Source organism: Brevibacterium sp. UCMA 11754, assembly GCF_021532275.1.
Classification (GTDB): Bacteria; Actinomycetota; Actinomycetes; order Actinomycetales; family Brevibacteriaceae; genus Brevibacterium.
The window spans coordinates 342,929-400,599 of the sequence record NZ_JACBOT010000001.1; the positions used below are offsets into that span (position 1 = coordinate 342,929).

Here is a 57,671-nt window from a genome sequence, read left to right on the forward strand (position 1 = left end):
GACGAGAGCGGGAACCACTGGGAAGGAAGTCTTCCTGAACAACCACGAATGCAAGTAGGTGGCTCAGAAGAGTGGCCACTATCGACTGCAAAACTGCGATTGGATGCGAACACACCGCTGGAGCATTTCATCGTAAGCGGCAGCGACATCTCCACATTCATATACATGTCTCGTCGCGGAATCGGACAAGTCAGCGCCATCGATATATACGTTGTCGACGACATCAACGAATTCGATCTCGCTGAATACAGCATGAACTCTGAATCCCGATTCGTCGCCGCAATCGAGACCGAAGACCTGGACCACCATCTCGCGCTTATGATTGATCGACTATCCGTGATCTCAGCGTGCGACGCCAGAAACGTATCGGACCTCCGGAGTACGTGTAACAGTGTTGTCGATCGGGCCTACGTTACCGCCAACACGGATGATCTACCCGCAGAGTGTGTTGGCGCCGAGAATCGTCTGAGCACGGATTTCGTTGTCTCCGGATAGTGCACGGAATCAGCTAAACGAGATCTTCGGCCGGCTGAAACCGTCTGGAGATACCATTGAACTCTCAACTCCGCGCATGGCGATTGCAGCCTGTTCAGGCTCAAATCGTCAGATTCATGCCTCGCCAACACCAATCTGCTGAATCACACTGCGCACAATGGATTGATAGTCTTCGTCCCGATAGTGGAACGGTTGAGGGCCCCATTTGTGGCTCCTACTGATCCGAACTTCGCTGCTCGTTCTTGTCACAGTCGAGGCAACCATCATCCTTGCAGCATCGCGGTAGCGACCATATTCCTCGTTGGCGCTAGCCGCCCTATGTGCGTATTCTTCGGTTTCCGTCGGTTTGACCGTGCCCAAGCTTCTCCAGGCTTCGCCAATACTTTGGCCCTTAGACAATCTCCTCCTTGCCTCACGAGTGCCGCGCTGCAATTTCCGCCAGTTGCGTCCGAGCTTCGCCAATCTGTCGTTCTGCGGGTGCCGAGCGCCGTCCACAGCCGCGGCCCATTCGATGTCGAGAAGAACCGTTCGGTCCCACAAATCTGCCGCGATGAGTCCCTCGATGAGTTTCTCGAATCCCGACTTCCAGCTCTCGAAATGCTCGTCGGTGCCGAATTCAACCAACCGTGCACCTGCACGGTGCGCATCGCGAGCTGCTCTGCAGGATTCGACCTCGAGCGAGTTCGTCATCGTCGTCCCATCAGTGAACAGCCAATAGCCCCGGCGTTCATCGACGAGATCGACGAGAACGAAGTCGAGGCCCTTGGCGCTTTTGACGATCCTCGCGATCCCATTGCCTTTGAGGTCGCCTGTGACCATCCGCTTCTGGAACGCAGAGTCGAGCCCACTGATATCCACTCCATCGGTGCCATGGGGCGTCTCAAGGCTGGTCACCGAGTGGCGGGCGACGTAGGCGAGCACCTCAGCTTCCGGGATGAATTCGGCAGTATCGCGGCTCACGCATGAGCCGAAGATTGCAATCTTCATCTGTGCGATTCCTGAGGTGCCATGTCAGTTTCCTGCCGCAGTTTCTGCCGTTCCTCATAACGGTCATCAGCGATCTGTCGAGCTCGTGATTCGAGTCGTCGTCCCGTGAGGTCGTCGGCTGCAGCCACGGATGAAGCCCGATCTTTCGGATCCGCGGCACGAAGAACTACTCGCTTGTCGCTCGGCCGAAGTCGCAGCGGTGGTGGCTCGTCATGGATCCGCGGAGCGCTGACAGCCTGAGAAGCTGGTTTCGGCAGGGCTGGGAATTTTGCTTTCGAACGGCGGGCTTCCAGATTCTCCGGCCAGGTCTGGGACTCGGCCGCCGCCAACAGCGGTCCTGGAGTTTCTTCGACTTCCTCGGCACTATTTCTGCGATTCACTTGCCTGGCCGACTTAACAGCCTTCTTCACTGTCCTCGCAGCATGACGAGGGATCGGATCCCTGATGAGCTCGGGTTCAAGGATGTTGATCTCTTCCTTCACGGCGTTGCTGACGACGTCGTGAAGGAGCTTGTCTGCGATATCCTCTTTGCCTTTGGCGACGTTCCACGCCCACCAGCGGTATTTCTCCGCGACTGCCTCGGCCGGACCATTCATGAGGATTTCGCCCTTGTGCATCCACACGGCGCGGGTGCACAGCTCCTGGATCACCTTGGCCGCATGGTTGACCAGCAGGACGGTTCCGGCTTCGGCAAGGAGTTCGTCCATTGCACGTTCGCTGCGCTCTGCGAAGGTTGCATCACCGGTCGAGAGCGCTTCGTCGATGAGCAGGATCTTCGGTCGTGCGGACAGAGCAATCGCGAATCGCAGACGGGCGCCCATTCCCGAGGAATAGGTGCCCATCGGTCGGTGGATGGCAGCTCCCAAGGCAGAGAGCTCCACGACGTGGTCGAAGGCTTCCGCGGCCTCCTCAGGGTTCAAGCCCATGGCTAGGCATCCCAGACGGACGTTCTCGCTTCCGGACAGCGACGGTTGAAGGGCCGCGCTCACACCGAGCAGGAGCGGCTGATACCGGACAAGGATACGGCCCCGATCGGGCTGTTCGACACCAGCTATATTGCGCAGGAAAGTCGACTTACCGGACCCGTTGGCACCGACGATGCCGACCATCTCGCCCTCCCGGGCGACAAGGTTGACTCCGCGCAGCGCGCGGACAGTCGTTTGACCTCGGCGCCCAAGCATGGCGTTGCCGATGCGTCGCAGACCCTTGGCATTCTGTTCGGGATCATTGGTATCGACGGTGTATCGGACCTGGACGTTCTCCACGATGATGTTCGGATGTTCGAGCTCAGAGTCGACCATAGCTCTCCTCCCCCCGCCAGAAGAACAGGAATCCGACAATGAGTAGCCCGAATGCCCAGACGGTTCCCATCGCCCACATCCACATCGGTGAGTCGATGCCGTAGAGCAGAGAGTTCCGGGTCAGCGTCAGGTAGGAGTGCATAGGGTTGAATTGCATGGCCGACAGGATGGCCGGATGTTTGTCCAGACGGTCCTCGATCGAGAAGAAGACACCGGACCCGTAGAGCCAGAAACGGCTGATGATGGACATGAAGTTCGTGAGATCCGGGATCTTATGGCCGACCCTAGCCAAGAAGCAGGCAAGCCCAACGTTGAAGATTGTCTGCAGGATGACGACTGGGATGACCAGCACAACGCGCCAGGTGATCACCTCAAGAGGCTCAATGAGTGCGATGAGGATGGCCATGACGACCAGGCTGGGGAGGAAATCGAGGAAGTTACGGACAACAGTGGAGATCGGCAGTGCGGCGCGCGGGAATTGGAAGCCCTTGATCATCGAAGCACCCGAGCGGATCGACCCGGTGCCACCAGTCATGCTCTTGCCGGTGAATTGGAAGAAGAAGACGCCGATGACCAGGTACCCGATGAAGTTATCGATGCCGCGATCAGAATCCAAGATGAACCCGAAGATGAACCAGAATGCGAGTACAGAGAGCAACGGGTTGAGGAACATCCAGCCGTAGCCGAGGAGGTTCTTTCGCGTCGAGCCGCTCATCTTGGCCCGGGATTCGGCGATGATGAAGTGTCGGCGATTCCACAACGCTGCAAGGTAGCTGCGCAGGCTGGTGCGCTTGCCGACGGGGACAAGCCCCTCGCTGGAGACAGAAGGGATCGTGCTCAGGCCGAGCGGATTTGCAGAGTCGCTCGGGTTCGTCGTATCACTCACTTCGGACTAACCCCCATGAGCTGAGAATAGACTTGACCGTATCGCTGACCGATGTCCTTCCACCTCCGTGTCGCAAGGACATGATTACGTCCGTTCTTTCCGAATCTGGTTCTCGCACTATCATTACAGGCAAGTTCCGACAATGCCTCAGCCAAGCTGCTCGTGTCACCTGGGGCGACGCGAAGTCCAGCGGACTCTGGCACGAGTTCGTTCAACGCAGGTAAGTCCGAAATGATGACAGGACGCCCAAGGCCCATCGCCTCGATCGGTTTGATCGGAGTGACGAGCTGGCACACCTGTTCATTCTTCCGAGGGACAACTATAACGTCGAGTCCGAGCTGGTATTGGATGGCCTCTGACTGTGAGACTCTCCCGGTGAAGACAGCGTTCTCGCCCAGAACGGCGGCACGCTCACGCAATTCCGGCAGTGCAACACCGTCGCCGGCGATGAGGAGTCGCAGGTCCGTTCCCTGGGCTCGCGCCAAGATCACGGCGTCGACAAGGATATCGAGTCCTTCATAACCGACGATCGAGGCCGCGGTTCCCACCCAGACACCGGCCGCTGGCAGTCCGAATCCCGCTCGCACTTCTGCCGGTGCTCGTGACGTGTCGGCGGCGACAACTGATTCGGACACCGAATTAGGGATGAGGGTAATCGACTTCTCCGGCACACCGCCCGCGATGAGGTGTTCGCGCATCGTCTCACCCAGGGTGATGACGGCGTCGGCGGCTGTGGCAACCTCGATCTCCTTGGCTCGCATTAGTTCGAAGCGCTGACTGGCTCGTCGTGTGGCACGCTCGGCCGGGGTGCCTCCGGCTGCCGCCCAGGTCTCCTCGAGGACGCCCCGAACTTCGTAGACCCAGGGCAGGCCAGCAGATTGAGCGGCGCTTCTCGTGGCCAGACCGTTGACGTAATGGGTCGTCGTGTGGATGATCTGCGCGCCTCGCTCCTGCGCCTGAGCGGCGATCCAGTTTGCCTGATCACTCAGACGAGCAGTGGGCGTGGGCAGCGGACGCAGCGGCACCTGTCGCAGGTAGTCGACGCCGTCGACGGTCTCGACCGGGCCCGAACTCATCCGCCCGATCGTTACCGGGTAGGAAGGCCTGGTCACGGCGGCCACGAGGTGCCCGGCATCCTGCAAGGTGGTGAGAATGGCGTGCGAGCGGTAAGCATAACCGGAGCGAGTATGGGGCAGGGAGTTCGTCAGCACGTGCAGGGCCGCCGGACGGACGGTCTCTACTGTCGAGGCCTTCGTTGAGGTCGCAGTCGAGGCGCGGGCCGACCGGGCAATGATATGGCTTGAGACCTTGGGCCACCAGCTCGGTTGCAGACTGAGACGTTCATCGACGAGCCGCGTGCGACGAGCACCGTCAGGCAGGACGTCGATCGCCTCGTCGATCTGACCCTTGGTCCAACAGATACGAGAGCTCAATGCGGCGGCACAGGGGACCGAGTCGGCAATGGTCGCGGCCTCGTCGAGGAGGCCGAGGTTGAGGGCGATCTCGCCCAGCAGCCGCGATGGCATCCGGGAACTCGACACGAGGCTCTTCGCCTTCGTCTCCTGCCCCAGCAGCCATGCAGACGCAGCCTGACCTGCATCACCGGGGACAAAGCCGAGGGCACGACCAACGAGACGCGAAGCCGGGCCGGGCAGTCGTCGCGCCAACTGCATGCCGAAGAAGACACGATCGTCGTTGACATGGGCAACGGTCGTCGCGGCCACATTGGTGAGCTGACGGGCAAGGAAAGTCAGATTCATGCGACCACCTGTGTGAGGATGCGTTCGTAGCCGTGGCCCATGGCCGCCGCCGAAGCGTGTCGGATCACCCATTCGCGAGGCTCCTGGCCCAGGGCGGTGCCGAATTCCTCTCCGGCCTCGAGGCGCTTTCGCAATGTCGTCATGGCAGTGGTCACGGAGTCGATGTCTCCCGGGTGCGCCACTTCACCGGCCGCAGTGCTGGTGACGATGTCGGCGGCCTCGCCGGCGACCACGCCGAGGACCGGGATGCGGCGCGCCATGAGCGAGTAAAGCTTCGAAGGCACCGTGCATTCATAGGATTCGAGCGGACTGAGGCTGACGAGTCCGGCATCCGCCCATTCCCAGTGAGCTGCGAGTTCAGCACCGGCGTGCTGGTCAAAGAACTCGACAGGGACACGGTGTTCTGCCGCCAAAGCTTTGAGGGGCGATGCGTCGACACCATCGCCGACGATGCGCAGGCGCACACCCTCGGTGCGGGCCATGGCCCGCACCGTGGTACTGAGATCCTGAGAGCGACCGACGGTTCCCACGTAGAGCAGATTGAGACCGGTCCGTGCCTTGGCAGGTTTCGACGCGGTGACCCCGCTCAGAGTCTCGACGGAGGGCGAGATCATGGGGATCGCACCCGTCGCGGTCAGTCCCGAGGCTCCGGCGAGCTCTGCGGGTGATACCCCGCTGCGCACCACCTCAGCGGTCACGCCCCGATCCTCCAGACGACGTTTGAACCCTTCGGTGGTGACGACCACGACCGCGGCACGCCGTTGGGCGCGGGTCAACAGATCCGGCAGGAGCCTGTGTTCGATGGAACTCGTGAGCTTGTTCGGCAGGTACTTACCGAGGGCACCGGTGACCAGGTTCATCTCAGAGATGAGATCCGGCCAAGCGTCGCGAACCTCGGCGACGTGCGGCACGTGCAGAATCCGGGACAAGGAATCTCCGGCGAGCAAGAACGGTAGTGCCGGGGTCGTGGAGACGATGACATCGGGCTTCATCCTGCCGCGCAGCCGGTCGATGACGGCGGATATGGCACCGGTGGCCGACACTGTCTGGTCGAGCATCTGTCGCGCCATAGACGAACCGCTGTGCAGATAGGGAACCCGCAGGATCCGTTCGCCATCGATTCCGGTGTCCCAGGTGCCGCCGAGGCGCACTGCGACTCGACGTCGACCTCGACCAACCCGGGACCCGAAGAATCCGTCCCGATCAGGATAGGGGTAGTGCGGATGCGGGGCGACGGTGATGACCTGATGACCGGCGGCGCGGAGGTGGTCGACAAGGATCCTCCACCGTCGCTGCGGGGCACCGACCTCAGGATAGTAATAGTGACTGAGAAGCAGGATTTTCATACATTGACCGCCTTTGCTGTCTCACGTCTATTCAGCCACATCGGCAATAGTGCGTAGAGGGCCAATAGTCCTGCCCAAAACACATGAGACGGATAGGTTGCCGCAGTGTTTCCTGCGATCAGGGTTGGTACGGCCAGAATACAGGCGAGGACGCTCAGTGAAGCGTGGAAGAGCGAGACGCTTGCGTGCGACCAGCCGGCCTGTTGGATCCGTTGATAGATGTGCTGGCGGTGAGGGAGGAGGATGTTCTCTCCCTTGAACAGGCGCAGCACAAGGGTGAGCCCAACATCGAAGAGGATGAAGATCATGGGTGCGATGATGATGACGATCGGCACACCGATCACGAACATCCACACCGCGATGGCGAATACCGCTGCACCAACGCCGTAGCTGCCCGTGTCACCCAAAAAGGCCTTTGCACGACCGAGGTTGAACGGCAGAAATCCGGCTGCGGCTCCGGCCAGCGCCAGGGAAAGAAGCGCGAGGTCATTCTCATCGATGTAGTACCCGACGAAGGCGAACCAGGCGCCCGTGACGATCGACCAGCTCGTGACGTAGCCGTTGAGGCCGTCGACGAAGTTCACCGCGTTGACCAGCGTGACACCGATGACGGCGAAGACCAGAACGTGAGCGATGCCCTGCGTGGAGAACAGAGCGATGCAGGCGCTGAAGACTACCGCGAGTATGACCTGCCCGAGCAGACGGCCGACCGGCTGCAGTGAATCAAGGTCGTCGCTCAATCCGATAGCGGAATAGCACCAGGTCAACACCAGGAATCCGATGGGCAGCATGAGACTGCCGAGGCCGAATACGCCATGTTCGGTGACGTTCCAGACCATCGCCAGGACGGTCGCCACGGTGATCCCACACCCGATGGCGACTCCCCCGCCGCGCACGGTCGCTTTGGTATGGGACGAGCGGTGGGACGGCACATCGACGACGCCTGCCCGTCGCAGCAGCGGAAAGACGATGAGAGCGCTGAGCGTCGTGACGACGGCGGCCACGACGAAGATCACCAGCGACTGCAGATCCATCAGCTGGTGGTCCCGACGTCTTCAGCTATATCACCTGAGCCAGTGATCTCCAGGCTTTGCTCTTCCAGGGACAGGCCAAGGACGCGGGTGAGGTCTTCTTCGAGCTGTGTTCGCCGGTTGTAGACACCGGCATCTCGAGAAGCTTCGACGAGTTTTCTCAGCGCATCGAGGTCGATCGGAGTGATCGGCACCTGAGTGATGAGCGGATGAGTGGGGCGGAGGTCTTTCTCTCCGGGGGACAGGAGTGCCTCGGTCAGCTTCTCCCCTGGACGCAGCCCGGTGTAGACGATGCGAGCATCGGAGCGCCCGCTGAGTGCGATGACACGATGGGCAAGATCGTTTATCTTGATCGGTTCACCCATATCGAGGACGAGCGTCTCACCGGGGCGGCCGATGGCCGCAGCCTGCAGGACTAGTTCGCAAGCCTCATCGGCCGTCATGAAGTAGCGGGTGACTTCCGGGTCTGTGACCGTGACCGGATCGCCGGCTGCGACCTGGGCAACAAAGGTCTCCAGCACCGATCCGCGGGAGCCCAGCACGTTGCCGAAGCGCACGGACATGTATTTCCGACCAGACTCAGACGCAACCGAGGCGACTGCTCGTTCGATCGAGAACTTCGTGCGCCCGAGCACCGAGGTAGCCCCCGCTGCCTTGTCCGTGGAAATGTGGACGAAGGAATCGACGTCGTTGGCCACTGCTGCGTCGAGCAGGTCGAGACTGGCACCGACGTTGGTGCGCACCGCCTGTTCGGGGAAGCGTTCGAGGAACGTCAGATGTTTCAGCGCCGCTGCGTGGAAGATGATGTCGGGTTTGCTCTCAGTGACGAGCGCATCGATGAAGGCAGTGTCCCTGAGGTCACCGAGTACGAGGTCCTCACTGGTCAGCAGCGCCGATCCCTCGAGCCCGAGCTGGGTGGCGTGCAGCCCAGACTCGTCCCGGTCGGTCATAACGAGTCGGGCTGGGGCAAATCGGGCGACCTGTTTGCACAGCTGGGAACCAATCGATCCGCCGGCACCAGTGACAAGGACGACACGGTCAGTGATCGCAGACGAGATGTCCTCGACATTTGTCGTGATCGGTTGGCGACCGATGAGGTCTTCGAGACTGACGTCACGGAAATTGCGATGCCGCAGGTCGGCCACATCGGTTGATTCCGGTTCCGGTCGGCTGTAATCGGATACAGCGAATCGCGGCATGATCTTGATCTCGACTGGCCTGGATTCGAGATTCGAAGCGATGGCTTGGAGTTCCTCAGGAGGCAGGTCGGTGATGGCGATGAGCACAACGCTGGCCCCGGTTCGGTCAACCTGATCCGCAATGCTTGAGATTGGCCCGAGCACGCGGATGCCGTTGTAGCGCAGATGTCGTTTGCTCGGATCATCGTCAAGCATCCCGACAGCCGCGTATTCGCCGTGGGAGTCCTGGGCGATCATGTCGAGGGCCAGGGTTCCCTGGCTGCCAGCCCCGACGACTAGGGTCGGCCGAGAGGACCCGGAGGATGTCAATGTCCGATGGCGCAGATTGCGGCGAATCCAGTTCTCCAAGCTCTTGAACACGAGCATCATGGCTCCGGCCGCGATCGGCACGCTGGTGGGAATCAACAGCCGGTCGGCGAAGATGAATTCGGCTACCCACATAATCCCCACGCCCAGGGCCACGGTTCCGGCAATCGCCGCGAACTGATCGGTCGAGCCTCGGCGGTAGCGTCCACGATAGACAGCCAGCGGGCCGCAGACGAGGAATACGACCAAGGCGATCGCCGCGCAGACGAACACGCCGAGGAAACTCACGCGGTCGAAGTAGAAGTCATAGCGGACAAGTGTCATCGCGACGACAAGGAAGGCGAACACAATTCCATCGGTGACGGAGAGGATAAATGCGAAGAGGCCCTTGGCCAAAGGGGTGCGTGAGTGTATGGGTCCGGAGTTGCTTCCCACAGTTCTCATTTCACTCGACTCACACGCACTGCATGAGGGATCGATCTGCAGTGCAGACGATGCCCAAGCGGCCGTAGCCGGCGCATTCCAACTCCTCGATTGTACTATTGACTGTGACAGAATTGACACATCAGTAGTGGTGCCAACATTAAGATTCGGTTTCGGATACAAGTTTGTTGCAAGCCGTCTTGGCTGGGCAGAGCGCGAGTCCCCGACGAAAGGAACACAACTTGGCCAAGACGCCGCTTCACACCCTGAGAACTGCACTGTGGCATTGGCGAAAAGGCGGACTGTCCCAGCTGACGACGTGGAGTCACCGCCGCTCGATCACTCAGGGCACGGCGGAGTCCTCGCCGCAGATCGCCACAGGTTCTCTGTCCGAAGAGGTCCTGGCCGACCTGTTTCCTCCCATGCCGGTTCCGGAACGCGTCCCGGTGTTTGCGCACTCTCGGGTCGGGGTCATCCTCGACGAGTTCTCGGCCCAGAGCTTCGGCTTCGAATGGTCGACCACAGAACTCACTCGTGCCGATTGGGCGAACGAACTCGAAGGTCTCGACTTCGTCTTCGTCGAATCGGCCTGGAACGGCAATTCCGGCGATTGGAAGTTCAAACTCAGCGGCCCCTCTGGACCGAATTCGGACATCGTCGAGCTGCTCGCCGAATGCCGGCGTCGGGACCTGCCGACGGTGTTCTGGAACAAGGAGGATCCACCGCACTTCGAGGACTTCCTTCCGCTGGCGAAGCTAGTCGACGTGGTGTTCACCAGCGACGTCCGGCTCGTCGCGGAATACCGAGCGGTGCTGGGCCATGACCGGGTGGCAGCACTTCCCTTCGCCGCCCAGCCCGCGATCCACAATCCTGCCAGGCCGTCCCGGAACTTTGCGGCCCGCGACATTGCCTTCGCCGGAATGTACTTCGCTCACAAGTACCCCGAACGTCGCAAACAGATGGACCTCCTCCTGGGTGCCGCCGAGTCAGTATCGGGTCGTATGGAATATGGACTCGAGATCTTCTCCCGATTCCTTGGCGACGACGAAAAGTATCAGTTCCCAGGACAGCTCGCTGACCGTGTTGTCGGTTCTCTTCCCTATGCGAATCTCCTGACCGCGTACAAGCACTACAAGGTGTTCCTCAACGTCAACTCCGTCGTAGGCTCGCCCAGCATGTGCGCCCGGCGGATCTTCGAGATTGCTGCAGCCGGCACACCGGTCGTCACCACGCCCAGCGCGGCAACGAAAGACTTCTTTCCCACCGACGAAGTGCCGCAACCGGCCACCCAAGAAGATGCTGAATGGTCATTACGGGCATTCGTGCGTAGTAGAGAACTGCGAGACAGGACCGTGCACAAGGCTCAACGAAGAATCTGGCGTGAGCACACCTATAGTCATCGCGCTATGACTGTGATGGACGCGCTGAACGTCGACTACATTGACCCTGTGCCCGCCTCTGTGTCGGCGATTGTTTCGACGAATCGTCCCGAACACTTGGACAACATCATTGCAACGCACGCAGATCAGGTCCATTCTAACCGTGAGCTCGTCCTTGTCACGCACGGATTCGAAGCACCCCGGGACTTCACCGCTCGGACCAAGGATGCAGGTATCGACAACCTCACGCTATTGCAGGTCGCCGCCAATCAATCACTCGGCACGTGTCTGAATCGTGGAATCACAGCTGCCAGCGGAACGGTCGTGGCGAAGATGGATGACGACGACATCTATGGCGCCAACTACCTGTCGGATCAACTCGCAGCGCTCCGGTATTCGAATGCGGACCTGGTGGGCAAGCAGGCGCACTACCTCCACCTGCAGGGACGAAACATCGTCATATGCCGTTTCCCCGAACGAGAGCACCGCTACTCGGACATGGTGATGGGCCCGACTCTGCTGGGACGCCGGGAGACATTCCTCGATAATCCCTTTGCCGAGCGCACCCTGGGCGAAGACACCGAACTGCAGCAGCGCCTCGTCACTGCTGGCGCCCGCATCTACTCAGCGGACCGCTTCAACTTCGTCCAGGTCCGCGGTGACCATGCGCACACCTGGACTGTCGAGGACAACCTGCTATTGGCCAACAGCGACGTACATGCGTTCGGATTCGCACCTCAACACTACTGTTTTTGAGCTGAATCTCGCAGTTGCTTATATACTTCAAAAAGCGTCTTCTCGTATGTGTCTCGCGGCACTGAAATATGCCCTTTGCCAAGAGGGACCTCAACTATCTGAAGCTTCTCAGCGGTCCCCTGTTCGTCGACAAAATCGGCAAGTCCGCGCACGTGCCGTGTCCAGTGGTGCGTGTCTTCCGGATTCGCCACGACCGTCACAGGCGGAGTGCCGACTGTGCGGAATCGTTCCATCACACTTATGCGTTCGAGTTCTTCAGTTTTGATTTCATGGACCAACTGCGGTCGTCCGAATACAGTCTCCATCGCTACCGCCGCAGACGGCGCATGATACTTCCGCAGATCAGTTTGCGGATTGAACGCAACTGCGGAACCGCTAGCGAGTGCCGCAACATGCATCGCTGCAAATCCGCCCCCGGAGCTGCCGACACACAGGACCGACGCACACCCGAGATCGTCGGCCATCTTCGAAACTATCAATGCGATTTCCGCATGCAGATCGACAAGCTCGTTTCCGAGGTACCACCCGAGTCGAAGTTCACGGTTCTGATCGAGAGTTGCATCGTAGAAGCTGACGACCGGTCCATCTGATATATCCACCGTAGATGACAATCGCTGGAATATCGGCGGAGTAACCTTTGCTCGATCGATCGCGCCTTGAAAAAGTACTGTCAGTATCGGGCCCGGCCTGCGGATGAGCGCCGCCGCAATACACAGATTATGGGCATCGAATGTATACACGCCATCGCGTGGAAATTCTTCAAGCTGATGGCCGACGATTTCGTAACCGTCGTCGCCTCCCAGAGTCTCGGTGAAATATGATTCTCGGTCTCGCTGCACCGTGGAATCTGAATGTCCCGTCGAGCCCGGCTTGATGTCTGCAAGCACTGCCCGAGCCCCTAGGTCGATCGGTGAAAACAGCGACTGCGCGGGGAGCTTCTCTGCTTCTTCTTTTGCAATATCGGAACCAGCCTGTGGCGATGTGCGCAGTGCCTGTCTGATCTTACTCAGCGAATCGAGCAAGTCGGCTCGAGCAGCTGAGTTCTTGAGCTCCAATGTTGAGCTTTTTCCATGTTCGATACGGCCACGTGCCGCTTGGACAACTTCGTCTGAGGAGGAGTAGACACCCGATCCGGCGATGAAAATCTGCTCGCTGACGCGTCCATTATCGATGTTCATTCCGATCAGGCTAGAGTCTGCGGAAGGGACTGTTCGAATGGCGTCATCGCTGGATCCGACAGCTGGGCAGATTGTCGTGATGAAACGAAATCGCTTGCCACTCTTCTCGAGCTCGATCTGCGTCGCTGGCTTCTGCTGTTTCCAACCAGAAGCGACCCAACCCAGTCCGTAGTCGTTATCACCGAGATACATCCGGACCGTCGGAGCTTTCCCGCTGAAGATCAAGGCAGCGGTTTTCCCTTCGGAATTGAGTTCGAACCCTCTTTTGAGTTGCTTCGCAGTGACTCCAATGTCTGTCAACCACCGTTGTTTGGCGGTGACTTGCTTATCGGCCATGATCGTATCGACAATGATCAGCGCGTCCGTATTGAATGACAGGACAACCCGCCTTTCGATACGCACCCCCTCATAGCTCAGATCCACAAGGACGAAGGTCAGACGGTCCGCGTCTTGTTCAAAATCCTTGAGCTCGACTCTGACGCTCGCGTCAAATTTGCGTCCGCGGATTGTGACGAGGTTGTGTGTTTCCCGAGAGAGGTAGCGTTTGACGACTGGTTCTTTGCCGTAGCCGAACTTGCCTGGATCGGCCAACCAGTTGATCCCTCGGCTGAAATACACAAGGGACCCGGCATCTTTGTGCCCGTGGACTTTGTCGCTACGTCCGTACGGAACTGCAAGAAAGGTCTCATCCTCGAAGTTCCGTTCGAATTCGCCCCAACCGCTTCGAGCATAGAGGTATCCGCTGGCGTTGTAAGCTTTGACCCGGGAAGCAGGCATCCGTCCATCGGCGCCAGCCGAGAGCACATAGCGAAGTCGGTCGTCGTCGATGCCAATCGGCTTGGTTGGGCCCGTATCCCCGATTCTCACGAGTTCACCCAGAGGAGTCGTCGCGTGAACGAGCTCTTCCACACCTATCCGAAGCGTCTCTCTGAATCTCGCGACGCTGAACCCTTCGATTTCGAGTGCATCGAGTATTTCCAGCCACCATTTGTGGTTGAACAGGTGGTAGGCAATCGCACCTTCACGATTGATGCCGTCGGTATCGTGCTCATCGTCGAAAAGCGTTTGCAGTCCGTCGACAGCCTGCTGAGTCCACACGTCATTTCGCAACACACGGCCGCACGCGAACAATCCTTGGAACTGATGCATCAGATGATTCGCGTGGCCGTGATTTTGCGGGTCGGCCAGCCACGCTCCATGCTTATTTAGAGCCTCAATGAGTTCGGGCAGATGTTCAGGGGCCCGCTCCGCTACAACTGGCAATCCGGCAATTAGTGTGCGGGCTCGGAATGCATCTGTCATGTCCTTCCAACGGAAAATGCTGGAACCTTCCTCCTGAGTGTCGAACCGTATCCAGCTGAGGACGATTTCGAGCCACAGAAGAAGATCATGCGGATTCCCAGCCTCGGCAGAGCGGCGAAGCGGGTCAGCCCAGCGCAGCATGTACCACTGAGCACACCAGTTCGTTTCCTGAAATGGATCGACATCCCAGTCGATGTCATCGCCAAATGTGTAAGTGGCGTGCGGTGGAAGTGTCACCGTTCTCTGCCGGAGCTCCTCCAATGCGTTCTGTTCATTGCCGATAGATGTGAACTTCCCACCAAGGGTCTGACGGCGGGCTGCTTCAAGGTCGATAGGAAGGGTAGATGGGTCAGTCACTGCGTCGCTCACTCGTCCAGGCTACGGTAGAGCCGGTCGATGCGCCCGGCCAGATTATCCCAGTCACGTTCCTCTGCAACCCAGGTGCGGGCCTGAGCACCGAGGCGAGTGACGAGTTCCGGATCGTCGAGGAGGCGTTCCAGCTCGTGTTGAAGTGATACGACATCGCCTTTGATGTGCCTAAAGCCGTTGAGCCCGGGCGTGACAATCTCGGCCAGCGCCGCAACATCGGACGATACAACGGCCTTTCCCATTGCCATGGCTTCGAAGGGCTTCAGCGGCGACACCATCTCACATACCGGCAGGGGCAACCGTGGGAACGGAGCGATATCGACGAGCGAGTAGTACTGTTCGACCTCGTGGTGTGGAACGCGGCCGGTTATGCGGAAGAGATGCGCGAATCCGCTTTCCTCCACCTCCGCGGTGAACCTCTCAAGTTCTGCACCGTCGCCGACAAGCATGACCACGAAATCGTCGCGGACGACCGCCATCCTGATCGCGGCTTCGATGAGCAGTCCGAGGCCCTCATAGTCGAGTATCGAACCGATGTAACCGATGACGGTCTTGCCCTCGATGCCGAGTGCACGGGCAAGCTCGTGGTTGCGCTCGATCGGGACAAAGCGTTTCGTATCAACTCCGTTGGGCACTACCTCGATCTTGTCTCCGTCGACTCCTCGGTTCATAAGTTCATCCTTGAGTGCCTGGGTGATCGCGATGACGCGAGTGGCGTTGGCTGCCGCTTCGGATTCCATCTTCGCCATGTATCTGAACATTCCACCCTCAGCCCACTTCGGATCTCGGGAGCCGCGGGTGACTTCCCACAGGCCACGAACTTCATAGATCGAGGGCAGACCGAGCTTGTTCGCGGCGCTGACCGCAGCCAGCCCGTTCCAGTGGTTGGAGGCGGCGTGGATGATCGATGGACGATTCTCGTGTGCGAATTCGATGAACCGGTTGACGTAGCGCTGTGTGTATAGCTGGATCGGCTTCTTCAGTTGCAGTTCTGCGTCCGTGGACAACCGCCTGTATGGGACCCCGTCGATGATGTCTTCGGACGGGATCTCTTTGAGATTGTCATGCTTCGTCATGTCGAAGGGGTAACCCAGACGGGTGACTCCTTCGATGTCCCATTCCAACCGGCGCAGGGCGCTGAGAAGCCCGTGGGTGCGCGTCGCGTAGCCGGCGGAGTTGTACGGAAGGGAATTGTGTAGCAGGTAGCTAACCTTGCCACGATTAGGTGTGTAGACAGGTGCCGAAGCCTTTTTCGGAAACGGGAATCCTTTGACGGTGAGCTGGTAGTCATTGAGGACGGTGAAGGAACGCAGCTTCTTCTTCGCCCAAGCGTCGTCGGGTTTGTGACGCAGATACTCGCGCAGGAGCTTCTCCGCGCCCTTGCTGTTCTCACGGCGCAGGTCTCGACGGATCGCAAGCCGAAGCGAATCCACTGGAATTTGCTCGGATGTGAGCGCCGTCATGCCGGTGATCGCGGCGGAACGACGGCCTCTGGCCAGGCAAAAGATCACCCAAGCTTGCTCGCTCTCGGGTCCACTGACACCCATAAGCGTTCGATTGCCACCGGTCCGTTCGAGTTCAGCCGCTGCCTTCGCTACCGTATCGGTGCTGGTGGCGGCCACCACGTCGACCACCTCGGTGATCTTGTTAGGGATTGCAAAGTCTAGGGCACGCCGGTGCCTGTTGGGCTTGTCCTTGATCGCGCGTGCCAGTCCGGTCAGCACGGAGGTAACCGCTGTCGAATCCTCCCGGTCACCGGCCATCTCGATGAACTGTTCGAGAGCGGCGAAGTTGCCGGGGTCGATTTCGACGGCATTGGTGAAGCCGAAGTATGCGAGATCGTAGCGCCCCGAATCCTGCAGCCTCTGCGCAAAGGACATCCACAGCAGGCTGTCCTCGGGAAACTCTCGTAGTCCGTGCCTGTAAAGATTCAGTGCGAACTGACGATGGCCGAGCTTCCACCTCTCGGCGGCGGCGGCGCGAGTCTCGGCGGCCCGACTGGATCGGTCGCCCTCCTTGGCGGAGCTGTGGTCCTGTTGCGGCTTCCGCCTGCGCTTCGTCATTCTGCTCAAGTAGTTCTCCATTACCATCGTCTCAGCGTCCTTCGGATGACAGAAGCTGTGTGAGGGCGTCAACGCTGCGCCGTGCAGAGTGACCGTCCCCATAGGGATTGACCGCGTTGGCCATGGCCGAGTAGGCAGCCCTGTCATCTAGGAGACGGGCCACCTCGGTGATGATCCGGTCGGTTGCCGTGCCGATGAGCTTCACGGTTCCAGCGTCAACCGCCTCGGGGCGTTCGGTATTTTCACGCAGCACCAGCACGGGTTTGCCCAAGCTGGGGCCTTCTTCCTGGATCCCGCCCGAGTCGGTGAGGATGATGTCCGAATTCGCAATCAAGTGCGAGAACTCGCCGTACTCGACAGGCTCGATGGAGATGACATTATTTAGGTCTACGATCTGCGGTTCGATCGAGGCCCGCACCTTCGGGTTCTTGTGTGCGGGCCACACGATGAGCAAGTCCGGGTATCTCGTGGCGAGTTCACGCATGGCCCGACCGATGTTGATCATGTTCTCACCGAGATTCTCTCGGCGGTGAGTAGTGACGAGAAGAACGCGCCGGTCGTCGATGCTCAGTCGCTTCAGTTCAGGAACTGTGAACTCCACGGCGCGTGCCACTGCCCAATGCAGGGCGTCGATCACAGTGTTTCCGATGACGTGGATATTTTCATCAGGCACCCCGTCTGCCAGTAGATTGCTACGAGAAACCCTGGTCGGTGCCAGGTGCATGCGTGCGATCTGCGAAACGATCTTGCGGTTGGCTTCCTCGGGGAAAGGCGAGTCAATGTCGCCACTGCGCAATCCAGCTTCCAGGTGCACCACGGGGATCTCACGGTTGAACGCTGCGATAGCCGCGCCCATTACAGTTGTGGTGTCGCCTTGCACGAGGACCGCGTCCGGCATGTGTTCATCGAGAACGGCGTCAATCCTCATGATGACGTTTCCGGCGATTTCGTTAAGCGTCTGTCCGTGAGCCATGAGGTTGAGGTCGACATCGGGGACAATCTGGAATACTTCGTTGACCTGGTCAAGCATTTCCCTGTGTTGCGCAGTCACCACAACTATCGGTGACAGTGTTTCATCTTCTTCGAGTGCTTTGATCACAGGGGCCACTTTGATCGCTTCAGGACGTGTCCCGTATATGACCATGACCTTAGATCCCTGGAACGAGCTACCAGCACTCACTGCTTCTCCTTCAAATAAGAATGGTTGCCAACCAGCAAAAGAAAGCAGGCCCGATTTTGCGCTCCGGGCCTGTTCTCTGTCCATTCAACAAATTCTATATTCAACGAATACTGCCATGCCTGGCAACCGTTCTGCGTACTGAGACGTTCGGATCGGTCAATGTTTATCAAAACTTGACATCGCCTTCACCATTTTCGTTCAAAGTCACTGGCGAAGGAGTTCACATTTCGCCCACGACGAGTCATTCACTACTATTTCATTTGTTGTACCAACCGTCATGGCACCTGATCATCTATTTAGATGATCTCCGGACCAGATATCGGCGGACCTCTATGTACAGTCTGGAGTACCAAATATGAATTCCTTCCCTGAAAGCAATCGTCCCTCGGTTGCCGTGATCGGGCTCGGCTACATCGGTTTACCGACTGCTGCCGTCCTCGCCAGCTCAGGTGCTGACGTGATTGGCGTTGACATTAATCAGAAGAACGTCGACGTCATCAACGCCGGCCAGGTGCCGTTCGTCGAGCCCGATATGGCGACAACTGTTGCCGGTGTCGTCTCCCAGGGCTACCTCCAGGCGACGACGGTGACTCCGCATGCGGACAACTACATCGTTGCCGTCCCCACGCCGTTCACCGATGGCAAGAGGCCTGATCTGTCCTACATCGAAACCGCAGGCAAGCAGATCGCTCCGCTGCTCGAAGGCAATGAACTCATCATCCTCGAATCGACTTCGCCTCCCGGTGCCACCGAGTTCCTCGCCGATACGATCCTCGCTGCTCGCCCGGACCTCACGCTCAAGCCTGGCAGCGCCCAGTCGATCTACTTCGCCCACTGCCCCGAACGCGTCCTCCCAGGACGCATCATGATCGAGCTGCGCACCAACGACCGCATCGTCGGCACCCTCAACGGTGAGGCTGGGGAACGGGCGCGTGAACTCTACGAACTCTTCTGTGAGGGCGAGTTCCTCATGACCGACGCCCGGACAGCTGAGATGGCGAAGCTGACAGAGAATGCCTACCGCGACGTCAACATCGCCTTCGCCAACGAGCTGTCGATGATCTCGGACGGTCTCGACATCAACGTCTGGGAGCTCATCCGACTGGCCAACCACCACCCCCGCGTGAACATCCTGCAGCCCGGTCCCGGAGTCGGTGGACACTGCATCGCCGTCGACCCCTGGTTCATCGTGGCCACCGCACCGGAACGTTCGTCACTGATCAGGACCGCGCGCGAGGTCAATGATGCGAAGCCGGGCTTCGTCCTCGACAAACTGCTCCCCCAGGCTAAGCGCATTGCCGACGTGCAGATCGCAGCACTGGGACTGGCGTTCAAACCCAACATCGACGACCTGCGTGAGAGCCCTGCTCGGCAGATCGTGGGACGGCTGGCAGACGAGCTTCCGCAGGCGAACATCATGGCCGTCGAACCCAACATCGAGGAGCTGCCGGCCGAACTCGAAGCACGCGAGAACGTGACGCTGACAGAGATGAACGAAGCCGTCCGCGCCGCCGACATCGTGCTCCTCCTCGTCGACCACAACGAGTTCGTCCGCCTGGATCGGACGCATCTGGCACAGAAGATCGTCCATGACACTCGGGGCGTGTGGAGCTGAGCCTGACGGCTGCTGCCTCTGCACGAGACGTCCGACCGCTGCCGTTCACCGTCGTGCTGAACTGAGGAGAAGAATTGACCGCTGAACCGATCTGGCGCCCGAACCCCGACCAGACGCCCCGCCCGCAGATTCTTGCGTTCACCGAATTCGCGAATCAGCGCACGGGTCTGGACATGGTCGGCTACGACGACCTGTGGCGTTGGTCGCTGGGCGATCTGGACGGCTTCTGGGGCGCGGTCTGGGACTTCTTCGACGTCATCGCCGATGAGCCATACACCAAAGTGCTGGCGAACAGGTCCATGCCGGGTGCCGAATGGTTCCCAGGCACCCGCGTCAACTACGCCGAACATGCACTGCGCGCCGGGCTCGACGAACGACTCATCGACGAACCAGCGATCATCACCATCACCGAGGACGGGAACCGCTTCGAGGTCACGTGGCGTGAGCTGCGACGACAGGTCGGGTCGGTGGCGGCATGGCTGCGTGAGCGTGGAGTGAAGCAAGGCGACCGGGTCGTCGGCTATCTGCCGAACACCCATCACACGCTCATCGCCTTCCTCGCTTCCGCTTCGATCGGCGCCATCTGGTCGGCCTGCGCCCAGGACTATGCAGCAGAGGGAGCCGCGGCGAAGCTCGGGCAACTCGAACCGATTGTGCTTTTTGTCGCCGACGGCTACTCCTGGAACGGGCAGGCCTTCGACCGCCGCGACCAGGTTGCCGAGCTTGCCGCTCGCATCCCGTCGTTGCGGGCAGTCGTCGGCATCGACAACCTCGGCGCGGGGCCGTTGGACGAACAGGACCGGATCGCCGATCTCGTCGCTTGGGACGACATCGCCTGCGGCGATGCACCGCCGGAGTTCGTGCGGGTCGACTTCGACACCCCGCTGTGGGTGCTGTACTCCTCAGGCACCACGGGAATTCCCAAGGGCATCGTGCACAGTCACGGAGGTGTCGTCGTCGACCATCTGCGACTGCTCGGACTGCATCTGGACCTGCGGCCGGGTGACCGGTTCTTCTGGTACACGAATACGAACTGGATGATGTGGAACCTGGTCGCCTCGGCGCTGGTGGCGGGTGCGACCACCGTCTGCTTCGACGGCAGCCCCCTCTACCCCGGCCCACGCAGGTTGTGGGAGATCGCCGCGGAGACGGAGGCGAACGTCCTCGGCGTGAGTCCGGGGATCTTCCTCGCCGGGATGAAGGCGGGGCTGAAACCCGGCGAGGAACTGGATCTGTCTCCTCTGCGCACGATCGGCGCCACCGGGGCACCGGTGCCCGCTCACTGCTTCCCCTGGGTCCGCGACGCCGTCGGCGAGCGCGTGCAGCTGGCCTCGACGAGCGGAGGCACGGACGTGGTGAGCGGGTTCGCCGGTTCCGCGCCAAATCTCGACGTGTGGGCGGGCGAGTTGTCGGGCCCGGTCCTCGGTGTGGCCCTGCAGTCCTGGGACGATGACGGCAAGCCTCTCATCGCCGAGGTTGGGGAGATGGTCATCACCGAACCGATGCCGTCGATGCCGGTGAAGTTCTGGAACGACCCCGACGGGCAGCGCTACCGGGACACGTACTTCTCGATGTTTTCCGGAGTGTGGCGCCACGGTGATTGGATCACGATCACCGACCGCGGCAGCGTCATCATCTCGGGACGATCGGATGCCACTCTCAACAGGCACGGCGTGCGACTGGGCAGTGCCGACATCTACGACGTCGTCGACGGCATCCCCGAGGTCACCGAATCGTTGGTGATCGGGGCCGAGCAGCCTGACGGCGGATACTGGATGCCGCTGTTCGTCGTCCTGGCTACAGGGGCTTCACTTGATGATGCGCTGCGGTCGCGGATCGCTCGGGACCTGCGTGAGAAGGCCTCACCGCGGCATGTGCCCGATGACATCATCGCGGTCCCGGCCATTCCGCACACCCGCACGGGAAAGAAGCTCGAAGTCCCGGTCAAGCGCCTCATTCAGGGGCATGCGCTGGCGAAGGTCGCGAACCCTGATGCTGCGGATTCGTTCGAGGCGCTGACTTATTTCGCGCGGTTTGTGTGTCGGGCGGAAGGCTAAGCTAGGGCAACGTGCGCAGAGTAGCCGACAGCCCCAGCCAGTTGAAGAACCGCATTCCGAGGCCAATTGGGTGACATTCAAATTGAAGTCTCGCACCGCCGATGCAGACGCAGTGTAATTCCATTACTCGGCCAAAATGGATCCTCCTATCGAGCGATACAGCGCCAGCGGAACAAGCGAAAACCCCGGGGCCCGAGGCAAGTCGACAAGGCCGCTAGTTTGCTCAAGAAACTGCCCAACCAGATCCACGAATCTTGCTCGATTTATGCTCCCATCGTCGTTCGTGACATCGTCAATCTCATCTCCTCCGGCCTGGCGACCAAGTTGTCCGACAACACCAACAACAGTCCACTCCTGCTCGGCTAGACCGTACCTAGAGATCAGCACCTCTGGTGACGCGTCCAAGAATCTTCGCCCTTCCTCTAGTCGAGCTGAGACAATCGGTCCTGTCTGACCGGCTGGCCTCAAATGCAGATGGACCCCTTCTCCGAATACACCACGCGTAACTCGTATCATGCCCGCAAGTTGGGCGCGCGGCACATTCATGAGCGGTATCGTTTCACCTGGCGGAAGCAGGTCCTCCGGATACTTTGCTTCAACAGATGATGCTTGCCTCGCAGACCGCTCGGCCTTCTTCTGCGCCTCAGACTTGGCTTTAGGCGGTACAGGCTTTGGCCGAACATCTTCGGTATGTTCGATACCGAGCTCAGAGATTCCGTGTGCGGCCGTTGCCAGCCCTACGATTGCTTCTGACATCTGCGCAGGTTGGAAAATAGTGCCGTGAGAGGTGATTCTAAGTATCTGTCCAGGCGATATTAGATCAACGATTGAATCCCACGTCTTACTAACCGCAAGACTCTCCGACAGGTCGGTAAGTAGCCCCATGGCTTCTAGGTCAGCCTCTAGACCCTTGAAGAGTGAATCCCCCAAGTTGCGTTCAATGGCATCTTCCGCCGACGAGCCCGATCCTCCTCGAACCAGCTTCAGGTCGGCTTCCAATCTCTTCTGCCTAGCAGTAACGTTAGTCGCCCTGTCAGGGACTCCGTCGTAAAGTTGGCTAGCTAGCCCAGAAACTTTGTCGAGGTCAACGTACAGGTAGTCACGCAGAAACAATTACACTCCGCTCGTCGTTGGTGTAGCCATTCTGACCACGGCTGTTTCCGCCACACCATATCCGGAAACACCGGGCAACGTTGGTCCGACTCCCTACGAAATAGATTAGTCGCTCTAGCCCGAGAGACACTAACGTAGTGGAACTCAGATCCTGGCATAGGCTCCGGAGTGAGGTGACGCGAGCCTCGGCGAACCGATGTCTCCGGATCATGGCCCTTCGTGTGATCAATTAGCCCGACGGGTCCGCGCTTAACCCACCCGGTCGTGTACACGCTAGGAGTGACATCCACCTCGGCGGCCTTCGCCTGATCGTCGGCATCGAAGACGCGACCTTCGTGATTCGTGATGACCTTCTTGGCCTCGTCGAAGGGCAGGGGTTCACTCACCGTCGATGTGTTCGGCGCTGGCCTCCTTGGTGTTCTCGACGTTGGCGACCACATCTGCCGACTTCAGGCGGGTCTTGATGCCGACGGCGAAGACGATAGAGGTGACGATGAGGCATGCCAGCTCGCCCCAGCCGAAGGTGAGCACACCCAGGGCACCTTCACCGTAGGTGCCGAGGTAGCTGAGCACGGCCAGACCGCCGATCCACAGCAGCATCCACCAGCCCGAGGCGAACTGCAGCGGCGGGATCTTGTTACGGTCGCTGAAGACGTAGTGCAGACCCAGCACGACGTAGCCCAGCGCCATCGCCAGGAACAGCTTCCAGTTCGTGTCCCACCCGGTCCAGAGGACGATGAGATTGGCGGCGAGGAACCCGAGGAACGGCAGTGTGTCACCTCCGGGCAGACGGAAGGGACGATCCTGGTCCGGCAGCTGACGGCGCAGAGCGGCCACCGTCACCGGTCCGCTGCCGAAGGAGATGACGGTGCCGGAGGTGATGAAGCCGACCATCTTGGCCCATGACGGGAACGGGAAGAAGAGGAAACAGGCGACGATGAACGTCACGAGCAGACCGATCCACGGAATGCCCTGCTTGTTCAGCTTCGTCAGCCCCGAGGGTGCATTGCCCACACGTGCCTGCGAATAGGACAGGCGAGGGCTGAGTGCGGTGAAGATCAGGCCGGTGTCGGCCGGGGAGACCACGGCGTCGATGTAGAGGATGATGGCCAACCACATGGCGCCGAGCATGATCGCGATCTCCGCCCACGGGCCAGCCGAGTTCGAGAACGACAGTCCGCCCCAGCCGTCCTTGAGCAGCTCGGTGGGGATCGCACCGATGAAGGCGACCTGCAGGAGGATGTAGATGATGGCGGTGATCACGATCGAACCGATGACGGCGAAGGGCACGTTCTTCTGCGGATTCTTCGTCTCACCGGCGAATTCCACGCCCTGACGGAAGCCGAGGTAGGAGAAGACGATGCCCGCTGCGGGCAGGGAGGCGAAGATCGGGGCGAGGCCGTTGGGAGCGAAGCCGCCGAACTCAGCCATGTGGAAGTGGCCCGGATTAAACGCGAGGATCGCGAGCCCGACGAACACGAGCACGATGACGGCAAGCTTCCACCACACGAGCACGTTGTTGAACTGGGCGAAGAACTTCACGCCGAACATGTTGATGACACAGAAGACCGCGACCATCGCGATGCTGACGAGGATTCCCGGGCCGGTGAGGACCAGCACTCCGTCCTTGGTCTCCATCAGCCATGGCATGTAGCTCGAGGCGTATTGGACGGCTGCCAGCACCTCGATGCCGACGGTGCCCGCCGCCGACAGCCACGTGATCCACCCGCTCGTGTAGCTGGCGAACGAGCCGAAGGCGTAGTGCGGGTAGCGCACGACACCGCCGGCGACGGGGAACATGACGCCGAGTTCGGAGTAGTTCAGAGCCACGAAGATGATGAGGATGGCTCCGATGGCCCAGGACAGGATGGCGGCCGGGCCGGCCATGCTCGCGGCGTCGAAGGCGCCGAAGAGCCAACCGGATCCGATGATCGAGCCGACTCCGGTGAAGAGCAGACCGGTCTTGCCGATATCGCGTTTGAGGCCCTTGTCATGGACGACGGTCACGCTCGTATGCGGGCCCGATGACAGTGGATTTCGTGAGGGCACCTTTGCCTCCCAAAATAGTGACGACGGCTGAGTTTCGGAGATCAGTCTTCTCCTGCAGTTTCGCCCTGTCAATCACATTTGGGCATCATCGACCGAGGTCACCGCACTAACTGTCCATCTGACCGCTTTCTCACCGGCGGGTGCGAATAGTGGAATAATTCGGGTCACTATGTGAAGTCGCCGTGGCAGGCCCGTGGGTCGCTTCGAACCTGCGGGGCACGCTTGGCTGACGTTCCATGCCACCTCGGCGAGGGTGGCGGAGGTGATTCCGACCCCTAGGAATTCCCCTCGATGCTCGTGTCCCGGGTCTCCTTAGCGAAGAAGACGAGAACGGCGATGATGACGGCGACACTGCCGGCGATGACGGACATCGGCAGGGAGAAATAGCCGCCCAGGTGTTCTGCCCAGCTGGCTTGCAGGGTCGAATTCGGCGAGGCGATGACGTTGCCCATCTGGTAGACGAAGCCTGTCAGCATCGCTCTGGCGTCCAGGGGCATGAGCTCATTGAGGTAGGCAGGGATCACGCCCCAGGCGCCTTGGACCATGAACTGGACGAGGAACGCGCCGATGCCGAGCATCACAGCAGTTTCGCTGTATGCCCGCAGGGGAATCGCGGGGAGGACACATGATCACAACAGGGGTATTGGCTTGGCTAACAGCCCGTCTCACGGGACAGCGCGGTTCACAAAGTAACTCAGCTCAGACTCCGGCCGAGGCGGCACCTACGCACAGTACGAGTCCGATGATCGCGACGAGGGCCATGGCGATCATCGACCCGGCCATCGCCCACAGGCGGATCCTGCCCGGCCGAATGGCGAAGCGGGAGATCAGCAGGACGAGGTAGAGCGCACCTGCCACGATGATCGTGGTGATCGCATACCCGATCGCCGGGCCTCCGGAAAAGATGACTGCCGCCAGTACGCCCGCGATGACGACGAGGAACAGCCCGCCTGCTACGATCCAGATCGTGCCGGTCGAGCTGCGAAGCGCAGGCTGGTCGCTGATTCGTCTCGGGTCGATCGGCTCACGTGACCTCTCATCCATGCGCCCGAATCTAGTGACCACACACTTGCACGGCCATAGCCCGACGAGCCTCGCACACCACCTCCGCAGATTGCCCAAAGGGAAACGCAGCAGTCTCAGCGTCGATCAGGCAGAAGAAGACTCTCGGTCTCGCTACTACTTCTCTGACTTGTTGAAGTCCTGGTATTCCTTGATGATGTCGGCAGCCGGACCATCGGCGCGCAGTACGCCTTTCTCGATCCACAGCACGCGGTTGCAGGTGTCCTTGATCGAGCGCATCGAGTGCGAGACGAGGAAGACCGTACCGGCATTCTCGCGGATCGAACGGATCCGTCCCTCTGAACGGTCGCGGAACTTCTTGTCACCGACGTTGAGCGCCTCGTCGACGATGAGAATCTCGTGTTGGACCGAGGTCGCAATGGCGAATTTCAGGCGCTGGGACATACCTGAGGAATAGGTGCGCATCGGCAGGTTGATGAAGTCCTCGAGTCCGGTGAACTCGACGATGTCGTCGAACTTCTCTTCCACCTCGGCGCGGGTCAGCCCCAGTGCCAGCGAACCGAGCATGATGTTTCGGGCACCGGAGAGATCCGGAATCAGTGCTGCACCGACGCCGAGGAGGTTAGGCCGCGAGCTCGCGTAGATCGTGCCTTCAGACGTCGGGGTCAGCCCGGTGATTGACCGCATGAGAGTGGACTTGCCGGAGCCGTTGCTGCCGATGACACCGATGGATTCGTTCTTGTGCGCGACGAAGCTGACTCCCTTGAGCGCGTGGACCTCCTGGAGGCCGCGCTGACGATCGAGCAGGCCTCCCCCACCACCGAGCTTGAGCTTCTTGCCCGTGGCCAGGGTCTTATAACGGACGTGGACCTCATCGCAGATGACAACCGGAGGATTGTTCTTCGTGACCTCCGGGAGACCGCCGGTGTCGTGCGATTCCTGCTCAGTCTCACTCTGCTCACTCATCGCGACCATACCTTTCCTCGGCCTGCCAGAAGAAGACGAAGCCGATGATGAAGATGCCGAAAGCCCAGATTGCGAGGTGCCAGAAGTAGTCGTAGGGAACATCGCGGCCCACCATGAGGATGCCGCGGGCAATCGCGAGCACGTTGTTCAGCGGCTGCCAGTCCGCAAACACCTGCCAAGCGGGGTCGGGGTTGATTTTCGCCACCATGACCTTGAGGTCGAAGAAGACACCGGAGGTGTAGAAGATCATGCGGGAGATGAAGGGGATGACTTGGCTGAGGTCTCTGAAGTGGACGGTGACCCGGGCGAAGATGAAGGCTACACCCTGGTTGAAGATCCAGAACAGAATGACCAGGGGGATGAAGAGGAACCAGTCCCAGGCAGGTCGGGCGCCCCACATCATCGCCAGGAGCATCATGAAGATCAGCGTGGGAATGAAGTTGAGGAGGTTCTGAAACACCTTGGAAATGGGCAGGACAATGCGCGGGAACGGCAGGGACTGCACAAGGGATGCGTTCGAAATGATCGACTTCGCACCGCCGTTCATCGAGGTGTTGAAGAACTCGAGAACGAAGACGCCGATGACGACGAACGGAGCAAAGTCGTGTGGTCGAGCGGTGGCGCCGTCCATGATGTAGCCGAAGACCGTGCCGTAGATCAGAGCCGAGAATGCCGGCCGCAGCAGCACCCAGAGCATGCCGAGACGGTTGCGCTCGTTCTCGCTCTGCATCCGGTACTTGGCCAGAGTGTAAGTGAAATCGCTGCGAGTGATCAGCTGCTTGATGTACTGAGGCAGGGACGGCCGCCCGCCGACTCTTTCGAGCCCATGCTCCTCAGCTAGCTTAGCCATATCCATGTACAGAAGTTTCTCTCGTCGGCGACTGGGGGCGAACACAGGAAGTCTACGTGATGAGGGTAGCCGATTCTCACAGTCGGCTATGAGCCTTGAAGTCGAAATCAGGGTCTTCGATCTGGGCTCGAGTCGGAATGTTACTACCGGCCAGTACTCGGCGGGCGGCTGCCTGCATGGGCGGCCAGTTGAGTGTCTCGACGCCGACGAGCCGTGCATCTGGGCCAGATCCATCGAAGTGGAAGACCTGGAATTTCTTGCCGCTCGGATCGTGTCTGATAACCGTATCGGTGGCATCGGTGCTGGTCAGGCCCGCGGTGAAGACCTTTTCTGGGCCCTGGAAGCTCCAGTGCCACGGGATATCAGACCAGGGTTCACAGGTGTCACCATCGTCGGTACTCAGCAGTTCGGCGAGGTATTTGCCGTGACTTTCGGCCACCGGTTCGCAGGCCCAAGGATGGTCAAGGGCGAAGGTGCCGTCGGTGATCTGCGCACAATCACCTGCCGCCCAGACGCCTGGGTGAGATGTTGCCAATTTCTCATTCACCTCCCACGCCTCGGCGGGTCGGAGGCCATCGATGGGAATGAGTGTCGGACGAGCCCCGACACTGGTGACGAACAGGTTGTGAATGTCTGCCGGGATCTCGTCCGGGCTGCTGGTGTGGGCAATGAACTTCACGCCGGCTTCTTTGTGCTTCTCAAACAGCGCCTTGCGCACTGGGGCAGATAGTTGTTTTCGCAGGGGTTCGTCCCCGCGCAGATAGACGGTGGCCTCATGTCCGGCGGCGACCGCCGAGGTCGCCACTTCCATTCCCAGGTATCCGGAGCCGAGGACGCCGACGTTGAGCGGGGTACCGGATTCGGCGACGAACTCACGGATCCATTCGGACTCGGCCAGGTTGTACACGGGTAGGGCATCCGGGTAGCCGGGGATCTCCGGCCGGTTCGCTTCCATGCCCGTGGCGAGGATGCAGTGGGTGAAGTCCAGAGTCTCCCCCGACGCCAAGTGGACGGTGCCGGCTACTGGGGTACCGCCGGTGGGACCGGCCTGCTGGGACTGATCGGTCGCCTCGGCGAGGGTGATCTCTGTGGCCTTGTCACGAACGAAGGTGACGAGCTCACCGGCCTCCAGGTGGAAGGGCAGGTGATACCGGGAGTCGTCGAAGAGGTGCTTCGACAGCGGTGGCCGTTCGCTGGTCTCCCCCGCGGCCGGGTCGACGAGCGTGACCGCCTGACCGCGTTCGCTGAGCTCCCGGGCGGCGGTGATTCCGGCCAGCCCTGCACCGATGATGACGATCCTCTTTGCCATGTCTCCATGCTAGTCCGCAAGCAGCGAAGTGTGGTGTGAGATGGGACGCTGCGGTGTTCTATGCGGCCTGGGCTCAGAGTTCTGTGGTGCTGCTGCCTCCCCCGGTGCGCTGTCCCGTGACCTTGGACTTGACGATCTGGGCCAAGCCAGCGACCTTGCCGCCCTTGAGACCCCAGTGCTGTGCGGATTCTCCGGTGACCTTGATGAGCCCGAGGTCCGGGTCATTGAGTCCGCCTTCGAACCAGGTGGCAGCTTCCTTGTTCCAGAGCTTTGCGAGCTTGGCTTGATCATCGACGAAGTCGACCCGACCGGCCACCGAGAGCCAGTTTCCCGCCTCGGAGACGGCGATATTGACCTGCGGATTCTGCAGCAGTGCCGTTGCTTGGTCGCCCTGCAGACCGATGAAGAACCACACGTCACCGTCGTCGGTGACCTCTTGGGGCACCATTGGGTGGGCGAGCAGCTTGCCGTCGTCGAGAGCGGTCGTGAGCATCACATAGCCGCTGTCGCGGAGGATCTTCACGACGTCCTTCTGTTCAAGGGAACCAGTGTCAGCCCCTGCACCCGCTTCATGCGCCGTATTGCCCGTTGCTGCCCGGCTCGCGTCGGTGTCTTTCTCAGCAGCCTTCACGGCGCTCTCATCGACGGCCGTATGTGAGCCGTCGGGGTTGCGGTGGAGGGTCACACCGATGTCAGCGGCCATGTCTTGGGCACGGTCTTCGACGTTCTCTTCGGTGTAGCCGACCTGCGTCTGCGAGTCGACTTCGGAGGTGCCGCCCAGTGGCTCAGTCGCCTCGTCGAGCTTCGCCGCGGCATCACGTGCCTTCGTCTCGCCGGTGGATTCGTTGCTTATGTCTCTGCTGCTCATCAACATTCCCTTCACAGACGATTCTTGCCCCAAGTCTCACATGAGGACGCCGACAACTGAAGAGGGCGTCGAGAAGTTTCCAGGTTTGTCAGGCAACCATCAGACACTGATTCACTCTAGGTCAGATACGTGGCCACGCGGTGTCAATCGGACTAGCTGCTGTGTTCGATGAGGCTGTCGACCGTCGCGGGATGCACTGCGATTGTGCTCATGCCTAGACTGTGGTCATGGATGAAGAATCAGTCTCCGTGACAGAGATCCCCGAGGGCGCCGCCATCATCGACGTTCGCGAGGACGACGAATGGGAGGCCGGGCACATCGAGGGCGCACTGCACGTGCCGTTGGGTGAGCTGCCGACCCGACTCGACGATCTCCCCCTCGACGATGTCATGTACGTCATCTGCCGCACCGGTGGCCGTTCCCACCGCGCAGTCGCGTGGCTGACGAACAACGGCTTCGACGCCTATAACGTCGCCGGTGGCATGGGTTCCTGGAACCTCGACCACGGCAAGCCGATCGTGTCGGAGAACGGCGAGGAGCCGTGGGTGAAGTGAGTCCGCTCAGAATTTGGTGACAACTGCGACGAATGTGCTGTCGAGATTTCAGTACATCTGGGTTCGGTCACTGAGCGGCGCTCCTTCTAGATAGCGACCCAGGTTGTCAATGAATACTCGGGAGAAGTTGTCATGCCGCTCAACAGTTTCCCCTGCCATATGCGGACTTATGACCACGTTGCGGCATTGCAGGAGCGGATGCCCAGTTGGAAGCGGCTCGGGTTCGGTCACATCCAGGACGGCGAGAGACAAAGGCCTCTCCGAAAGGGCATCGGCCAATGCCACCTGATCCACGGTGCTACCGCGACCGACATTAATGAAAACCACAGCCTGTCCGAGGTTCTTCAGAAATCGTTCATTGACAAGGTTCTCTGTCGATTCCGCAGCTGGCAGGCTACAAACGACAACGTCGAAGTCACCGATTCGTTCGGGAACCTGTTCTGAACTCACGTACTCGTCGAAGACAGTATCGAGTCGACGAGGATCCCGCCGGAAACCCGCGACCGTGCCAAAACCCATCACCTTGAGCGCTTTGGCGCATTCGGTGCCTATTCCACCGGCCCCAAGGATCAGTGTCGACATAGAACGGTTCGACAAAGGCTCTCTTGGCGACCAGTGGCCCTGTTGCGTGTGCAGCACTGACTGGTGAAGGCCCTTCGACCAGAGTAGAACCGCACCTACGACGAACTCCGCGATCGGTCGGTCCAGGACGCCTTGAGAATTTGTGAGGATTACACCCCGCTCACCCAAGAGTTTGAGATTTAAATGATCAAGGCCCGCCATATTGACGTGGACCCACCTCAATCCGGGTGCCAACTCAAGAAGTCGTTCCATATCAGTCCAAAATCCACCGCGAATGAGTATGACTTCAGTCTGAGGGTCCAGCATGTGTATCGTATTGGGAAGTATCCGCTGCAAACTCACCCTTGGCTCAAGCGTTGCCAGAAGAGGCGATTCTGCCCCACTGGGCCGATCGAGTATCGCTACCCTAAGATGACTCAACTTGCTCACCCTCAATCAACTCCGCTGTCTTTTCCTGCCAGAGGCGTCTGGTTCGACTTTTGCCGGGCATGCATAGGCATAGAAGATTCAAACAGCCACCCGGGGCCGGAAACGCCAATATAGGAGCTGTTCTTGACCATATTCCAAACGCGCTTGTGCGTCGATGTCTGCATCATGATCTCGGAGGCCTTGATTCCGGCAATCGATCCGAGAACATCGGTCATGAAAGCATGCATGTCTGTGTGGAACTTGAGCACAAACTGCCCAACCAGGTTGTAGCGTCCAGCAGTAGCAAACAGTGTTTTCGTTTCTTTCATTGCGGCAAGTTCGGTCCCGATCGCTGTCAAATGAGACGGCTCAACGTTGAGCCACGCCCAGAACGATGACTGGAAACCCAGCAACTCAGGCTCGACAAGTACCCGAAAAGACACGATCTCCCGACTGATCAGAGATTCAAGGATGCGGCGGGCAGTGCTCTCCGATTTCTCGATTGGAGCTGCTAAATCACTCAGAGACGTTCTTCCGTCTTTGAGGAGCAGTCCAAGCACAGTTGACTCTTCGCGGGTGAGCTTGGCCTCCAACCTCTCTTGGCGAACGTCGATCTCTCGATTCACCGTCGCAGGCAGCCAGTCCTGGCCAGAAGTGTATGTATGAGTCGCCACAAACAGCTCCGCCGAAACATCGAACGCCAACGTGATCTCGTGGATGACTCCCTGAATGTCGACAAGCGAGGGCATGACGATCTCCGCTACGCAACCGGCAGAGCCGGCTACCGCTCCGACATACCGGACGTCAGATCGCACTTGTAGCGACTGCAGGAAGTCGGGCCGCGATGAGTCTCGACCACGGAACTGCACCATGACGGGAACGGCGAGCCCGAGACGTGTCACGTCCACACGCCCGGTCACACGCAGGCGGCCATCTCGATTGAGAGCTTCGAATCGTCGCCGCACGGTGCTTGTCGAACTGTTCGTTTCGGCAGCGATACTCGACCACGCCGCCCGGCCATTATCGTGCAGCGCACGTACGATCCCCTGATCCAGATCGTTCAGGGGCCGTGGAGTTCTATTCAGATTAGATGTGCTCATATGGCAATATCCTTCATAAATGCCTTTCCATTTGAACAAATATAGCGCACATCCTATTGACATGGCATAGTCATTCATAGTTGTATTCAGGTACGTCGACTCGTAGAGAGTCCCCTGATGACTGATCGACCAATCAATGACGATCCCGACCACAATCGAGGTAGACCTTGGATGCACCCAATTTCACCCGAAAGTCAGCGTCGATGACTGTTAAGTTCGGCGCGATCGCCGCGTCACTGGCACTCCTCACCTCAGGCTGCTCCGGAGGCGGCGCCGAGAGCACCGTTCCCGAGGGTTGTCAGCCGAGCGCCGAGGTCGAGACGCTGCACAAGGGAAAGCTCACCGTGTTAGTCGCCGAGCATCCACCCTTCGTCACCACGGAAAATGGGGATCTGACCGGAATCGAAGGTGAGCTGATCAAGAAGATCGCTGCCGACCTCTGTCTTGAAGTTGACTCCTCGACGACCTCGTTCTCGGCGATCATTGAGGGTTTGCAGTCCGGTCGCGCAGATCTGTCGGCTGGCAACTGGACGGTGAACGACGAACGCAGAGAGATCTTCGAAGTCAGCAACGGCCTCTACGAGGGCGGCATGGGAGTCGTCAGTCGTGGCGACGATCTCGAAACCGTTGACGACCTCAAAAATAAGTCGCTCGGGACTCCACAGGGGTATTTGTGGATCGATCAGCTGCACAAGCTGTACGGCAAGAGCGCGGTGAGGGAATATCAATCGGATTCTGCGGTGCTCGACGATGTTAAAGCCAAACGAATCGACGTGGGAGTGGTCAGCATCCTCGCCAACACCTGGCGGCTGACCCAGGACCAGTACTCCGACCTCAAGATCGACAAGATGCAGAAATCACCCGACATGCCCTACACCCAGGAACCGCCGCTGTCTGTCGTGCTCATCAAAAAAGGTAATGCCGCGCTCAAAGGCGCCACTGATCAGACAATTGCAGACTACAAGGACTCCGGCGAGCTGGATAAGAGCTTTGAGAAGTACGGACTTGATCCGAGCCTAGTCACTCCAAACGACAAAGACTCCAAATGACTGACTTGCGAGAACTGAATGCGTTGCGAGCCGAAAGGAATTCTTAAGAATGCAAGATCCACGAGTGCTCCTCGACGCCGAATCCATCAAGAAGTCATTCAAAGACAACGAGGTCCTCAAGGGAGTCACGCTGCAGGTGCATGCCGGGGAGGTAATCGCACTGATTGGGCCCAGCGGCGCAGGTAAAAGCACCTTCCTGAGATGCCTTAATTACCTTGAACGTCCCACAGGCGGGGTGTTGAGCCTGGATGGGGAGACCGCATTCGAGGACTCTCTCAAGCCGTCGAAGACAGAACTGCTGAAGCTTCGTCGTCGAGTTGGCATGGTGTTTCAGACTTTCAACCTGTTCCCCCACCTCAGCGTGGTCAAGAACATAGTCTTGGCACAGAAGCTCAACGGTCTGCGCAACGCCAAAGAGGCCGAAGATTATGCCCTCAAACTCTTGGGTCAAGTTGGGCTTGCTGACAAAGCACATGCTAAGCCTTCGGAATGCTCCGGCGGACAACAGCAGCGAATTGCGATTGCTCGGGCGCTCTCCCTCGACCCCGAACTCATGTTGTTCGATGAGCCGACTTCCGCGCTCGATCCGGAGGTCGGCAACGACGTGCTCAAGGTCATGCGCGATTTGGCAGACCGCGGGATGACCATGATCGTTGTGACTCATGAGATGAAATTTGCGGAGCGCGTTGCCGATCGAGTCCTGCTCCTGGACCAGGGAGGAATCCTCGAAGAGGGTCCCCCGGCACAGGTTTTCTACAATCCAACGCATGAGCGTACCCGCACGTTTCTTCAAGCGGTGTTGGACAGATGAGCGACTTCTCATTCGCGTCCATACTGCAGACTCTGTCGGCGGGCTTCGGAATCACAATTCTCATGACAGTCGTCTCGTTCACTGTCGGCACCATGCTGGCAATTCCCTTGGCGCTCATGCGGACATCGAAACTGAGCGTCCTCCGCGCTCCGGCAGTGGCGGTCATCGATATATCACGGGGAATACCGCCTCTGGTCTGGCTACTCATCATCTATTTCGGCATCAGCCCAATCGTTCCACTCGAGCCACTTCCCGCTGGCCTCATCGGCTTGAGCATCATCTCTGCTGGCTATTTGGCGGAAAACTTTCGCGCCGGGATCGATAACGTCCATCTCGGACAGAAGGAGGCCGCAGCGGCACTCGGTCTGACTCCGAGTAACCAGTTCTGGAGGATCACTGCTCCGCAGGCACTCAACATCTCGATTCCACCATCGGCCTCGTATGCTGTGGCTCTGCTCAAAGATACGGCCATTGCGTCGATCATCGGAGTCGCGGACATCATCTTTCTGGCACAGAACGAAGTCTCGCGTGGTGGTTCTGCAGTACTCGTATTCTCCGTCGCCGCGATGCTCTATCTGCTGGTCGGAATCCCACTGTCCTACTTTTCCCGCTTCGTCGACGGGGTAGTGCGCTCGAAGGTGGTGACCGTCTGATGTTCGAACATTGGATCGAATGGTTGCCACAGCTCCTCAACGGCCTCGGCACATCTTTACTCCTCACCGCCTGCGTCGCCCTCATCGGCTTCCCACTTGGGCTGGTCCTCGGGCTCCTAGCCACCGCACCCAGCCGATTGGTACGTGCGTTGGTCATTGCCTTCATCGAGGTCTTCCGCGGTATCCCTCTGCTGGCAGTCATCTATCTGCTGTATTTCGGGCTCCCTGCAACGGGAGTCACGATGGCGGCGTTCACCACTATCGTCGTCGGTCATTCGCTCAACCTCGGCGCCTACTCCAGTGAGGTCTTCCGCGCCGGCATACTCCACGTTGGAGGCGGTCAGCGCGAGGCAGCGGCAAGCCTGGGAATCACAGTTCGTCAGGCCTTTTTCCACGTAGTGCTGCCACAGGCAATCCGAGCAATACCTGGCCCTCTCATGTCGATGCTCATCATGGTGTTCCAATCAACATCGCTCGCCTTCGCCATCGGAGTCTCTGAAATGACCAGCAAAGCGTTCTCAATCGGGTCAATGACCTTCGAATACTTGAATGTGCTCGTCCTGGCAGGCCTCATATACGCCGTGCTCTGCATCGTCTCAGCACGCATCGTCGCCCGAGTAGAGGAGAAACTGAGTTGACCGAGGAACCCTCTGACACCGGTAGGGACAGTGTCCTGTTCACCCCATTCTCAATTGGGAACGTGCAGCTGAAAAATCGTATCGTGAGCACCGCCCATTCGAATCGATACACCAACGGCGGACTGCCAACGCCACGATATCGCCGCTATCAGGAGGAGAAGGCAAAAGGAGGCGTCGGACTCATCACCATCGGCGGATCCGCCGTAGTCAGCCGTGACAGCGCCCCAGCCTTCGGGAATATCACCATGTACAACGACGACGTCGTCGCTCCTCTCAAAGAGGTCGCCTCTGCATGTCAGAGACACGGGAGCAAGGTCTTCATCCAGCTCACACACCTGGGTCGCAGAACAGGTGATCACGATTCCAATTGGTTACCTTCTGTGTCGTCAGTGTCGATGAGGGAGCCAGCCCACCGCTCCTATCCCAAGAAGGCTGAAGATTGGGACCTCGACCGCATTGTCGACGACTTCGCCGCTGCTGCTGAGAGAGCACGTGCGGCCGGTATCGACGGCATTGAGCTCGAACATTACGGTCATCTTCTTGACGCCTTCGCCTCACCGTGGCATCTGTCAAAGCTCGACGCAGATTCCCAGAAGATCGCCCGCGAATTCCCTGGGCGCGTCATTAGAGCGGTGAAAGCCGTCACCAGCACCGACATGGCTCTCGGCGTGAGGATGTCTATCGACGAAAGACGTTCAGATGGTCTCAATCCCGAGTCGTCAATCGCACTTCTCAATCAATACATGGCCGACGGGATCGATTTCGTCAACGTTGTGGTCGGCACTATCGAGTCACAAGGGAAGATGACGGATGTGATTCCCGGCGCTGGAAAACAGTCTGCACCATTCCTCGACCTCGTCGCTGGGGTAAAGAAGGCCGTGAGTATACCGGTCATCCATGCGGCGAAGATCGCTGACATCACAACTGCCGAATATGCCGTGAAGGAAGGCATACTCGACCTCGTCGGCATGACCCGGGCCAACATTGCGGACCCACATCTTGTCGCAAAGGTCCAAGAAGGTAAGTCCGATCAGATCCGACCTTGCATCGGAGCCCGTCTCTGCCTGGAGGCAGGCAGCACTGGGGGCGTCGTCTGCTTCCACAACCCGGCTGTCGGGCGTGAAGACACTTTGAAACACGAGATAGAACGCGATGTCACACGTCCACAGAACGTCGTCATCGTCGGAGCAGGCCCAGCTGGATTGGAGGCGGCTCAGGTGGCTTCGAAACGCGGTCACCGCGTCACGGTCTTCGAAGCCGCAGCCGAACCCGGCGGACAATTGGCGATGGTGGCACGGCTTCCTCGCAAACGCGAGTACGTCGGAGCGATCGATTGGCGCGTTGCCCAAGCACGAGAGCACGGGGCTGATTTCAAGTTCAATGTCTTTGCTGAAGAGAGCGAGATCCTCGGTCTCAATCCCGACGCTGTGATCATCGCAACCGGAGGTGTACCCCGATCCGCTGCAGACGTCGGGATCGCGGGTGGGAGCCTCATCCACGACACGTGGGAAGCTTTTGAGGTCTCCGGGAAGCGTCTCGGCCACGTGATCCTTTTCGACGATGAGGGACGCAACTCATCACTGGACGCGTTGGAACACCTCGCCCGCATCTCAGATCGGGTGACGTATGTGACTCCAGAGCGGACCGTCGGCATTGACGTCGGGACGCTGAACTTCGCCGATTATCAGGCGGTGTTCGATGCCGAGCATATCGATGTGAAGCTCGCCAGATACGTCGTCTCTGCAGAGCAGAAATCGGATCGCAGGTTCCATGTTGAACTGACGGGTGAGTCCACGGGGGTCCTCGAGACGCTTGATTGCGACGCAGTCTACTATGCGGGCGGAACTTGGCCGAACGATGAGCTCTACACCGATCTTTTGGGTCACTCGAGTAATGCCGGCCGCGTCGATGTTGAGGCGTTGATTTCTGCACAACCTCAGCCCGTGCTTGAGCAACCCGGCTTCGTGCTCTATCGAGTTGGGGATGCGGTCTCGAGTAGGAATACACATGCCGCGATTCTCGATGCCCACAGGATCGCTTTGACAATCTGAATTGGACTGGAGGTCATATTATGAAGATCGCAGTAGTCGGGCTCGGTGCTGTCGGCTCCCAGGTCTTTTGGAATCTCAGTAGGATCGCTGGAATAGACGTACACGGATTTGAATCCGCGTATGTGGGTCACCCCTTTGCAGGAGCCGGCGGGGAAAGCCGGCTCTACCGCAACCTCGAGGCAGATGATCTGGGCTATCTACCCATCATCCACCGCTCACAAGAGCTCTGGAAAGAACTGGAGACAAAATCCGGTAGGCGGCTGCGCAAGCTGAAGGGCGTGCTCTACGTCGGTAAGGCAGACAGCCCTCAGGTAAGCAATTCCCTGCTCTCCGCCACTGAGTTGGAAACACCTCACGAGGTTCTCAGTACCCGAGACATCGCCGATCGGTTCCCGCAGTTCAAGCCACAGACAGATGAGGTAGGGCTCTGGGATATCGAAGCTGGAGTCATCAACCCTGAACTGACAATCACCGCCACTGTCGGACTCGGAGTCGCCAAGGGAGGTCAGTTGCACGAATACACACGTGTCGATCGCCTCGAGTCTCGTGACAAAGGCGTACGCCTCCGTACCGCAGGAAGTATCTCGGATTTCGATCGCGTCGTCGTCGCCTGCGGCGGGTGGACGACACAGCTCGTGCCCGATCTGCGCGACTTCGTCGTGACCAAGCGATTGACGTCCGCCTGGTATCCCGGGACTCACGATAATGTTCTTCAGGGCCTGCCTCCATTCATGCGCGCAGCGCCGCGATACTGCTACGGGATCCCGACCGCGGACGGCAAGACAGTCAAACTCGGGCTGGGGTTCAACGACCATCACTCAACAGGGAACCCCAATAGTGTAGAGCGGTCTCTGAGCGGCGAGGCAGCACGAGCCGAGATCGAGCGCTTCTACCCAATCGTCACTGACTTCTTGCCAGTTCTGCAACCGAATCCCGTGCGGCTGAATACCTATATAGAAAGCTACACTCGCACGATGCACGAATATGTGCGGCTTCATCCAGAGGATCCCAACATTGCAATCCTCACTGGGTTCTCGGGGCACGGTTTCAAAATCAGTCCTGCTATCGGGGAAGCCGGTGCCCAACTCATCACTGAAGGACGCACACACCTCAGCCTCGACTTCCTCACTCGAGCAGACCCTCTCTTCGACATCGAAGACATTAAAACCGGAACAACCACTCACAATCCACTGACATCGACTGAACGAGCATAGGAAGCCCAATGAAAAAATCACAGACGCCCATCGCCACATTCGACTGTTACCGCACCCTCATCGACTTCGACCTCAATCGCGCGGCCCTGCCAATCGTCAAGGACAGCCTCGACACCGTGGGAGCGGATCACGAAGTGTTCTTGGACAACCTCAGAGTGGCAAGGTTTTACGCTGTGGCCCAAGGCCCTTACACCCGCTACCAGGATCTCGTGCGCAACACTTTGAAGACGACGATGTTGCAGCATGGAGCGCCCTATTCGGATGAACAGGGTGACCAGCTGGTCGAAGACGCAAAGAACTTTCCCGTGTTTCCTGAGGTACCGGCAGCCCTGAGGAAGCTCAAAGAAAAGGGAGTAGAGCTGGCCATCATTTCCAATTCGGACCGCGATTACATACCGCACCACGTCGAGACTATCGGTGTCGATTTCGACTACGTCATCACCGCCGAGGATGCGGGTTGGTATAAGCCAAGAGAGGGCGCTTTCGAACATCTATTTCGTACCATCGACCGCGATCCCCAGGTCATCACTCACGTTGCACAAGGCTGGGAATATGACATCATGCCGACCAAACAGTACGGAATTCGACGAATCTGGGTGAATCGATATGGTATCTCCGGCAGTGACTACTTTGAGCCCTACTTCGAGATTCCGGACCTTGCACCGCTTCCAGAACACTTCTAGCACGCCTCGGCGATGAAAATTTCGGTGCACCAAGCGGTGAAGAACCTAGCGAAACGCCTGCATGTGGCGCTGGGCTAGTTACCCACACGTCTCGATGCCGTCCCCCTCGATGCCGCCGGTACGTCATCTGCCGCGCCGGCGGCATGGGATCCTGGAACCTCGACCACGGCAAGCCGATCGTGTCGGAGAACGGCGAGGAACCCTGGGTGAAGTAAGGCCCCTCGGCTGAGGAGCGCTTCAGCTATCCGGCGACGAACTCCTGGATGATCTCCGGAGATGCGTGGATGCACAACATCTGCAGGTTGACGCCTCCGAAGCTGCGGAAGCGGTGAACAGTTTCAGCCGCGACGGTGACGATATTTCCTGCATGGGCCTCAAAAGACTCATTGTCAGCCTCGATACGCGCCTCGCCGGCCAGTACGACCCATGTCTCCGTGTACGGATGCCGGTGCAGATCGGGACCCTTCCCTGCCGGCACATCGACCCAGAAGAAGGAGACATCGGCCCCGTGCTCGGCGCCGATGAATTTCGCTGTCGCTGACCCGGGCAGCAGCGTCTGATTGCGGTCGGTGATCGTGATCATGCCGGTCTGCTCGCTTTGCCATCGAGCCAGAGGGTGTCCGATTCGTCGTTGTGGACCCCCTCGGTGCCGACATGCTTGCTGTCGATCTGCGGCCCCTTCTTGATGACGTGGACCAGCGCCATGCCATGTCCGCGGCCGAGCCCGTAGTCGGTCTTGAGCCAATCGAGGATCACCCCGGCCTTCACCGCAGGATCGTCATAGCCGTGAGTCTTGGCGATGTCGATGAGTTCGCGTGGGGTCAGCCCCGTCTTGTCTTCGATGGTGTCGAGATAGGCCTGGAAAGACATGTCGTTGTCCTTTTATCGTCGCAGCGCCGGGCCCCAATGCTCGGCATGCGTGTGTCTGAATAGTACGGCCAGACGGTGGCACCAGTCCATGGGCGCGAACTCGAAGGGCTACTTCGTCGGATCCGGGATCTCGTCGGGACGATACTTGGGCAGTCGCGAGGCCGGCAGTGCCGCGACGAGACTGATGCCGGCGAGGATGAGGAAACCGATCTTGAGAGTGCGCAGGCGCTGATCGGCATTGAGCTCCACGGCCCGCTCGACCTGAGCCGGCGTCGCCGTAGTCTCGGAGAGGACGTCTTCGAGTTCGTCGTTGCTGATGAAGTTGATGTTGTCGAGGTCAATCTGGGCGACGATGTCATCGGGCAGGCCGGCATGGTCATCGACGGCGTTCATGATCCCCGCGCTCAACACGGTCACCAGCACTGCCCCCATCATCGCCGTGCCCACTGCCGAGGCGAGGTTCTGGGCGGTGCCGCGGATGGAGCCGACGTCGCCGGCCAGATGCTTCGGTGCTGCGGTGACGAGGACGTTGAACACGAGGGTGACGAGAGCGCCTTGACCGATGCCGAAGACGATGAGTCCGAGGATCGTCGGCAGCGTCTCCCAGTTGTTCGTGACCACGAAGGCCAGCCACACCAGGGCCAGGGTGGTCAGGGAGAAGGAGAAGAGGGCGATCGTGCGAGGAGAGTAGCGCTTGTAGAAGCGGACGATCAAGGTTGCTGTGACGAAGACGGTGAGGTTGAACGGCAGCATCGCCAAAGAGGTGTCGAAGGGGGTCCTGCCCTGCACCACCTGAATGTAGGTGGGGACGGTGAAGTTCACCGAAGCCTCCATCGCGACGATGACGAACATCGCGTACACGGCGGCTCGCTCCGTGGGCCTCGAGAGCACACTGATGTCGACCAGCGGAATTTTGCCATTGGCGATGCGCCGACGCGTCCACATGAAGAAGGCCTGGCCGAGGACGACTCCGACGATGACGAAGACCGGTGCCGGTGACAGACCCGCGATGGAGAACGGGGCGCCGTCCTCGGCGCGGATGATGCCCCAGGCGTTGAGATTGTTGAATCCCATGGTCAGCAGCACGATCGCAGCCCCGATGAGCACCGAGGCGACGAGGTCGATGCGGATGCTGGGATCGCCCTTGTCCGAGCGCAGTTTGAAGCTCAGGGCGAAGACGATGGCGGCCAGACCGAGGGTGATGAAGAAGATGGGCCGCCATCCGACCAGAGTGCCAAGCGTGCCGCCGATGAGGAAGGCACTCATACCCGAGAACGCACGAGCCGACCCCAGCGAACCCACTGCGGCCGCCTGCTGAGATCCCCGATAGTTCTCCGCGATGAGCGCCACCAGGGCCGGAACGATGATGGCAGCGGCAGCACCGGCGAGGATCTGCCCGCCGATCACCCACGCCACCGTGCGCGAGAAGATCATCAGCAGCGACGATGCTGCGAAGACGATGAGCACGACCCTGAAGATGATGACCCAGCCGATACGCTGCCCGAGCTTCGCACCCGTCATCACCAGCGCTGCGACGGCGAGGCCGTAGACGACGATCGTCGATGAGGCGACGGTGGGTGCCACCCCGAAGTCCTCGACCATCCCGCCCAGAGAGATCGGGAGGGCTGACACGTTGAAGGACATGAGCACCTGGGCGAGGAACAGCCCGATCATCGGCGTCCAGGATGCACGAACCTCGGCGTGGTCGGTCGGTTCGGCCGGGGCAGTCATAGTGATTCCTTTCAGCGTTGTTGTGGTGCGGGTGCTGGGGTGGAGGCGAAGAGATTGAGACCCAAGGCTCGGGAGAGGTCGAAGCAGGCCCGCTGGCCGCGGACGCTGTTGCCAGCGGAGTCGAGCCGTGGAGAGAACGTGCCGAGCGCACCCTTGCCCGGAGCGATGGCGACGATTCCACCCGCGACTCCCGATTTGGCCGGCAGACCGATTTCGAAGAGCCATTCACCGCTGTTCTCATACATTCCGCACGAAGCCAGCAATGCCAGGGTGTCACGGGCCACCTCGGCGGAGACCACGCGTTCGCCGGTCACCGGGTTCACTCCCCCATCTGCCAGAGTCGAACCCATCACCGCGAGATCGTGTGCGCTCACCGACAGTGAACATTGGCGGGTGTAGATGTCGACGCTGTCCAGAGGATCAGTGATGATCCTCCCGTAGCTCTCGAGCAGTCGGGCGAGCGCCTTGTTTCGCTGGTTGCTCTCGATCTCGGAGCGGTAGACCCGCCCGTCGAGCTCGAGATTTCGTCCCGCGAACCGGGAGAGTCCGCTGCGGATGGTCTCCCACTTCTCTGCCGGAGTCTCACCGGTCACCAGAGCCGTTGTGGCGATCGCCCCGGCATTGACCATCGAATTCATCGGATGCCCATCATTGAGTTCGATGGCCATCACAGAGTTGAAGGGCAGTCCCGTGTTGTTGACCCCGATGCGCTCATGGACGAATTCGTGACTGCGGGCCTGGCAGACGAGGGCGAAGACGAAGGCCTTCGAGATCGACTGAAAGGAGAAGGTCACGTCGATGTCGCCCGCCTCATGGGCGCGACCGGCGATATCGATGAAGCTGAGGCCGAACCATGTGGGATCCGCCTCGGCGAGGATGGGGATGTAGTCGGCGATCTCGCCGTCGTCGAGGTCACGGTAACGGCGATGAGCCTCGGCGAGGATCCGGGCAGTTGCAGACGGGCCGGGCAGCTCGCCGGTGAAAGCGCGCTGCTCTGGTCCTGCGGGTTCGCCTTCGAACACTTTCGACCGCCTCCTCACGAACAGGGACTGTTGCCACAGATCACCGCTTTCAGCCTAATCTCCTGCACATGTCCTTGATAGGTGCCGACAGCGAATTTCCGGCGACCTTGGACCCTCACCGTCCACGATGCAAGAACTGGAGGCTCAGGACTGTGTGCATCGGTTCGGGTTTGGCATTGTAGAAGTATGACTACTCGCGCCGGCCAGCTGGCCCAGGACAGGGATCTCGTCGATATCTCCGCACTGCTTGATTCGTATTACGATCTCGTCCCCGATTCCTCCGTGCCTGCGCAGGCCGTGAGCTTCGGGACCTCCGGACACCGCGGGTCAAGCTTCAACCGTGCGTTCAACGAAGCCCACATCGCAGCGATCACCGCCGCCATCGTCGACTTCCGCAAGAAGCAGGGCATTCACGGGCCCATCTTCTTAGGCCGTGACACCCATGCGCTGAGCGAACCAGCGTTCCTCACCGTCCTCGAGGTCCTCGCCGCTGCTGAAGTGCCGGCGCTCATCGATGAGCGTGACGGTTTCACTCCTACGCCGGTGCTCTCCCACGCGATTCTGGGTTTCAACGCGGGCAAGACCGCAACGGATGCGCAGGCCGACGGCATCATCGTGACCCCCAGCCACAACCCGCCCTCCGACGGCGGCATCAAGTACAACCCGCCGCACGGTGGCCCGGCCGGCTCGGAGACGACGACGTGGATCGCCGAGCGCGCGAACTCCTACCTTGAGGCCGGATGGGATAAGATTCCACGCACCGGGTTCCAGCGGGCCTTCCACCTGGATAACACCGAGAACTTCGACTTCATCTCCAACTACACCGAGAACCTCGAGTCGGTCATCGACCTCGATGTCATCCGCAGCTCCGACATCCACATCGGCGCCGATCCCCTGGGCGGAGCCAGCGTCGACTACTGGGCCGCGATCGCCGAGGACTTCGACCTCAACCTCACAGTCGTCCACCCCGAGATCGACCCCACCTGGTCATTCATGACCCTGGACTGGGACGAGAACATCCGCATGGACTGCTCCTCGCCCTACGCGATGGCCGGGCTCATCGCCTCCCGCAATGACTTCGACATCGCCACGGGCAATGACGCCGATGCCGACCGCCACGGCATCGTCACTCCCGACGCCGGGCTGATGAACCCCAACCACTATCTGGCGACCGCGATCGACTACCTGCTCGACAACCGACCAGAATGGTCTTCCAATGCCGGCATCGGCAAGACGCTGGTCACCTCCTCGATCGTCGACCGCATCGTCTCCGCCCACGGCCGCCCGCTGTTCGAAGTCCCCGTCGGGTTCAAATGGTTCGTCCCCGGACTCCTCGACTCGACACTGGCCTTCGGCGGTGAGGAATCTGCAGGTGCTTCGTTCCTGCGCCGCAACGGCAAGGTTTGGTCAACAGACAAGGACGGCATCATCATGGCCCTGCTGGCCGCAGAGATGACGGCGAAGACCGGACAGACTCCGTCCCAGCGCTATGCAGGACTGGCCGCGAACTTCGGCACCAGCGCCTACGCCCGCCAAGATGCCCCCGCCACCCGCGCGCAGAAGGCGAAGCTGGGGGCACTCGACGCCTCCCAGGTGAAGGCGAAGACCGTCGGCGGTGAACCGGTGACCTCAACACTCACCTCGGCGCCGGGAAACAACGCACCCATCGGCGGACTCAAGGTCACGACCGAGAACTCCTGGTTCGCGGTGCGCCCCTCCGGCACGGAGGACGTGTACAAGATCTACGCCGAGTCACTGCGCGATGAGGACCACCTGCGGGCCGTCCAGCACGACGCACGGACATTGGTGGATGGGGTGCTGGAGTAGCCCGAAGCGGCTCCCAGCCACCGGCTGGTTACAGCTCGACGTCCTGATTCTGAGGCGGCAGGGCAGCGATGGCTGAGTGGTCCCGGCCGGTGTTGCCCAGTCCCGCAGCGCCTCCCGGCGAACCGAGCTCGTCGAAGAAGTCCACGTTATAGGTGTAGTAGTCCGCCCATTCCTCCGGGACATCGTCCTCATAGAAGATCGCCTCGACGGGACAGACCGGTTCGCAGGCACCGCAGTCGATGCATTCGTCGGGATGGATGTAGAGACTGCGTTCACCTTCATAGATGCAGTCGACAGGACATTCGTCGACACACGACTTGTCCTTGACATCGATGCACGGCTGCGCGATCACGTAGGTCATGCGGGCCTCCGCTCTCTGCTCGGATCGTCCACTTCCTCTGAGTGACGAATGGGATGAACCTCAGAACCCACTCTAGGGCCTCGACCCCAGTCTTCATATGGCCCAGATCACGTCCGACGAAAACGAAGAACCACCTCGGCCGGGCAATGATGATGCGCTTCCTATGTCCCGAGACTGTCGAGGAAGTCTTCGGTCAGTGTCAGCCCAGTTCTCAACGTCTCCGTGTCGTCGGCGCGAACGCCTCTATCTGTACCGACTGACTTCCTTCGTTCGAGAAATATAGTGCTCAGGCTCAGAGTGCAGTATAGTGCTCATCGTGTCATTGAAGAGCCCGCGCATCCAGACCTTCCTCGATCGCGTCGGACACCGGGTCCGCAGCCTTCGCAAGGCGCGGGGATGGACCATTCAAGGGCTGGCCGACGAGGCTGCGCTGAGCCGACGAATGCTCACTCAGATCGAGCTGGGCCAGGCGAACCCGAGTCTGGCCACCATCGACCGCATCGCCCATGCCCTCGATGTGAGCTTCGCCGATCTGGCCCTCAGCGATGCTGCCGCGTCGGGACCCGGCAGCTCGACGCCTTCGCCATCAGAACCGGGGCGGTCTGCGACCCTCGGCAGCACCGAACATTCAGATCCCAGCAACGATCACACCCTGGCCTGGGAGGGCCCGAGCGACAGCACCGCGTACATCCTCGGCGCATCTTCCGTTCCCGGCACCGAGCTGTGGCGTTGGCATCTGGGGCCAAATGTGCGGTATCAGACTGAAGCCGACCGTGCCGGCACCGAGGAGATCCTCCACATTCTGTCCGGGGAACTCGTGCTCGAACTCAACGACGAATCCCTGAGGCTGTCCGCGGGAATGTCGACACGAATCTCCACCGACCGGGGCTACTCCTACACGGCAGGCCAGGAGGCCTCGGTCGACTTCATCCGTGTGGTCATCGGTGCCTGATGACGCGACCTGGGGCTGATACATCGCAAGGCGAGGGCGGTTCGTCGCGTTCGCGCATCAACGTGCTGCGCTGGCAGATCGGCTACGGGACCTTCGGTGTTCCGCAGGCGGCGGCACCCATTGCCTTCGCCCTCCTCGCACTGCCGCTGACAGGGTCCGCCGAGTCAGGTGCCGGCCTGGTCTTTGCGATGACGGCGGCACAGATCCTCGGCTCGGTGCCCATCACTCGCCTGGGGCACCGGTTCGGCAGCGTCGGCTACCTGCGCACACTCATCGCCTTCCGGACGCTCGGGCTGCTCGCGGTGACGATCCTGGCCGCTGTCTCAGCACCGTTCGGCTACCTCGTCGTCGCCGTCATCGTGGCCGGTCTTGTCAATGGCGCGGCCTACGGCTACATGCGGACACTGCTCGACCACCTCGTCGAGCCCTCGGGAATGCCACGCGCCCTGGGAATCGCTGCCACCCTCAACGAGGTCGCCTTCGCCACCTCACCAGTGCTGGCATCCGTACTCGGCGCCTGGTCACCGGTTGCGGCGATGGCTGTTGTGACTATCGTCGGCTCGGGACCGATGCTGCTCATCCCTGCCACCCCCGAGGCCCGGTCGACGCCTGCGACCGGGTCGGGTTCGGGACGTCGAGCTCCGGTGCCGGGTGCGGTCTGGATCTGGCTGTTCGCCTCCGGCGCGACCGGAGCCTCCATTGCGGGAATCGAGGTGGGAGCGGTGTCCTTCGCGCTGTCGTTCGGGCTCAGCCCGGCCTGGGCCTTCCTGTTTGCCCTGGCGATGTGCATCGGCTCGGTCCTCGGCGGAGTCTGGGTGAGCATCCGCAACCGCATGCCCGGGCGGTGGAAGGTCACAACCTTCTTCGCCATCACCACGCTCGCCTTCTCCCAGCTCCTCATCGATGGGCATATTGCGCTGACACTTGCCGGTGCCCTCATCGTCGGATGGTTCCTGCCGATGCTCGACACCTTCTATCTGCTCGCGCTCGACAGCCTTGCACCGGAGGAGCGTCGAGCGGAGATGTTCGCACTGCTGCGGACGACGAATGCCCTGGGCATCATGGCCACGAGTGGCCTGCTCGCCTTGCTCGGGCTGACGGCAGCGCTCATCGGAGCCCTCGGTCTGCTTGTCATCGCGACCGTGCTGGCGGCGGTCTACTTCGCATGGGGACAGCGCAGCCGACGGGAAGTGCCCTTGGGGTGAACCGACCATGTGTTGGCCTGCGCGGTCGACGGTGACGTCGAGCAACCTCGGCGAGGTCCGATCACGATCGGGTTTCACTGTTCTGTCGAAAACGTAGCAAACGGTGCTCGGCAACAACCGTTCGTCACGGTCAGGTCGACTCTGCTCAGGACTTCGTCGCACCGCGCTATCAGGCAATAGATATTGTGGTGTCAGAGCCCTTGCCCCGGCATGTGTCAGTCACCGCCGCAGGACTGCAGACAACTCGTCTCCAAGCTGTTACTTACTCCGAGCGTCCTCCCAGCCGCTGTGGTTCTGACTTCAAGCGCGGCGGCAATACTGGACCGCGTCGCTGATGTGCCACTCATCCGGTGGCATCTCCGACAGAAGACGCCCCTCGAAGAAGAAGGATCGACACTATGAAGACCACCATCCGCAATCGCGCAGCAGCTCTGGGAATCGCCGCCGTCGCCGGCCTCGCAGGAATCGGCCTGGCCAGTGGCCCCGCACTGGCGGCACCCGCTCCCGCAGCGGCTACGAGCACAGACACCTCGCCGCAGTCGGTCCACTACCCGACAGATACCGGCATCTACGCCGATGAGCTCGTCAGAGCCTGGGGTGCAGGCAACTCAGAGCGAGTCGAAGGATTCGCCACGCCTGAGGTCGTCGAGGCCCTGAATGAGCACGGCAACGAGGATGCGACCCACTGGGTAAAGACCGGTGGCGACGGAGCCGCAGGGACCATCTATTCGGACTATGAGAACACCGTCACCGGAGAGACGATGTCCGTCGGAGTCGCCAACGAAGAGGTCTCGAACGGCGGCGAATGGGGCGCACCCCACGGAGTCCACAAGGTCCAGTTCGGCACCTGAGGCACCGTCACCCGATACGGGTGCGAAGAACCCCGCAGCCTGAGAACTCAGGGGGCGGGGTTCGTCACGTGCACGGGTGGGCGGGGCCACCTCGGCGAGGTATCGGGTCTGACGTTTACAGGTGCGACTCCGGGGCGTTCTGGACGTACTCATCGACGGTGTCGTTCTTGTACGCGTCTTGGACCTTCTTCAGTTCCTCTTCATCGACGTTGACGATCGACTGACCGTCACTCGATGTTCCGACTCCCGCGGTTGGGGAGGTGAAGAATTCGATGTCACCGGGGCGGACGTCGCGCATGGCGAAGGCCGTGGCAGAGATGTACTGAGCGTCCAGACCGGAGTCGACGTACATGTACGGAGAGAAGTCCTTGACCATGTTCTGGATCTTCTTCGGATTCGACAGGGTGTCAGCGGAGATGATCTCGTTGGTCAGTCCCCGGATGAAGGCCTGCTGGTTGCGGGCCCGCTGGAAGTCGCCGTCCTGGAAGGACTTGCGTTCGCGCACGAAGGTCAGCGCCTCGTCGCCGTCGAGTAGGTTGTTTCCCTTGGTGAAGGTGTAGCCGTTCTTCTCAAAGCTCTGCTCCGAGTTCACGGTCACACCGCCGAGGCTGTCGGTCAGTGCTTTGAAACCTTCGAAGTCAATGATCGCGACGTGGTCGAGTTCCGTGCCGATGAAGTCCGAGACCGTGGACACGGCCAGGGGCAGGCCACCGGTTGAGAGTGCGGAGTTGATCTTCGCCTTGCCGTGGCCTTCGATGTCGACCCAGCTGTCACGCGGGATCGACATGACTTGGACATTGGATCCGGACTCCGGGATGTGCATGACCATGATCGTGTCCGAGCGCAGTCCGCGGGAGTCGTTGACGTCGACCTGGTCCATCGGCTCATCGGAGCCCAGCAGCAGGATGTTCGTACCGCCGTCTTCCTTCTGGTCATCGGGACGCTGCGTGCCGAAGATCTGCTCGTCGGTGAGCTTGTTCGCGTTGTTGTCGAAGGTCCGACCCACGTTCCACAGGTAAAGGCCTACACCGAGCACGCCGAGGATGACGATCACGAGCACGGCGACGAGGATCTTGCGCCACACCTTCTTCTTTTTGCGCTTGGGACGCTGCGGTCGGTCTTCCTGGCTGTCGAACAGATCATCGAAACTGCTGTTGTCCGTCATCGGCACTCCGGGTTTCAGTCAATGCGGCGTGGGTGCCGGCGGGAGAGGATTGCAATCTTGGCAATTATATAGCTTCTGCTACATTCCCCCGGACACCTTGCCCCCGGTGCGCGGCTGTTTTTTGCCTGTGACCTGGGTTCATCGCTCGCCCGCCCCTCGACTGAACGTCGCCGAGGTGACTCGACTCACCGGTAACAACGCCGTATCCGTATCGTGGACGCTTCATGCCCTAGGTAGACTTTCCTGGTGTTCAACAACTATCGGGAAATTCTGTCTCTTCCCGGTGCTCTCAAGTTCTCCTTGGCCGGTCTTGTTGCACGTATGCCCATCGCAGTTCTGGGCCTGGGAATCGTTCTGTTCATCCAGGGCGTCAGCGGCTCCTATGGTCTGGCAGGCATCGTCGCCGCCGTGTACATGATCGTCCAAGCTCTTGCCGGCCCCGGGATCGCGCGCCTTGTCGACCGTCGTGGCCAAGCCACCGTCATGGTGCCCATCGTCATCACCCACCTCGTGGCGCTCTCGCTGCTCATCGTCTGCGTCTACGCAGACTGGTGGGTGGGTCTCATCTTCGTCTTCGCCGGAATCGGCGGTGCCACTGTCGGCTCCGTCGGGTCGCTGGTGCGTTCGCGATGGTCACACATCGTGGATTCGCCGAAAAAGCTGCAGACCGCCTTCTCCTGGGAATCCGTAGCCGATGAGCTGCTCTTCGTCACCGGCCCCGTCGTTGCCACCGTACTCGCCACCGCCGTGTTCCCACCGGCAGGCATCATCCTCTCGATGCTCACCGCCGGGATCGGCTCGGCTCTGCTCTACATCCAGAAGTCGACCGAGCCCCCGCCGATCGAACGCACCACAGAATCTCGCGGCCACGTGTTTTCCAACCCAGGCATCTTCACGATCATCATCGTCAACGTCTTCCTGGGTGTGAACTTCGGCGCCATCGACGTCATTGCCGTGGCCTTCGCCGACGAACAGGGTGTGAAGTCCCTGGCCGGCATCCTGCTCAGCGCCTTCGCCCTGGGCTCACTCATCGCCGGTGCGCTCTACGGGTCAAGGAACTGGAACTCCGCAACCCATCACCGCTTCGGCGTCACCGTTGCCCTGCTGGCCATCGGCGCGTGTTCGATGATGCTGGCCCAGGGAATGGTCTCCTACACGATCATCCTGTTCATCGTCGGCTTCACGATCGCCCCGAGCCTCATCGGCGCGAACTCCGTCATCGAAGCGCTGGCACCGCCACGGCGTCTGACCGAGGCCTTCGCCTGGCTGGGTACCTCCCTGGGCTTCGGCGTCGCCTTCGGGTCGGCCCTCGCCGGCAACATCATCGACGCCTCGAATGCGAAGACGGCGATGCTGCTGCCGGCCGGCTGCGCCATCGTCGGTGCTCTCTTGGCGCTGTCGCTGCTCAAGCTGCTCAACCCGAAGCGGTCGAGTCACGAGGTGCGGGTCAACCGACCCGGACGGAACGTGTCGCTGAAGGGTTAGAGAGCGAGGGCCGACGGAGTGATCCTTCTGCGCAGACGAGCAGACTGAAGAGCCCGACGGGGCCGGGCCCCACGCTCGAACCGTGGAACCCCGAGCACCAGCCAGTCCAACTCGACGAGGGGCCCATCGCGCTCGCGGGCGAGCACCACGCACCACGCACCACGCACCACGCACCACGCACCACGCACCACGCACCACGAGCATCAAAACACCGCGTTGCAACGGGAGGTTGTGCCGTTACCGGTAGTGATGGCCGCCAAATGTCAAAGATTCTTGACATGGCATGTCAATGATGTTTTACTTTTTATGTAAAGAATAGTTGACATCAGGAAGCGGGATGGACGTTCAGACTTCGAATCTCAAGCACGTCCGCAAGGCCGCCGGTCTCACGCAGGCCCAGCTTGCCCAACGCACCGGCGTCTCGCGTCAGACGATCATCGCCACCGAGCGCGGCGACTACGCACCCAGCGTCTATCTGGCACTGCGCATCGCCCGTTCGCTGGAGACCACAGTGGAAGAAATCTTTTCACTTCAGGAGGAATCATAATGAACAACAGCAGCGACAGGAAGAACCGCAGCAACGAACTCGCCGACAAGATCGCAGGCTTCAACGACCCGTCGATGGGTGATGAACGCGAGCGCGACGTCATCCTGCGCGCGTATACGCTGGGGGCCGTCGTCTCCACCTACGTGTTCTTCGCGCTCGGACTCATCTTCGCAGTTCTCGGCGCGGGATTGTGGAGTGCGTTTATCATCCTCGGCTCCATCGTGACCAGCAGCGCCATTTCGGGGTACTGCAAGCGCGAGAATGTGGACTTCGCGATGTCCATGGCCCGCGTCTCAGCGAAACGGCTGATCGTCGGCAACATCGCAGGCGCGGTGTTCGCCATTGTCTGGGTCAGTGCGATTGTCTTCCACATGAGTGAGGGCCATCCGCTCATCGATGCCGGCATGGGAGCAAGCACCACACTCGGTGCTGCAACCAGCACGTACGCCATCGTTATCGGTGCGACGGTCGGCTTCATCGCTACGATCACCCTCATGACGTTCTCTCGCATACGCAAAATCAAGCAGGCCCGTGCCGAAGCGGCCGCGGCGGCAGATATCGAAGACGAGGACTGACCCACCTCGGCGGTGTGGGCATCTGTTCAACCGACTGCCGGGCCCACGGCGGGCATCACTGCTCTTCTTCGCGGCAACGTCACTTCGCATCACTGCCTGAGCGTCCGTGGAGTGCGCCTCAGGCCCAGTTCTTGTGCGGTGAGGTCTCGCCGACCCCCGGGTTGAAGACGTTGCACGGGTCGAGCTCCTTGAAGTGAGCCTCCATCTCCGGAGGCACCTGGTAGAGGCGACCATAGTTGTGCTCGGCGGGCACGGCCGCTCCGCGTGCCTCGAGCAGCGCCATCATCTGCTTCTTCAAAGCGATCGGGTCGACTCCCTTCTTCGCCACATGATCCTGGTGGAAGACGTGGCAGAAGAAGTGGCCGTAGTAGGAACTGATGTGCAGCTGGTCTGAGATCTCCGTGGGCAGCACCTCGAGCCAATCCTCGTCATCGCGTGTCAGCGCGACGTCGAAGGTGATCATCTCCGAGGAGTCTTCGCGGTGGAGATTGAAGTAGCGGGTCGCAGCACTGGCGGCACCGAAGCGGTGGAGCATAGCGGACTGAGCCTCATCGGCAGTGCAGATGAAGAATTCACCGTCACGGCCCGCCTCGGCGAAGAAGGTCGTGAGGAACTCCTCGGTCCTCTGCTTCTGGTCGCCGCTGACGACGAGGAGCAGATGGTGTTCAAAGCGGTCGCGGTACTCAAGCATTCGGTCCGGCAGCTGCTGCGGCAGCAAGCTGAAGGCACCCTGCGCAATGGAATCGGCGACGGTCTGTCCGAAGAAGGGCAGCTTCGCGAACACCCCGTTCGCCCAGTTCTTCAACGCGAAGAGCTTGATCTGTTCGCGGCTGCCGGCGTGTTTGACGGAGACGAACGTGTCCTTGCCGTACTTCTCGGCGAGGTCGAAGGACGGCCGTCCCATGTACTCACCGGAGATCGGCAGCGGCATGTCCGAGGTCAGGATCGCCCGGCGCAGGGCCTCGAGCTCGGCGGGGCTGTCAGTTCCCACGTAGAAGGTCGTCGAATCCTTCTGTTTGGGGAAGGTCCGCGTGCGCACGGCGAAGACCATCAGCTTGCCGGCCGACCCTGACGCCTCATGAAGGAATTTCGGGTTGGCGTTGTAGCGGGCAGGAGAATCGGTGATCTCGCGGACGTGCTCGCTGTATTCGGTGTCGAGGGTGTCTTCCGGGGGCGGCGTGACATCGGCTTCGTCCCATTCGCCGCGTTGGAGTTTGTCGAGGATATGGGCCGGATCATCGCCGAGGCTGATGCCCAGGCGATTGACGAGTTCGACCTTGCCCTCGTCATTGACTCGGGCGAAGATCGCGTGCTTCGTGAAGGCCGGGCCCTTGCGAATCTGGCTGCCGCCGGAGTTATTCGCAATGCCGCCGACAACCGAAGCACCGATCGAGGACGAACCGATCACCGAGTGGGGTTCGCGCCCGTGAGGTGCCAGCTTGTCATCGAGTTCGTACAGCGTGGATCCGGCCAGACACACGGCCTCACGGGCATCGTTGATGAGATGGATCTGGTTGATGCGCAGGGTGGAGATGATGACGATCTCACGGTCGTAGTCCTGATCGCCGGGGCCCGAGCCTCCGGTCAGTCCGGTGTTCGCCGACTGTGGGATGACGATGAGATCGTGATCGACGCAGACCTGCAGAGCCCGCCACATATCGACAAGGCTGCCCGGCTTGAGGACGGCGAGCACATTGCCGCCGCCGAAGCGATTGCCTTTGGCGAAGGGTTCAGTCGCCCGGGCGGAGGTGAGCACATGACGACTGCCCATGATGTCGATGAAGGCGCTGACCGCCGGCGCTGGTTGCTGTCGTTGACTTCCGAACATTGTTGATAGCTCCTCTTGCATCGATGCGAACGTCGTTCACTCTACAAACCTGCGTATGAGATGGCGCCTGCGCCCATCCGTTATCTGTTCATGTGTCGCCATCGTCTGACGGGTCATTGTCGGCGCGACCTTCCTGCTGACGTTTTTCAGCACGCATCCGATCCCACTCGGACAGACGCTTCGCGATGATGTGTTCGTAACCGTTGCTGGTGGGCCGATACACCTTCTCCGGTGTCATGCCTTCAGGGAAGTAGTTCGCACCTGAGAAGCCTCCCGGCCTGTCCGGGTCATACTCGTATCCCTCCCCGTAGCCGAGGTTCTTCATCAGCTTCGTCGGGGCGTTGAGGACATTTGCCGGAGGCATGAGAGACCCGGTCCGTTTCGCGAGCTTCTTCGCTGCGTTGAATCCACGGTAGACGGCGATGGACTTCGGTGCGGTTGCAAGGTAGACGACGGCTTGGGCGATGGCGAGTTCCCCTTCTGGGGAGCCGAGACGTTCGAACACGTCCCATGCCGCCAGCGCTTGCTGGATGGCTTGCGGGTCGGCAATCGCGATGTCTTCGTTGGCGAATCTGACCAGCCGTCGGGCGATATAGAGGGGATCTTCCCCACCCTCGAGCATGCGCGCCAACCAATACAGTGACGCATCGGGGTCAGAACCGCGCATTGACTTATGCAGCGCGGAGATGAGGTTGTAGTGCCCCTCTTGGGCTTTGTCGTAGATCGGTGCACGCTGTTGAACCAGCTCGACAAGGCCAGAGGTGTCGAGAGTACCGCTGACGGTTTGGAGTTGTTCGATGAGGTTGAGCAGGTAACGGCCATCGCCGTCAGCCATCGCCACCAGGGCATGTCGTGCCTGCGCATCAAGAGGCAGTTCTCTCTCAGTGGTTTCCTCTGCTCGCGTGATGAGCGTGGTCAGCGCTTCCTCGTCGAGGCGTTTGAGGACGAAGACCTGAGCGCGGGAGAGCAATGCAGAGTTGAGTTCGAAGCTGGGGTTCTCCGTGGTCGCACCGACGAGCACGACCGTGCCGTCTTCTACGTACGGGAGGAAGGAATCCTGCTGGGCGCGGTTGAAGCGGTGGATCTCGTCGACGAACAGCATCGTGCCCTGGCCGATCTCGCGGCGTTTGGCAGCTGATTGGAAGACTTTGCGGAGTTCGGCGACGCCGGAGAAGGTCGCTGAAACCGATTCGAAGACTAAGTTGGTGCGTTCGGCCAGCAGTCGCGCGATGGTTGTCTTCCCACATCCTGGTGGTCCCCACAGCACCATCGAGACCAGCCTCGCCTCGGCGACCATTCGACCAATCGGGGCATCTTCCCCCAGCAGGTGATCTTGCCCGATGACATCCTCAAGGGACTTCGGGCGCAGACGATCGGCCAGCGGGCGGCCCACGTCGTCAGGCTCAAACAATGACGGCGGTTCTTGGCTCACGATGTCACCTCCATTTTCATAGCCTAATTGCCGCGGCTGATCGGTTGGTGCTCGCGCCGCTGCCTTGACGGACGCCACGGCGTTACGCGCGGCCCTTCGATGCCAACGACACGGCGCCGAGGCTGAGCAGACAGACCAGTGCTACTGCGCCGAGCGAGATGCTGTAGGGCATGACGGGCAGCAGGCCAGCGAGCACCGTGGGCAGCAGGAATCCGGAGTAGGCCAGCGAGTAGTAGACACCGGTGATTCCCGCGAGGTCCTTCGGTTCCGCGATGGCCTGGACGATGACGAGTCCTGCCACGACACAGATGCCGTAGGCGATGCCGAGGACGATGGCGACGACGAAGACGACGATCGGGTTGGCGACCAGAGCCGCCACAACCGCGAGAGCCATGCCGATGGTCATGAGCGTGAGGCCGACGACCAGCGCACGTCCGCCCGTCCACCGGTTGATGCGCGGAACCAGGTTCTGCACCAGAGCTCCCGCTCCCAGGGTGACGACGGTGAGCACGGTCGCGAACAGGGTCGTCCACTCCCCCAGCTCGTCCTGGACCAGCGCGGGCATCACCGCGTAGGCGACTCCGGCAGCGGCGAATACCCATGGTGCGGCCGGGATGATGAGCCTGATGAAGGTACGGTGTCCGACCAGTGGAATCCTCAGGCCCCGCCACCAGTGCTGCACCGATCGGCGCTCCTTGGTCAGAGTCTCCGGTGCGGTGAGGACGATGAGCAGCGCCACGATGCTGAGTAGGCCGTGGACCGCGTAGGGGATCACCTCGGGCAGCGGACCCCATTGCGCCAGGCAGCCTGTGACCGCGGCGCCGATGGCGAATCCCACGGTCAGCGTCAGCGCGGGGCGGCGAGCGCCTGCGGTGATGCCGGCCCTGTTATCGAAGGGCGGAGCCGAGAGTTCCTTGATCCAGCTGGTGCCCACGGACATGGCCACACCTACCCCGATTCCGGCGAGCACGCGGCCTATGCACAGCAGCCAGAAGAGGTCGAAGCCGAGTCCGAGCAGGACGCTGCCGATTATGGCGGCGATCGTCCCGGCGATGAGGATCGGTTTGCGGCCGCGTCGATCCGAGAGCGCCGAGGCGACGAGAAGTCCCGGTATCAATCCACCGACGTACATGCCCAGGAGGAGGTTCGCCTGCCAGACGGCATAGCCGCCGTCTTCTTCGTACATGTGCACGAGTGGGGTGAAATGGTTGCCGCCCCAGGCGAGCAGGAACATTGCGGGGACGACGCGAAGCCAAGCACCGCCTCGGCGAGGGCTGGGGTCCTCTTGTCTCTTCGTCGTTGCCGCTTCCGATTCCGCGGTTTCGGTTGCTGGTTCTGAAGTCATTGCGGGCGATTCCGGGTTGGGTGCTGGTGGATCGGGTGTCACTGGTTCTCGGGGAAGTGCGAGGACTTGATGTGCTCGCGCACGACCTGTCCGAAGCCCTTGGCTTCACCGCGTTCGGCGAGATCGGTGAGTTCGGCATGCTCGTCGAAGAGGCTGTGCAGCGAACTGGGCTGATCGATGACCACTTGGTAGGTCAGGCGGGCCAAGCGCGGACCCATCGTGGTCAGCATCTCCTCGACAATGCTGTTGCCGCCGCTGCGGATGATGCAGGCGTGGAAGGCGTAGTCGGCACTGGCGAAGTCGAGTGAATGATTGGCATCCAGTGCCTTCTGCTGCCGGTCGAGGAGCGTGCGCAGGTCTGCCGCCAGCGGCGCGAAGTCGCTGTCGAGAGTTAATGCCTGGACGGCGTCGGTCTCGAACATGGCGCGCACCGCAAGCAGGTCGCGGCGCTCCTGACGGGTCACCGTGGTGACGATCGCGCCCTTCTTCGGCACGAGGCGGACCAGCCTCCAGCGCTCGAGTTGGAGCATCGCCTCTCGTGCCGGTGTCCGGCTAGCCTTCTGAGCCTCAGCGAGGTCGGCTTCTGTGAGGAGAGCGCCCGGCTCGTAGCGCTGTTCGATGACTTCGCGTGCGGCCCAGGCGGCCATCCGGGCGGCGATCGGCGAGGAGTCGTCAGTGCTTTCCCACGGGAGCGTCAGCAGATCGTTCATGACTTCACGCTATCAGATGCATACATTGATAGATGCATCAGAATTGCATGGCCCACGCCAAGGCCGCTCGTGCGATAAGGATCAGCCGAACACGAGAACTGAAAATCTCTCTCGCTTATGAAAAGTTTCAATTGCTGTTACATTGATGTCTGGCCATTTGGCCATCACGCGCTTCGATGACACGACACGCGAAGACCCCTTATGGGTTCTT

Annotated in this window: 49 protein-coding genes (1 of these 49 cut by a window edge); 19 read left to right on the forward strand and 30 right to left on the reverse strand. The window is 60.3% G+C overall.

Features of this window, described 5'->3' with window-relative positions; genetic code table 11:
- Positions 1-495 carry the final stretch of a hypothetical protein gene (locus HX613_RS01570; RefSeq protein ID WP_235343735.1) on the forward strand. 1,398 nt of this gene lie to the left of the window's left edge, so 495 of the gene's 1,893 nt are visible here — the last part of the coding sequence; its start codon lies off the left edge, out of view; the stop codon is at positions 493-495.
- Positions 496-609: 114 nt separating this feature from the next.
- Here the strand turns inward: HX613_RS01570 and HX613_RS01575 are convergent, their stop codons facing one another.
- The 7 genes from HX613_RS01575 to HX613_RS01605 are packed head-to-tail and all read right to left on the reverse strand — an operon-like array spanning position 610 to position 9,746.
- Positions 610-1,482, reverse strand: coding sequence for a DUF6270 domain-containing protein (locus HX613_RS01575; protein WP_235343736.1), 873 nt, complete (start codon positions 1,480-1,482; stop codon positions 610-612).
- Entirely contained in the window at positions 1,479-2,783 is a 1,305-nt protein-coding gene (locus HX613_RS01580; RefSeq protein WP_235343737.1) for an ABC transporter ATP-binding protein, read from the reverse strand. The genes HX613_RS01575 and HX613_RS01580 overlap by 4 nt, the downstream gene beginning before the upstream one ends.
- Positions 2,770-3,669 (reverse strand): ABC transporter permease, encoded by a 900-nt coding sequence (locus HX613_RS01585; protein ID WP_235343738.1) that lies wholly within the window; start codon positions 3,667-3,669, stop codon positions 2,770-2,772. Before HX613_RS01585 ends, HX613_RS01580 begins: the two co-directional genes overlap by 14 nt.
- Positions 3,666-5,429 (reverse strand): glycosyltransferase family 4 protein, encoded by a 1,764-nt coding sequence (locus HX613_RS01590; RefSeq protein ID WP_235343739.1) that lies wholly within the window; start codon positions 5,427-5,429, stop codon positions 3,666-3,668. The genes HX613_RS01585 and HX613_RS01590 overlap by 4 nt, the downstream gene beginning before the upstream one ends.
- Positions 5,426-6,775 carry a glycosyltransferase family 4 protein gene (locus HX613_RS01595; RefSeq protein ID WP_235343740.1) on the reverse strand — a complete coding sequence of 450 codons (1,350 nt, stop codon included), beginning with the start codon at positions 6,773-6,775 and terminating at the stop codon, positions 5,426-5,428. Before HX613_RS01595 ends, HX613_RS01590 begins: the two co-directional genes overlap by 4 nt.
- Positions 6,772-7,809, reverse strand: coding sequence for an MraY family glycosyltransferase (locus HX613_RS01600; protein ID WP_235343741.1), 1,038 nt, complete (start codon positions 7,807-7,809; stop codon positions 6,772-6,774). Before HX613_RS01600 ends, HX613_RS01595 begins: the two co-directional genes overlap by 4 nt.
- Positions 7,809-9,746 carry a polysaccharide biosynthesis protein gene (locus HX613_RS01605; protein WP_235343743.1) on the reverse strand — a complete coding sequence of 646 codons (1,938 nt, stop codon included), beginning with the start codon at positions 9,744-9,746 and terminating at the stop codon, positions 7,809-7,811. The genes HX613_RS01600 and HX613_RS01605 overlap by 1 nt, the downstream gene beginning before the upstream one ends.
- A 230-nt stretch (positions 9,747-9,976) precedes the next feature.
- Between HX613_RS01605 and HX613_RS01610 the strand changes: the two genes are divergently transcribed.
- The gene (locus tag HX613_RS01610) at positions 9,977-11,869 is read left to right on the forward strand and encodes a glycosyltransferase family protein (protein WP_235343745.1); all 1,893 of its coding nucleotides are present in this window, start codon (positions 9,977-9,979) and stop codon (positions 11,867-11,869) included.
- Here HX613_RS01610 and HX613_RS01615 read toward each other — a convergent pair.
- The 3 genes from HX613_RS01615 to wecB are packed head-to-tail and all read right to left on the reverse strand — an operon-like array spanning position 11,857 to position 17,925.
- On the reverse strand, positions 11,857-14,718 hold the full coding sequence (locus tag HX613_RS01615; RefSeq protein WP_235343747.1) for a heparinase II/III domain-containing protein: 2,862 nt from the start codon (positions 14,716-14,718) through the stop codon (positions 11,857-11,859). The two genes, HX613_RS01610 and HX613_RS01615, sit on opposite strands and share 13 nt — an antisense overlap.
- Positions 14,715-16,781, reverse strand: coding sequence for a glycosyltransferase family 4 protein (locus HX613_RS01620; RefSeq protein ID WP_235343879.1), 2,067 nt, complete (start codon positions 16,779-16,781; stop codon positions 14,715-14,717). Before HX613_RS01620 ends, HX613_RS01615 begins: the two co-directional genes overlap by 4 nt.
- Before the next feature lie 31 nt (positions 16,782-16,812).
- Entirely contained in the window at positions 16,813-17,925 is a 1,113-nt protein-coding gene (gene wecB, locus HX613_RS01625; RefSeq protein ID WP_235343880.1) for a non-hydrolyzing UDP-N-acetylglucosamine 2-epimerase, read from the reverse strand.
- A 391-nt stretch (positions 17,926-18,316) separates the two neighbouring features.
- Between wecB and wecC the strand changes: the two genes are divergently transcribed.
- Together wecC and HX613_RS01635 are read left to right on the forward strand one after the other, a co-directional pair.
- Positions 18,317-19,576, forward strand: a complete 1,260-nt coding sequence (gene wecC / locus HX613_RS01630; RefSeq protein WP_235343748.1) for a UDP-N-acetyl-D-mannosamine dehydrogenase — start codon at positions 18,317-18,319, stop codon at positions 19,574-19,576.
- Positions 19,577-19,650: 74 nt separating this feature from the next.
- A complete protein-coding gene (locus HX613_RS01635) occupies positions 19,651-21,633 on the forward strand; it encodes an acetoacetate--CoA ligase (RefSeq protein WP_235343750.1) in 1,983 nt (660 codons plus the stop codon).
- A 123-nt stretch (positions 21,634-21,756) separates the two neighbouring features.
- On the opposite strand, the gene HX613_RS01640 is transcribed toward HX613_RS01635, so the two are convergent.
- From HX613_RS01640 to HX613_RS21955, 8 genes are all read right to left on the reverse strand, one after another.
- Positions 21,757-22,746, reverse strand: coding sequence for a DUF6414 family protein (locus HX613_RS01640; protein ID WP_442862577.1), 990 nt, complete (start codon positions 22,744-22,746; stop codon positions 21,757-21,759).
- A gap of 378 nt (positions 22,747-23,124) precedes the next feature.
- On the reverse strand, positions 23,125-24,795 hold the full coding sequence (locus tag HX613_RS01650; RefSeq protein ID WP_235343753.1) for an APC family permease: 1,671 nt from the start codon (positions 24,793-24,795) through the stop codon (positions 23,125-23,127).
- Between the two features lie 275 nt (positions 24,796-25,070).
- Positions 25,071-25,373 carry a hypothetical protein gene (locus tag HX613_RS01655; protein WP_235343754.1) on the reverse strand — a complete coding sequence of 101 codons (303 nt, stop codon included), beginning with the start codon at positions 25,371-25,373 and terminating at the stop codon, positions 25,071-25,073.
- Positions 25,374-25,494: 121 nt separating this feature from the next.
- Positions 25,495-25,839, reverse strand: a complete 345-nt coding sequence (locus tag HX613_RS01660) for a hypothetical protein (protein ID WP_235343755.1) — start codon at positions 25,837-25,839, stop codon at positions 25,495-25,497.
- 135 nt (positions 25,840-25,974) lie between these two features.
- A complete protein-coding gene (locus HX613_RS01665) occupies positions 25,975-26,784 on the reverse strand; it encodes an ABC transporter ATP-binding protein (RefSeq protein WP_235343756.1) in 810 nt (269 codons plus the stop codon).
- Positions 26,777-27,634 (reverse strand): ABC transporter permease, encoded by an 858-nt coding sequence (locus HX613_RS01670; RefSeq protein ID WP_235343757.1) that lies wholly within the window; start codon positions 27,632-27,634, stop codon positions 26,777-26,779. The genes HX613_RS01665 and HX613_RS01670 overlap by 8 nt, the downstream gene beginning before the upstream one ends.
- A gap of 76 nt (positions 27,635-27,710) precedes the next feature.
- Positions 27,711-28,943 carry an FAD-dependent oxidoreductase gene (locus HX613_RS01675; protein WP_235343758.1) on the reverse strand — a complete coding sequence of 411 codons (1,233 nt, stop codon included), beginning with the start codon at positions 28,941-28,943 and terminating at the stop codon, positions 27,711-27,713.
- 73 nt (positions 28,944-29,016) lie between these two features.
- Positions 29,017-29,811, reverse strand: a complete 795-nt coding sequence (locus tag HX613_RS21955) for a pyridoxamine 5'-phosphate oxidase family protein (protein WP_268826481.1) — start codon at positions 29,809-29,811, stop codon at positions 29,017-29,019.
- Between the two features lie 227 nt (positions 29,812-30,038).
- Here HX613_RS21955 and HX613_RS01685 point away from each other — a divergent pair, with 227 nt between their 5' ends.
- Positions 30,039-30,365 (forward strand): rhodanese-like domain-containing protein, encoded by a 327-nt coding sequence (locus HX613_RS01685; protein ID WP_235343759.1) that lies wholly within the window; start codon positions 30,039-30,041, stop codon positions 30,363-30,365.
- 48 nt (positions 30,366-30,413) lie between these two features.
- Here HX613_RS01685 and HX613_RS01690 read toward each other — a convergent pair whose 3' ends face one another.
- Together HX613_RS01690 and HX613_RS01695 are read right to left on the reverse strand one after the other, a co-directional pair.
- Positions 30,414-31,253: a D-2-hydroxyacid dehydrogenase gene (locus tag HX613_RS01690; protein ID WP_268826483.1), complete on the reverse strand. Its 840-nt coding sequence runs from the start codon at positions 31,251-31,253 to the stop codon at positions 30,414-30,416.
- A gap of 125 nt (positions 31,254-31,378) precedes the next feature.
- Positions 31,379-32,455: an Lrp/AsnC family transcriptional regulator gene (locus HX613_RS01695; RefSeq protein WP_235343761.1), complete on the reverse strand. Its 1,077-nt coding sequence runs from the start codon at positions 32,453-32,455 to the stop codon at positions 31,379-31,381.
- Positions 32,456-32,658: 203 nt separating this feature from the next.
- Here HX613_RS01695 and HX613_RS01700 point away from each other — a divergent pair, with 203 nt between their 5' ends.
- Genes HX613_RS01700 through HX613_RS01730 form a run of 7 tightly spaced genes read left to right on the forward strand, consistent with a single transcriptional unit; the run spans position 32,659 to position 39,554 of the window.
- On the forward strand, positions 32,659-33,504 hold the full coding sequence (locus tag HX613_RS01700) for a substrate-binding periplasmic protein (RefSeq protein ID WP_235343762.1): 846 nt from the start codon (positions 32,659-32,661) through the stop codon (positions 33,502-33,504).
- A 49-nt stretch (positions 33,505-33,553) separates the two neighbouring features.
- Positions 33,554-34,315: an amino acid ABC transporter ATP-binding protein gene (locus HX613_RS01705; protein WP_235343764.1), complete on the forward strand. Its 762-nt coding sequence runs from the start codon at positions 33,554-33,556 to the stop codon at positions 34,313-34,315.
- On the forward strand, positions 34,312-34,968 hold the full coding sequence (locus HX613_RS01710; protein WP_235343765.1) for an amino acid ABC transporter permease: 657 nt from the start codon (positions 34,312-34,314) through the stop codon (positions 34,966-34,968). The genes HX613_RS01705 and HX613_RS01710 overlap by 4 nt, the downstream gene beginning before the upstream one ends.
- A complete protein-coding gene (locus HX613_RS01715) occupies positions 34,968-35,606 on the forward strand; it encodes an amino acid ABC transporter permease (protein ID WP_235343767.1) in 639 nt (212 codons plus the stop codon). The genes HX613_RS01710 and HX613_RS01715 overlap by 1 nt, the downstream gene beginning before the upstream one ends.
- The gene (locus HX613_RS01720) at positions 35,603-37,657 is read left to right on the forward strand and encodes an oxidoreductase (RefSeq protein ID WP_268826484.1); all 2,055 of its coding nucleotides are present in this window, start codon (positions 35,603-35,605) and stop codon (positions 37,655-37,657) included. Before HX613_RS01715 ends, HX613_RS01720 begins: the two co-directional genes overlap by 4 nt.
- 20 nt (positions 37,658-37,677) lie before the next feature.
- On the forward strand, positions 37,678-38,871 hold the full coding sequence (locus tag HX613_RS01725; protein ID WP_235343769.1) for an FAD-dependent oxidoreductase: 1,194 nt from the start codon (positions 37,678-37,680) through the stop codon (positions 38,869-38,871).
- A gap of 8 nt (positions 38,872-38,879) precedes the next feature.
- A complete protein-coding gene (locus HX613_RS01730; protein WP_235343770.1) occupies positions 38,880-39,554 on the forward strand; it encodes an HAD-IA family hydrolase in 675 nt (224 codons plus the stop codon).
- 241 nt (positions 39,555-39,795) lie between these two features.
- Here the strand turns inward: HX613_RS01730 and HX613_RS01735 are convergent, their stop codons facing one another.
- From HX613_RS01735 to glsA, 4 genes are all read right to left on the reverse strand, one after another.
- Positions 39,796-40,137 carry a cupin domain-containing protein gene (locus tag HX613_RS01735; RefSeq protein ID WP_235343771.1) on the reverse strand — a complete coding sequence of 114 codons (342 nt, stop codon included), beginning with the start codon at positions 40,135-40,137 and terminating at the stop codon, positions 39,796-39,798.
- On the reverse strand, positions 40,134-40,424 hold the full coding sequence (locus HX613_RS01740) for a DUF4287 domain-containing protein (protein ID WP_235343772.1): 291 nt from the start codon (positions 40,422-40,424) through the stop codon (positions 40,134-40,136). Before HX613_RS01740 ends, HX613_RS01735 begins: the two co-directional genes overlap by 4 nt.
- 108 nt (positions 40,425-40,532) lie before the next feature.
- Positions 40,533-42,155 carry an MFS transporter gene (locus tag HX613_RS01745; protein WP_235343774.1) on the reverse strand — a complete coding sequence of 541 codons (1,623 nt, stop codon included), beginning with the start codon at positions 42,153-42,155 and terminating at the stop codon, positions 40,533-40,535.
- Between the two features lie 11 nt (positions 42,156-42,166).
- On the reverse strand, positions 42,167-43,177 hold the full coding sequence (glsA, locus tag HX613_RS01750) for a glutaminase A (protein WP_442862578.1): 1,011 nt from the start codon (positions 43,175-43,177) through the stop codon (positions 42,167-42,169).
- Positions 43,178-43,363: 186 nt separating this feature from the next.
- On the opposite strand from glsA, the gene pgm reads away from it, so the two are divergent.
- The gene (pgm, locus tag HX613_RS01755) at positions 43,364-45,004 is read left to right on the forward strand and encodes a phosphoglucomutase (alpha-D-glucose-1,6-bisphosphate-dependent) (protein ID WP_235343775.1); all 1,641 of its coding nucleotides are present in this window, start codon (positions 43,364-43,366) and stop codon (positions 45,002-45,004) included.
- A gap of 28 nt (positions 45,005-45,032) precedes the next feature.
- On the opposite strand, the gene fdxA is transcribed toward pgm, so the two are convergent.
- Complete coding sequence (gene fdxA, locus HX613_RS01760) at positions 45,033-45,365, reverse strand: ferredoxin (RefSeq protein ID WP_235343776.1); 333 nt, start codon at positions 45,363-45,365, stop codon at positions 45,033-45,035.
- Positions 45,366-45,681: 316 nt separating this feature from the next.
- On the opposite strand from fdxA, the gene HX613_RS01765 reads away from it, so the two are divergent.
- From HX613_RS01765 to HX613_RS01775, 3 genes are all read left to right on the forward strand, one after another.
- Complete coding sequence (locus tag HX613_RS01765) at positions 45,682-46,317, forward strand: helix-turn-helix domain-containing protein (protein WP_235343777.1); 636 nt, start codon at positions 45,682-45,684, stop codon at positions 46,315-46,317.
- On the forward strand, positions 46,317-47,522 hold the full coding sequence (locus HX613_RS01770; RefSeq protein WP_235343778.1) for an MFS transporter: 1,206 nt from the start codon (positions 46,317-46,319) through the stop codon (positions 47,520-47,522). The genes HX613_RS01765 and HX613_RS01770 overlap by 1 nt, the downstream gene beginning before the upstream one ends.
- A gap of 398 nt (positions 47,523-47,920) precedes the next feature.
- The gene (locus HX613_RS01775; RefSeq protein WP_235343780.1) at positions 47,921-48,373 is read left to right on the forward strand and encodes a hypothetical protein; all 453 of its coding nucleotides are present in this window, start codon (positions 47,921-47,923) and stop codon (positions 48,371-48,373) included.
- 115 nt (positions 48,374-48,488) lie between these two features.
- Here HX613_RS01775 and HX613_RS01780 read toward each other — a convergent pair whose 3' ends face one another.
- On the reverse strand, positions 48,489-49,538 hold the full coding sequence (locus HX613_RS01780; RefSeq protein ID WP_235343781.1) for an LCP family protein: 1,050 nt from the start codon (positions 49,536-49,538) through the stop codon (positions 48,489-48,491).
- 246 nt (positions 49,539-49,784) lie between these two features.
- Here HX613_RS01780 and HX613_RS01785 point away from each other — a divergent pair, with 246 nt between their 5' ends.
- From HX613_RS01785 to HX613_RS01795, 3 genes are all read left to right on the forward strand, one after another.
- The gene (locus HX613_RS01785; protein ID WP_235343782.1) at positions 49,785-51,023 is read left to right on the forward strand and encodes an MFS transporter; all 1,239 of its coding nucleotides are present in this window, start codon (positions 49,785-49,787) and stop codon (positions 51,021-51,023) included.
- Between the two features lie 337 nt (positions 51,024-51,360).
- Entirely contained in the window at positions 51,361-51,570 is a 210-nt protein-coding gene (locus HX613_RS01790) for a helix-turn-helix transcriptional regulator (RefSeq protein WP_235343784.1), read from the forward strand.
- Entirely contained in the window at positions 51,570-52,145 is a 576-nt protein-coding gene (locus HX613_RS01795) for a hypothetical protein (RefSeq protein WP_009884586.1), read from the forward strand. The genes HX613_RS01790 and HX613_RS01795 overlap by 1 nt, the downstream gene beginning before the upstream one ends.
- Positions 52,146-52,263: 118 nt before the next feature.
- Here the strand turns inward: HX613_RS01795 and dld are convergent, their stop codons facing one another.
- The 4 genes from dld to HX613_RS01815 form a co-directional block, all read right to left on the reverse strand.
- On the reverse strand, positions 52,264-53,973 hold the full coding sequence (dld, locus tag HX613_RS01800) for a D-lactate dehydrogenase (RefSeq protein ID WP_235343785.1): 1,710 nt from the start codon (positions 53,971-53,973) through the stop codon (positions 52,264-52,266).
- 88 nt (positions 53,974-54,061) lie between these two features.
- A complete protein-coding gene (locus HX613_RS01805; protein WP_235343787.1) occupies positions 54,062-55,405 on the reverse strand; it encodes a replication-associated recombination protein A in 1,344 nt (447 codons plus the stop codon).
- An 82-nt stretch (positions 55,406-55,487) separates the two neighbouring features.
- The gene (locus tag HX613_RS01810; protein ID WP_235343789.1) at positions 55,488-56,750 is read right to left on the reverse strand and encodes an MFS transporter; all 1,263 of its coding nucleotides are present in this window, start codon (positions 56,748-56,750) and stop codon (positions 55,488-55,490) included.
- A 38-nt stretch (positions 56,751-56,788) separates the two neighbouring features.
- Positions 56,789-57,460, reverse strand: coding sequence for a GntR family transcriptional regulator (locus HX613_RS01815; RefSeq protein ID WP_235343790.1), 672 nt, complete (start codon positions 57,458-57,460; stop codon positions 56,789-56,791).
- Between the last annotated feature and the right edge of the window lie 211 nt (positions 57,461-57,671).

Bases quoted from the DNA above. Each gene is read 5' to 3' on its own strand.
- HX613_RS01575 (WP_235343736.1), bottom strand. From the start codon at position 1,482: ATGAAGATTGCAATCTTCGGCTCATGCGTGAGCCGCGATACTGCCGAA.
- HX613_RS01580 (WP_235343737.1), bottom strand. From the start codon at position 2,783: ATGGTCGACTCTGAGCTCGAACATCCGAACATCATCGTGGAGAACGTC.
- HX613_RS01590 (WP_235343739.1), bottom strand. From the start codon at position 5,429: ATGAATCTGACTTTCCTTGCCCGTCAGCTCACCAATGTGGCCGCGACG.
- HX613_RS01595 (WP_235343740.1), bottom strand. From the start codon at position 6,775: ATGAAAATCCTGCTTCTCAGTCACTATTACTATCCTGAGGTCGGTGCC.
- HX613_RS01600 (WP_235343741.1), bottom strand. From the start codon at position 7,809: ATGGATCTGCAGTCGCTGGTGATCTTCGTCGTGGCCGCCGTCGTCACG.
- HX613_RS01620 (WP_235343879.1), bottom strand. From the start codon at position 16,781: ATGACGAAGCGCAGGCGGAAGCCGCAACAGGACCACAGCTCCGCCAAG.
- wecB (WP_235343880.1), bottom strand. From the start codon at position 17,925: ATGGTCATATACGGGACACGTCCTGAAGCGATCAAAGTGGCCCCTGTG.
- wecC (WP_235343748.1), top strand. From the start codon at position 18,317: ATGAATTCCTTCCCTGAAAGCAATCGTCCCTCGGTTGCCGTGATCGGG.
- HX613_RS01655 (WP_235343754.1), bottom strand. From the start codon at position 25,373: ATGCTCGGCATCGGCGCGTTCCTCGTCCAGTTCATGGTCCAAGGCGCC.
- HX613_RS01660 (WP_235343755.1), bottom strand. From the start codon at position 25,839: ATGGATGAGAGGTCACGTGAGCCGATCGACCCGAGACGAATCAGCGAC.
- HX613_RS01665 (WP_235343756.1), bottom strand. From the start codon at position 26,784: ATGAGTGAGCAGAGTGAGACTGAGCAGGAATCGCACGACACCGGCGGT.
- HX613_RS01670 (WP_235343757.1), bottom strand. From the start codon at position 27,634: ATGGCTAAGCTAGCTGAGGAGCATGGGCTCGAAAGAGTCGGCGGGCGG.
- HX613_RS01675 (WP_235343758.1), bottom strand. From the start codon at position 28,943: ATGGCAAAGAGGATCGTCATCATCGGTGCAGGGCTGGCCGGAATCACC.
- HX613_RS21955 (WP_268826481.1), bottom strand. From the start codon at position 29,811: ATGAGCAGCAGAGACATAAGCAACGAATCCACCGGCGAGACGAAGGCA.
- HX613_RS01685 (WP_235343759.1), top strand. From the start codon at position 30,039: ATGGATGAAGAATCAGTCTCCGTGACAGAGATCCCCGAGGGCGCCGCC.
- HX613_RS01690 (WP_268826483.1), bottom strand. From the start codon at position 31,253: ATGCTGGACCCTCAGACTGAAGTCATACTCATTCGCGGTGGATTTTGG.
- HX613_RS01695 (WP_235343761.1), bottom strand. From the start codon at position 32,455: ATGAGCACATCTAATCTGAATAGAACTCCACGGCCCCTGAACGATCTG.
- HX613_RS01700 (WP_235343762.1), top strand. From the start codon at position 32,659: ATGACTGTTAAGTTCGGCGCGATCGCCGCGTCACTGGCACTCCTCACC.
- HX613_RS01705 (WP_235343764.1), top strand. From the start codon at position 33,554: ATGCAAGATCCACGAGTGCTCCTCGACGCCGAATCCATCAAGAAGTCA.
- HX613_RS01710 (WP_235343765.1), top strand. From the start codon at position 34,312: ATGAGCGACTTCTCATTCGCGTCCATACTGCAGACTCTGTCGGCGGGC.
- HX613_RS01715 (WP_235343767.1), top strand. From the start codon at position 34,968: ATGTTCGAACATTGGATCGAATGGTTGCCACAGCTCCTCAACGGCCTC.
- HX613_RS01725 (WP_235343769.1), top strand. From the start codon at position 37,678: ATGAAGATCGCAGTAGTCGGGCTCGGTGCTGTCGGCTCCCAGGTCTTT.
- HX613_RS01730 (WP_235343770.1), top strand. From the start codon at position 38,880: ATGAAAAAATCACAGACGCCCATCGCCACATTCGACTGTTACCGCACC.
- HX613_RS01735 (WP_235343771.1), bottom strand. From the start codon at position 40,137: ATGATCACGATCACCGACCGCAATCAGACGCTGCTGCCCGGGTCAGCG.
- HX613_RS01740 (WP_235343772.1), bottom strand. From the start codon at position 40,424: ATGTCTTTCCAGGCCTATCTCGACACCATCGAAGACAAGACGGGGCTG.
- HX613_RS01745 (WP_235343774.1), bottom strand. From the start codon at position 42,155: ATGACTGCCCCGGCCGAACCGACCGACCACGCCGAGGTTCGTGCATCC.
- pgm (WP_235343775.1), top strand. From the start codon at position 43,364: ATGACTACTCGCGCCGGCCAGCTGGCCCAGGACAGGGATCTCGTCGAT.
- fdxA (WP_235343776.1), bottom strand. From the start codon at position 45,365: ATGACCTACGTGATCGCGCAGCCGTGCATCGATGTCAAGGACAAGTCG.
- HX613_RS01770 (WP_235343778.1), top strand. From the start codon at position 46,317: ATGACGCGACCTGGGGCTGATACATCGCAAGGCGAGGGCGGTTCGTCG.
- HX613_RS01775 (WP_235343780.1), top strand. From the start codon at position 47,921: ATGAAGACCACCATCCGCAATCGCGCAGCAGCTCTGGGAATCGCCGCC.
- HX613_RS01780 (WP_235343781.1), bottom strand. From the start codon at position 49,538: ATGACGGACAACAGCAGTTTCGATGATCTGTTCGACAGCCAGGAAGAC.
- HX613_RS01790 (WP_235343784.1), top strand. From the start codon at position 51,361: ATGGACGTTCAGACTTCGAATCTCAAGCACGTCCGCAAGGCCGCCGGT.
- HX613_RS01795 (WP_009884586.1), top strand. From the start codon at position 51,570: ATGAACAACAGCAGCGACAGGAAGAACCGCAGCAACGAACTCGCCGAC.
- dld (WP_235343785.1), bottom strand. From the start codon at position 53,973: ATGTTCGGAAGTCAACGACAGCAACCAGCGCCGGCGGTCAGCGCCTTC.
- HX613_RS01810 (WP_235343789.1), bottom strand. From the start codon at position 56,750: ATGACTTCAGAACCAGCAACCGAAACCGCGGAATCGGAAGCGGCAACG.
- HX613_RS01815 (WP_235343790.1), bottom strand. From the start codon at position 57,460: ATGAACGATCTGCTGACGCTCCCGTGGGAAAGCACTGACGACTCCTCG.